The following is a 56,372-nucleotide window of genomic DNA, read 5'->3' as shown; positions in this document are numbered from 1 at the left end:
CGCGCACCGCTGCCGTGAGTTCGTCGCTGGAGCCGACGCGCAGCGCGATCCGTACCCGCGGATGCTCGTCGCGGAACCGGTGCAGCGCGGCCGGGACATCGACCGCGGCGACGGTCGGGATCACGCCGACGGCCAGCCGGCCACGTACCTCTCCCACCGCTGCCGCGGCGTCCACCCTCGCCCGCTCGGCCGCTTCCAGGCACTGCCGGGCGGCGGGCAGAAAGGCCTCCCCTGCCGCGGTGAGCTGCACCCGGCGGCTGGTGCGGGCGAACAACCTGAGGCCCAGCTCGCGCTCCAGGCCCGCGATCCGGTGGCTGAGCGCCGACTGGACGACGAAGCATCGTTCGGCGGCACGCGTGAAGCTGCCGGTCTCGGCCACGGCGAGGACGTACCGCATCTGCTGCAGATCCACGCATCGATCTTCTCCACAGATGGATGCCATGACAAGCATGTGTTGGATTCATCGATGAGCGGAGGGCGACAGTGATGGGGTGACTACGACAACGACAGCGACAACGACAACGACAAGCGTGGGTGGGGCCGCACCTCCCGTCCGAGGTGGCCGTGCGGCCTCGACGCTCGCCACGGCAATCGCGCCCGCGGTGTGGGGCACGACGTACATCGTCACGGCGAAGCTGCTGCCCGAGGGGCATCCGCTGTTCGCCGGGCTCATGCGGGCACTGCCCGCCGGGCTGCTCGTCCTGGTCCTGACCCGCACCCTGCCACGCGGCGCGTGGTGGGTGCGAGTAGGGGTGCTCGGTGCGCTCAACATCGGCGTGTTCTTCCCGCTGTTGTTCTTCGCCGCCGAGCGGCTCCCGGGTGGCGTCGCGGCCACCCTCGGCGCGGCCCAGCCGATCGTCGTCGCACTCCTCGCCGTGCTCGTCCTGCGGGAGCGGCCCTCCGTCTGGCGTCTGGCCTGGGGTGTCACGGGCGTGGTCGGGGTCGGACTCGTCGTCATCGGGCCGAAGGCCGCGCTCGACCCGCTGGGCATCGCCGCCGGACTGGCCGGCGCGGCGGCCATGGCGCTCGGTGTCACCCTCACCAAACGGTGGGGACGCCCCGCGGGCGTGGGGGCCATGACGTTCGCGGGCTGGCAGCTCACGGCGGGCGGGATCGTCCTGCTCCCCGCGGCGCTGCTCACCGAGGGCGTGCCGGACCGGATCGACGGTCCGGCGATGGGGGGATACCTGTGGCTGGGGCTGGTCGGCGGTCTGCTCGCCTACACCCTGTGGTTCCGCGGCATAGGCGCCCTGCCCGTCACCGCGACCGCCCTGCTCGGGCTGCTGTCCCCGCTCGTCGCCGCCGCCCTCGGCGTATTCCTGCTCCGTGAGAGCTTCAGCGGCGTTCAGCTGATCGGGTTCGTCCTCGCCCTGGCCGCGCTGCTCGCCGGGCAGATCACCCCCTCCCGGACGCGACCCGTCCGCTGACGGTGTCCGCGTCCGACGGTGTCCGCGACCGACCTCCGACGGTGTCCGCGGCGCGACCGGTCCCGCGTCCGACCGGTCCCGCGTCCGACCGGTCCCGCGTCCGACGGTGTCCGCGACCGACCTCCGACGGTGTCCGCGACGCGACCGTGTCCGCGACGCGACCGTGTCCGCGACGCGACCGTGTCCGCGACGCGACCGTGTCCGCGTCCGACCGGTCCCGCGTCCGACCGTGTCCCGCGACACCGTTCGAGAGCCGCCGGGACCTCAAGCTTGCATAATCATGCGAGAGTGTGCATACACTTATCCTCGTGTCCAAGGTGCTGACTTCCCTGCCTGTCGGTGAACGAGTCGGGATCGCCTTCTCAGGCGGTCTCGACACCTCTGTCGCGGTCGCGTGGATGCGCGAGAAGGGCGCCGTGCCCTGCGCCTACACCGCCGACCTCGGCCAGTACGACGAGCCCGACATCGCCTCCGTGCCCGGGCGTGCCACGGCCTACGGTGCCGAGGTCGCCCGGATCGTGGACTGCCGGGCCGCGCTCGTGGAGGAGGGGCTCGCGGCACTGGCGTGCGGCGCCTTCCACATCCGCTCCGGTGGCCGCGTCTACTTCAACACCACGCCGCTCGGCCGGGCCGTCACGGGCACCCTGCTGGTGCGCGCGATGCTCGAGGACGACGTGCAGATCTGGGGCGACGGCTCCACCTTCAAGGGCAACGACATCGAGCGGTTCTACCGCTACGGCCTGCTCGCCAACCCCTCCCTGCGCATCTACAAGCCGTGGCTCGACGCCGACTTCGTCAGCGAGCTCGGCGGCCGCAAGGAGATGTCCGAGTGGCTCCTGGAGCGCGGCCTGCCCTATCGGCACAGCTCCGAGAAGGCGTACTCGACCGACGCCAACATCTGGGGTGCGACGCACGAGGCCAAGTCCCTGGAGCACCTCGACACGGGCATCGAGATCGTGCAGCCGATCATGGGCGTGCGGTTCTGGGACCCCGAGGTCGAGGTGACGCCCGAGGACGTCACCATCGGCTTCGAGCGGGGCCGGCCGGTCACCATCAACGGCAAGGAGTTCGCCTCCCCGGTGGACCTGGTCCTGGAGGCCAACGCGATCGGCGGCCGGCACGGCCTCGGCATGTGCGACCAGATCGAGAACCGTGTCATCGAGGCCAAGAGCCGGGGCATCTACGAGGCCCCGGGCATGGCGCTGCTGCACGCGGCGTACGAGCGTCTGGTCAACGCGATCCACAACGAGGACACGCTCGCCAGCTACCACACCGAGGGCCGCCGCCTCGGCAGGCTGCTGTACGAGGGCCGCTGGCTGGACCCGCAGGCGCTGATGCTGCGCGAGGCGCTGCAGCGCTGGGTGGGGACGGCGGTCACCGGAGAGGTGACGCTGCGGCTGCGGCGCGGCGAGGACTACTCCATCCTCGACACGACCGGACCGGCGTTCAGCTACCACCCGGACAAGCTCTCCATGGAGCGCACCGAGGACTCCGCCTTCGGCCCGGTCGACCGCATCGGCCAGCTCACGATGCGCAACCTGGACATCGCCGACTCCCGCGCCAAGCTGGAGCAGTACGCCCGGCTCGGCATGGTCGGCGGCAGCCCGGACCCGGCGCTGATCGGCGCCGCGCAGGCGGCCTCGACCGGGCTGATCGGCGCGATGCCCGAGGGTGGCGCGGAGACGATCGCCTCCCGCGGCGAGGGCACCGCCGACGAGGCCGAGCTGCTCGACCACGCCGCGATCGAGTCGGGCACCGACTGAGATCCGGCCGAGCCCCGGGACACCGACGGCCCGCCACCGCCACCGGAGGGGCGGGCCGTCCAGCGCGGTCAGCCCCCGCCTACGGCAGCGCGTGCACGTGCGGGCCCACCGAGTTCGACCACGCGTTCCCGGACGCCGCGTCCCAGTTCGTCGACCACGTCATCGCGCCCCGCAGGTCCGGGTACGTCCTCGACGGCTTGAACGTGCCGCAGTTCGCCCCCTCCGCCAGGCAGTCCAGGGCGTTGTTCACCACGGACGGCGACACATAGCCGCTGCCCGCCGCGCTCGTCGAGGCGGGGACCCCCAGGCCCACCTGGGACGGGGACAGGCCACCTTCCAGCTGGATGCAGGCCAGAGCCGTCAGGAAGTCCACCGAGCCCTGTGAGTAGACCTTGCCGTCGCAGCCCAGCATGGAACCGCTGTTGTAGTACTGGGTGTTGACGACCGTGAGGATGTCCTTCACGTTCAGCGCCGTCTGGAAGTACGCGTTCGACGTCGACTGCATGTCGATCGTCTGCGGGGCCATCGTGATGACCAGGGACGAACCCGCCTTCGACGACAGCTGTCGCAGCGCCTGCGACATGTAGGTCGCGTTCAGGCCGTTCTCCAGGTCGATGTCCACGCCGTCGAAGCCGTACGTCTGCATCAGCGCGTCCACGGAGTTCGCGAAGTTCGCCGCCGACGTCGCGTCGTTCACCGACACCGTGCCGTTCTGGCCCCCCACCGAGACGACCACCTTCTTTCCTGCGGCCTTCTTCGCGGCGATGTCCGCCTTGAACTGGTCCACGGTGTAGCCGCCCAGACCGGCCGAGTCGAGGGTGAAGCTCACCGCGCCCGGCGTGCTCGTCGCGTCCGCGAACGCCACCGCGATGATGTCGTACTGCGACGGCACGTCCGAGATGCGCTGCACCGTCGCACCGTTGTTGAAGTTCTGCCAGTAGCCCGTCACCGCGTGCTTCGGGAGCCCGGTACCGCCTCCGCCACCGCTGCCGGACGACGCCGTCGTGGCCGTCACCGCCGCCGACTTGGCCGACTCACCCGCCGCGTTCGTCGCCGTCACCTGGAAGGAGTACGACGTCGCGGGGGCCAGTCCCGTCACCGTGGCGGACGTACCGGTCGCCGACGTCACCTTCGTGCCGCTGCGGTACACGTTGTAGCCAGTCGCGCCCGTCACCGCGTTCCAGGAGAGGGACACGGAAGAGGCCGTCGTGCCGGAGACCGCCAGGCCCGTGGGTGCCGACGGGACCGTGGGGGCGGGGTCGCCGCCCCCGCCGCCGTCCGGGCCGTACACCGACACGTCGTCCGCGTAGTACGCCGCCTGTCCGTACCAGCCGTGCAGGTACACCGTCACCGACGTCGTCGAGGCCCCCGTCGTGAACGTCGTGGACAGTTGCTTCCAGCTCGTCGAGTCCGGCGTCCACGTCGACACGTCCGTCGTGCCCGTACCCGTCGCGCCCAGGTAGGTGTATCCGCCCTGCACCCAGGCGCTCAGCGTGTACGTCGAGTTCGGCGTCACCGCGACCGTCTGGGCGCACTGCGCGTAGTCCTGGCCCGCGGGCGTCGCCTTCAGCGCGGACGTCCCGCCGTGCACCGGGGACGACACCGTGGTGCCGCTGCCCGCCGAGCAGGTCCAGTTGGCGAGGCCCGACTCGAAACCGGCGTTCTTCGCGTTGTTGACGTCCGCCGCGGCCGCGTGGCCGGCGCCCAGGAGGGAGAGGGCGAGCGCGGCGACGGCGGCCCCGGCGAGGGTCCGTCTGCGGCGGGGCAGGGCTGGGACGCGGTCCACTTCGGCCTCCGGTGTGGGGAGAGGAGAGGGGGGAGGGGGAGGGAAAGGGGGAAGGGGGAAAGCCCAAAAGGGCAGGAGGGGGTTGCGGAACGGTGGCCACCGCCTGATGCCCCATGAATTTGGTCCAGACCAATCCCGGTGTCAAGGGTTCGCGCGTCCGTACTCCTTCAACGACCCTGCGGGCGCGCTTCAACGGCCCTGCGGGCGCCTTCAGCGACCCTGCGGGCGCCCGGAGTTGCGGCATATGCCCCTACTCTGTGTGGATCACGTCCCCACCTTCGGTGAGATGATCTTCCCGATTCTGTGTTGAGCCGGGCATGCCGTGGATATGGTGCTGTTGCAGGACGATGCAGCAGGACGTCACAGGGGCGATCTGAGGCGGTGGTTGACCACCCCGCCACAGTGAACGGGGTGGTGAGCAGCCGTGCCGACCGCGATAGCCGTCACCAGTCCCGACCTGGTGCTCCCACCGCTCGACCGGCAGACGCCGCCCGCCGCCGTCCAGCCCCAGCCCACGCTGGAGGCGTCCCTGACCGCTATGCACGCGCTGATCGAGCAGCACGGGTACGTCATCGCCGTGCACCCCGCCTCCGGCGACGACCCGGCCGTGCAGCGGCTGCGGACCGTCCGCTCCGTGTTGGAGAGCGACCGTGTCGCGCTGCTCGGCATCGACCTGCCCCCGCTCGGACTCGCCCTGCTCGCCCAGCAGTTACGCCAGTTGTCGGTCTGCGACTTCAGCCCCGGCGTCCTGGCCTCGTCCGCGCGCCTGCTGGCCCACTACATCCACGCCGGCGCCCTCCTCGGCTCGGTCGCCAAGCTCGACCGCGTCCCCGTCTCCCTCGCCTCCCACGCCAAGTCCTGGGTGCCGGGGGCCCAGTTCGCCGTACTCGCGAGCCCCCGCCCCCAGCTCGTACGGGTCGGCCAGGAGGAGTTACCCGGCCCCGAGTTCGGCACCCGGATGCTCGTCGCCGCCGGACAGCCCCCCTCCGACTGGGTCACCGCCTCCCTCGCCCCCGCCTGGCGAGTCCAGAGCGTCGGGACCGTGCCCCTGCCCCAGGGCTCCGCCCGCTGGTGGGGGACGAACCGGCTCGTCGAGTTCGCGGCCGGCCTGTACGACGTGTCCGTGCTCTACCAACTCGTGTCGTCCGTACGGCGCGAGATCTGCCACTGGTGCGGACTGGAGCTCATCGGCGACCGCTGTGGGTTCTGTGCCGCACCTCTCCCACCGCCCCCCGAACAGCAACCGGCCGGCGCCGGCCGCGCCGCCCTGCCACGCGGCGGTACATAGACCCGCACGCACTGCTTCGCAGCACGTTCCGCACAACGTTCGACCGCTCGACCGTTCGACCCGCCGTCCTTCCCGCTCCGATCGAGGTTGTCCGCGTCATGAACTCACGCCAGCGCCGCGGCGTCATCCTGCTGGTCCTCTCGGCCCTCGCCGCCGTCGGCGCCTTCGCCGGGGTCCTGTCGGTGATCCGCGACGTGAACTCCAAGGTCGGCCCCGAGATCACGGCGTACCGCCTCAAGCACGACATCGAGCCCTACAAGGAACTCACGCCCGACCAGTTCCAGAAGATCTCCATGCCGAAGCGGTGGCTGCCCGTCACCGCCGTCACCGATCTGGCCCGGATCCGCGGCAAGATCGCCGTGACCCGGCTGGAGCAGGGCTCCCTGCTCCAGAGCGACATGATCGTGGACCGGCCCGAACTCCAGCCGGGGCAGCAGGAGATCGCCATCATGATCGACGCCTCCACCGGGGTCGCGGGCCAGATCGACCCCGGCTCCCGCGTCAACATCTACGCCACCTTCAAGGGCCGGAGCGACAAGACCAAGGACGAGTCCAAGGTCATCGTGACCAACGCCCGCGTCCTCAACGTCGGCAAGCTCACCGCCCTCGACCCCGGCCAGTCCAGCGACGAGCGGCGGCAGACGGCCACCGAGGCCGTCCCCATCACCTTCGCGCTCGACACGGCCGACGCCCAGCGGGTCGCGTACGCCGAGTCGTTCGCCACACACGTCCGGCTCGCCCTGGTCGCGGGCGGCTCCCAGACCGCGGTGGCGCCGGGCGACCGCACGTACACCCTCGACGAGGACAAGTAGGAGGCCGCGCATGAGGTCCGTACCGGTCCCCAGCGGGCCTGTCGTCACGCCGTCCGACGGTGCGGGGTGTCGTCGATGACCGTCCGCGTCCTGCCCGCCGTCGGCGACCTCGACGCCGCCCGCTCGCTCACCACCCTGCTCGGTCAGCTCCCCGATACCGAGCCGGCCCCGCCCGTGCACGACTCCACGGCGCTGCTCGACACCCTGGCGCGCCTGGCCGGAGAATCCCTCGACGAGCTGCCCGAGGTCGTCGTCGTGCACGAGCGGATCGGTCCGGTGCCCGCGCTCGACCTGGTCCGCGACGTGGTGATGCGGTTCCCGGCGGTCGGGGTCGTCCTCCTCACCGCCGACACCAGCACCGGCGTGCTCACCGCCGCGATGGACTCCGGCGCCCGCGGCATCGTCACCCTGCCCCTCGGCTACGACGCCCTCGCCGAACGCGTCCAGGCCGCCGCCACCTGGTCCGCCGGCATGCGGCGCCACCTGAGCAGCGGCGCCCCCGAGCCGTACGCCGGCCCCGGCGGGACCGTGGTCACGGTGACCGGTGCGAAGGGCGGCGTCGGCGCCACGGTCGCCGCCGTGCACCTCGCGCTCGCGGCCCGGGCGTCGGGCCGCACGGTCGCGCTGGTCGACCTCGACCTCCAGTCCGGGGACGTCGCCTCCTACCTCGACGTGCAGTTCCGGCGCTCGGTCGCCGACCTCGCCGGGATCGCGGACATCAACCCGCGCGTCCTCCAGGACGCCCTCTACACCCACGAAACCGGCATCGGACTGCTCCTCGCGCCCGCCGAGGGCGAACGCGGGGAGGAGGTCACCGACCGGGTGGCCCGCCAGGTCCTCGGCGCGCTGCGCTCCCGCCACGACGTGGTGGTCGTCGACTGCGGCTCGCAGATGACCGCCGCCACCGCCGCCGCGGTCGAGATCGCCGACCAGGCGCTGCTGCTGGTCACCCCGGACGTGGTGGCGGTGCGCGCCGCCAAGCGGATGGTCCGCCTGTGGGACCGGCTCCAGATCCGCAAGGCCGAGGAGACGCTGACCGTCGTCAACCGTCACTCGCGCGGTACGGAGATCCAGCCCGCCCTCGTCGAACGCGTCACCGGCACCAAGGTGGCCCGAGCCACCGTCCCGGCCGCCTTCAAGGAACTCCAGTCGGTCGTGGACGCCGGACGCCTCCACGACCTCGACGCCCGCTCCGGCGTGAAGCAGGCGCTGTGGGCGCTGGCGGGGGAGTTGGAGCTGGTGAGGGCGCAGGAGGGCGGCGGGCGGCGGCGGAAGGCGACGTCCGACCGGGGCGCGCTGAGCCTGTGGCGCAAGGGCGGCGACCGGGGCTCGGTGACCCTGGAGTTCGCCGGGATGTTCCCGCTGGTGCTGGTCGTGATGGCGCTGCTGTGGGAGTGCGTGCTGTACGGCTACACGTACTCGCTGGCGGGCAACGCGGCGGACGAGGCGGCCCGGGCCGGTACGGCGGCGTTCGCGGCGTCCGGGGGGACCGACTACACGGGGCCCTGCGCGGCGGCGGGCGCCGAGCACCTCCCGGACGCGTGGAGTGGCGCGGAGATCAGCTGCAGCGCGGAGGGACCGGTGATGAAGGCGACCGTCAAGGCCGACGTGCCGCTGTTCTTCCCGGGCCTCAACCCGGGCTGGCATGTGGAGGGCAGCGCGGGAGCGGCGCTGGAGGGGGACGCCCGGTGAAAGGCCTCTTCCGCCGCAACCGCCATCGCACGCGGACGAAGCGAAACCGCCGCTGGGACGACCGCGGGGTCTCCGCACTGGAGTTCGCCGGCTTCCTGCCCATCCTGCTCGTCATCGGCATGGCGGCCATCCAACTCGGCCTCATCGGCTACGGCATCAACCAGGCCGGCTCGGGCGCGCGTGCCGCCGCCCGGGCGGCCTCGCAGAACGGAGACGGTGCGGCCGCGGGCATGGCGTCCGTCAGCGGGTGGCTCAGCCCCGAGGTCGACGCGCCCAAGGGCGGCGGCGACACCACCACCGCGACCGTCACCGTCCAGGTCCCGGCGGTGATCCCCCTCTTCGGCAACATCCCCGTCACCCGCCACGCCACCATGCCCAACGACCCGGACCCCTTCACCCCGGGAAGGAGCTGACGACCGGCATGAGCCTCCGCTCCCGTATCACCGCCCCCGACGACGGGGGACCCGCCCGCGAGGACGGACACCTCGTCGCGGTCTACCGCGCCAAGCTCCTGGAGGAGATCGACCTCGCCGAGATGTCGGGCCTCGCCACCGCCGAACGCCGGGTCCGGCTCGAACGCGTCCTCGGGCACATCATCAGCCGCGAGGGCCCGGTCCTGTCCTCCGCCGAGCGCTCCCAGCTGATCCGCCGGGTCGTCGACGAGGCCCTGGGCCTCGGCGTCCTCGAACCGCTCCTCGCCGACGCGTCCATCACCGAGATCATGGTCAACGGCCCCGACTCGATCTTCGTGGAGCGGGCGGGTCGCGTCGAACAGCTTCCGCTCCGCTTCGCCTCCGCCGAGCAGCTGATGCAGACGATCGAACGCATCGTCTCCACCGTCAACCGCCGCGTCGACGAGTCGAACCCGATGGTCGACGCCCGCCTGCCCACCGGTGAGCGCGTCAACGTCATCATCCCGCCGCTGGCCCTGACCGGCCCGACCCTCACCATCCGCCGCTTCCCGCGCGTCTACACGCTCCCGGAACTCATCGGACTCGGATCACTCGACGAGCAGATGCTGATGCTGCTCGCCGCGTTCGTCCGTGCCCGCTTCAATCTGATCGTCAGCGGCGGCACGGGCTCGGGAAAGACGACCCTGCTCAACGCGCTCTCCGGGCTCATCCCCGCCCAGGAGCGCATCATCACCATCGAGGACTCCGCCGAACTCCAGCTCCAGCAGGAGCATGTGATCCGCCTGGAGTCCCGGCCGCCGAACGTCGAGGGCAAGGGCCGGATCACCATCCGCGACCTGGTCCGCAACAGCCTCCGCATGCGCCCCGACCGAATCATCGTCGGTGAGGTCCGCGGCGGTGAGACCCTGGACATGCTCCAGGCGATGTCGACGGGCCACGACGGCTCCCTCGCCACCGTCCACGCCAACTCGGCGGAGGACGCGTTGATGCGGCTGCAGACCCTCGGCTCGATGTCGGAGGTCCTCATCCCCTTCGAGGCGCTGAAGGACCAGATCAACTCCGCCGTCGACGTGGTCGTGCAGCTCGCCCGCTACGCCGACGGCTCCCGCAAGGTCGTGGAGATCGCGCTGGTCGTCTCGCACGGCCGGGAACAGTTCCGCGTCGCCACCGTGTCGCGTTTCGTGCCCGAGCCCCTCGGCCCCGACCGGATCGTGCGGGGTCGCTTCGAGCACCTCCCGCTGCCCCGGCCGGTCACCGAGAAGCTGTACGGCGCGGGCGAACCGCTTCCGCCGGCCTTCGGTGTCGCGGACGCCCTCGACGTACTGAACACGCGGCAGGCCATCGGATGACCCCGCCCACCTCAGGAGCCGGCCGTGAACGATCCCGCCCACCCCAGGAGCCGGTCATGAACGACCCCGCCCACCTCAGGAGCCGGCCGTGAACGACCTCGCCCACCCCAGGAGCCGGCCGTGAACGATCCCGCCCTCCTCGCCCTCGGTGCCACCGTCCTCACCGGCGCGCTCGCCGTCGCGGGCGTGCACGCGTACGCCTCCGGCCGCGCCCAGCGCCGGGCGCTCGTCGACCGGCTCTCCGGCGCTGCGGGCGGCCCCATCCGCACGGCGACGGGCCGCGTACGGCGCTTCGGGGCCGTGGACCGGCGGCTGCGCCGCACCCGCCTCGGCCGCGCCCTCCAGATGCGTCTCTCCGCGACGGGACTCGACCTGACGGCGGGGGAGTTCTTCACCTACGTCACCGCCGTCGTCGTGGCGTTGTGGCTGATCGCGGCGTCCACCCTCGCCCCGTTCTTCGGCCCGATCGCCGGGCTGGTCGGCGTCTGGAGCGCGGCCATCTTCCTCAACTGGCAGCGGCAGAAACGCATCGAGGCGTTCATCAACCAGCTCCCCGACGTGGCCCGCCTGCTGGCCAACGCCACGGCCGCCGGACTCGCCCTGCGCACCGCGCTCGCCATGGCGGCGGAGGAGCTGGAGGCCCCGGCGGGTGAGGAACTGGCCCGGGTCGCCGACCAGCTGTCGCTGGGCCGCTCGGTCGACGACGCCCTGGACGAACTCGCCGAACGCCTCCCGTCGCGCGAGCTGATCGTCCTCGTCACCACGCTCGTCCTGGCCAACAAGGCGGGCGGCTCGGTGGTCAGCTCGCTGCGCAACCTCACCCAGACCCTGGAGGACCGCAAGGAGACCCGGCGCGAGGTCCGCACGATGCTCTCCGAGGTCAACGCGACGGCCTTCACGGTCCCGATGCTCGGCCTGGGTTCGCTGATCCTGGTCAACTCCTCGAACGAGGGCGCCCTGGCCCGCGTCACCGGCTCCCCGCTCGGTCAGGTCCTGGTCCTGCTCTCCCTCGGCCTCTACACCATCGGCTTCTTCGTCATCCGCCGCCTCGGCAAGATCGAAGTGTGAGGGGGAGAACTCGATGCTTCCGCTGTTCCTCGCCCTGTTGATGGCGGTCTCTGTCGCAGGCGTCCTCCTCGGCATCCGGATGATCCGCGCGGACGCGAAACTGCCGAGCGACCTCGCGCTCGCCCTGGAGGTCGGCGCCACCCGGGTCTCCAAGGCGGGCTCGGCGGTCGACCGCCTCGGCATGCGCTTCGCCCCGCTCGTGCTGCGCCTGATGGGCCCGCGCCGCGTCGACGCCAAACGCCGCCGCATCGACATGGCGGGCAACCCCGGCGGCCTCACCCTGAACCGGTACGCCGCACGCCGCGCGGTCTACGGCATCTTCGGCCTGGTCCTGGGACTGATGTTCCTCACGAACGGCCAACTGCTCTTCGCCGCCCTGACGTTCGCCTTCGGCCTGTTCGCCGCCGACGCCCTGATCTGGCAGGCCGTCCGGGAGCGCAAGGACGTCATCGACCGCACCCTGCCGGACTTCCTGGACGTCCTCGCGGTCGTCGTCTCGGCGGGCCTCGGCTTCCGGCAGGCCCTCGATCGGGTCGCCGAGAAGTACGAGGGCCCCTGGGCGGACGAACTGCGCATCACCCTACGCCAGATGGACATGGGCGTCAGCCGCCGCCAAGCCTTCGACGAGCTCCGCCGGCGCAACTCCTCCGAACAGGTCGCCCAGTTCGTGTCGGCGCTGCAACAGGGCGAGGAGCTGGGCTCCCCGATCGCCGAGACCCTGATCCAGCTGGCCACGGACATGCGCCGCACGGACGCCCAGAACGCCCGCCGCCGCGCCGCCAAGACGATCCCCAAGGCCACGCTGGTCACCCTGGTCTTCATGCTCCCCGCGACGATGATCCTCATCGCCACGGGGATGTTCCTGGGCTCGGGCACGGACTTCGGATCGATTCTGGGACGATGACGATGAGCCGCACGGGCCACCCCGCCCCCGGGTACCTGGAGGACGACGCCCCCGCTCCCGCCGGCGTCCGCCTCCAGCTCGGCGCGCTCCAGGCGCTGTGCCGCCAGACCATGGCCGTACGCCTCGCCCTCATCGTGATCGGCACACCGTTCGCCCTGGCCAACACGCCGGGAGACGGTCCCCGTCTCGCCGCCGTCGCGGCAGCCGTCCTCGGCGTCACGGCCTCGTACGCGGTGCTCCGTGACTGGGACCGAGTGGGCCCATGCCTCCTCGCCCACCCCACTCTGATGGCGCTGGACCTGCTCTTCGTCGCCACGCTGCTGCTGACCGCATCCCCCGCCTCCCCCCTCGCGTACGCCACGGTCTGCACGCCTTTGCTGTCCGGGCTGCTCTACGGCTGGCGCGGCGCGGGCGTCCTCACGGGCCTGCAACTGGCGGTGGTCCTGTCGGTGTTCCGCGCCTGGGAACACCATCCCGGCGCCGGTACCAGCACTCTCCTCGTCGCCGGTTTCTGCGTCGCCGCCGGCATCATCGGGGTGACCCTGCGCAACCTGATGTTCCGTTTCGGCGCGGCGAGCGAGGCGCTGTCCCAGGCAAACGCCCGCCTGGCGGCGGCGGAGGCGGTCGATTCCGAACGCGCCCGCCTGGCCAGGGAGATGCACGACTCGGTGGCGAAGACTCTGCACGGCCTGGCCCTGGCGGCGGAGGCTCTGGCCGCCTCGGCGGACCGCGGCGACCCGGACACGCTCAAGCGCCAGGCCACGCTCGTCGCCGGGGCCGCACGCAGGGCGGCGGCGGAGTCCCGCCACCTGCTGTCGGACCTGCGCCGTCGTACGGACGTCACGACGCCTCGCCCGGACCTGGCGACCGAACTCACGGTGCTGATGGAAGACTTCGCACACCGCACCGGCACGACGGTGGCCCTGAGCAAGCCGGACGCTCCCCTGCCCCTGCCGTGCACGACCGCGCACCACGTCCTGGCGATCGTCTCGGAGGCGCTGGAGAACACGCACCGCCACGCCCACGCGACCCGGGTACGGATCGAACTCGCGGCGCCGTCGCCCGGGAACGCGACGCTGGACCTACGGGTGGGAGACGACGGCGTCGGCCTGCCCCCGTCCGCCACGCCCGAGAACCTGGCGAAAACCGGCCACTTCGGCCTGCTCGGCATGACGGAACGCGCCGCCTCCCTCGGCGGACGCCTCCACCTGTCCCGCTCACCGCTGGGCGGCGCGGAGATCCACCTGCACGTCCCCCTCCCGACGACCGCTTCCCGCACCCCCCAAGAGGAGGCCGCACATGCCTGACCTGCCTGACCAGGCACATCCCGGCCCGCCCCTGCGCGTCCTCGTGGCCGACGACAACCCGGTCGTCCGGGCGGGCCTGACCGCCCTGCTGTCCACACACCACGACATCGAGGTGGTGGCGGAGGCGGCGGACGGCACCCAGGCCGTCGCCCTCGCGGCTCGACACGGCCCGGACATCGTCCTCTTGGACCATCGCATGCCGGGCACGGACGGCCTGACGGCACTGCCGCGACTGGCCGCCCGCGCCCCGGTGATGATGCTGACGTACAGCACAGAACCCGAGGTGGTGGCGGAGGCACTGCGCCGCGGGGCGTCGGGCTACCTGGTCCACGGGGAGTTCACGGTCGCGGAGCTGATCGCGGCCGTGCGGGGCCTGAGGGAGGGCCGGCGGACGGTGTCCCCGTGCGCTGTCCGGTCCTCGCTCGGCGTTTCCTACGAAGAGAAGGAAGTCTCTTCGCGCCTGCAACCGGTTATGACACAGTCGTCGGGGGTTCCGCCCGCCCGGGTGGGGGGTCTCCGGCGCCGTGCCGCGGGATGGCCGGCCTTCGGGCTGAGTTCAAGGGAGGTGGAGGTCATGGACCTCATAGCGGCCGGTATGAACAACCGGCAGATCGCCGCCGCCTGCTTCATCAGCGAGAAGACGGTCAAGAACCACATCAACCGCATCTTCACGAAGCTGCACAGTTCGTCGCGGAGCGAAGCGATTGCTCGTTGGCTGGGGACGGCTCGGGAGGGGTGGAGCGGATGAGCGCGCCACCGGGCGGAAGTTGGGTCCCTGGGCCCACGAAGAGTGAGGGCTGTTTCACCTACGGTGTTTCGGTTGACGGTTGCCGCATCGCGTGGGAGGGCAGGGGCCGTGATGAGCAGGGTGAGGCGCGGGGTCGGTGCGTGGGGGCGGGCCGTGGGGGCTCGGATGCGGGGGGCTGGGCGGGATGCGGGGGCGGGGTTTGTGGAGTATGCGGGTCTGATGATCATCGTTGCCGCCATCTTCACCATGGTCCACGGTTTGGGTCTGGACAACCTCATCTCGCAGGCGATTTTGCGCGCCGTGAACAACGTCACCGGCGGCTGACCCTCACTCAGCGGCTGAACGACCGTGGCCAGACCCTCCCCATCTACATCTGGTTGACCGGAACCCTGCTGTTCGTGGCGTTCGCCTTCTTCGCCTTCGCTCAGGCAGCGTCCACCCGCAATGGGGCTCAGTCCGCTGCGGACGCCGCCGCTCTGGCAGCGGCCCAGGATGCCCGGGACCAGCTGATGGACCGTCTCGGGGTCGCTGTGGGCCAGGACGACGACTGGCTGACCTGGCTGAGCGGTCGACTGACAGTTGACGATGGACCCACCGCCGCCGCGCAGCGATTGGCTGCTGAGAACGACTCGGTCGTCGAGGGCGGAGCCCAGCAGGTGACCAGGGACGGCCACCCGGGATTCCAGGTGGCTGTGCAGACGAACTACACGGTGGGCAATTCGGTCATTCCCGGCACGGAGGGCATGCATGCGAGGGCCCATGCCATCGCTGTCATTCAACCGCGCTGCGACTTCGATCCGAACGCGGATCCCAAGAAACCCGTGCAACTGAACTGCGACGGCCAGATGGTCAACATCGACCCCGGACACTTCCATACGGGCGACCTCCCTGACGCGTCCGTGCTGTTCTCTGTGCATCTGGTCGAGTGAGAGGAAGCCGTACTGATGGAATTTCGGCACACCAGGAAGCGGCGTTGGGCCCTCGGCGCGGTCGCCATCACGACCGGGCTGCTCCTTACGGTGGCCGGTTGTGGTGGGGGAGGCGACAAGAAGTCGGACAAGGATGCCACGACTTCGACCGCTCCCACTCGGGCCGGCAGCGGTCGCAAGGAGTCGCAGGCGCCCCCAACGGACCAGGTGCTCGCCGAGGTCAAAGGGGAGAACGGGCTGACGCTCACGGTTACCTCCGCCAAGCGCGAAAACGGCGGCTTCATAACGGTCGAGGGGACGGTCACGAATAACACTGGCAGCCCCTGGGTCGGAGGTGACTGGCGTGGCGACGAGCAGGAACTGGCCAGGAATGGCGGGTCCATCGCGGGTGCCAGCCTGATCGATCAGAAGGGCAAGAAGAAGTACCTCATCTTGCGTGACACCTCGGGACGTTGTCTCTGCACGCAATTCAGCGGCGGAGTCAAGGACGGCGCGTCCTCCCAGTGGTTCGCCCAGTTCCCCGCCCCGCCGGAAGGCACGAACCAGGTCGACTTCCAGGTCGGTTCCATGCCTCCTGCCTCCATCGAACTCTCCGAGGGGTGACCGACCCATGCGCCGCCCCCTCCGACCGGCCACTGCGCTCACGCTCCTCACGGCCCTCACGCTGGCCGGTGGCCCCCCCGCCTCCGCCGACGACACCCCCAGCGCACCCCCCGGCACCGTAACCACCCCCCTACCCCCCTCCATCGACCCCACCAGCCCGGGCCTGAAGCTCGCCGACGGAGCCACTCTCGCGCCCGCCAAGGTGCTGGACATCAAGTCCGTCGTGGAGGACCTCGGTGGTGAGGAGCGGCGGGAGGACACCAACGCGAGCGTCACGTTCGCGCTTCAGGCGGAGGTGCTGTTCCCCAAGGACAGCTCCAAACTGAACCCGGAGGCGCGCTCCCGTATCGACGCGATCGCGGACGAGGCCAAGAAGCAGAACGCGACCACCGTCCGCGTCTTCGGCTTCACGGACAACCTCGGCACCTACGCCCACGGCCTGGTCCTGTCCAAACAGCGCGCGGAGGCGGTCCACGACCTACTGGCCGCCCGCCTCGGCGGCAACGTCACCTTCGAGGTGCGCGGCTACAGCGAGGACTACCCGATCGCGGACAACTCCACGGAGGAGGGCCGCCGCAAGAACCGCCGGGTGGAGGTGTCGTTCCCGAGGGGAGGCGCGGCGGGCGCCGGCACGTCGGGCGACGGCGGCGCGGCGATTTCCGGCGGCTGACACGTCCGGCAGGCCGCCCTCGTGGCAACAAAGGGAATCCCGTGATTCCGTAGGAATCAAGTAAGAGGGCAAGTTGTCGGTAAGTGTGGTTTTTCTTTGAACGGTCTCGGGCCCTTGCTCGTATTCATGGTCATCAAGAACACCCTGAGTACCCACTGAGAAAGGGCGACAGACCATGGCATTCGACAAGCTGATGCTGGGCAAGAAGGCCAAGAAGAAGGAAGTCGGCTGCGCGGCCAAGGAGGGGCACAAGAAGCACCACCACAAGAAGCACCGCAAGCACAAGAAGGCCGCCAAGTAATAGGGCCGGGTAACCGGGCCACATAAAAGGACCCGCGCAGCCTGGCCCCGCCGGGATCCGTCCGTCTCGTCCACGGCGGGCGGATCCCGGCGTGCCGGCGGGTCGGACCGGGCAGCGCCCAGGGAGCAACGGCCACGCCATGAGTACCGCGAGTACCGCCGCACAGATCACCGTTCCGGTCACCGAACCGGGCGCCTCCGCGCGGATTCGTCACGCGCGGATCTCCCCCTCCGCCGCGTTCCGCAAGTTCTGGCCGCTGGTGCGGATCAACCGTGCCGCCGTCCTCGCGTCCGCGCTGCTGCTGGTGGTGTCCGCCGGGTGCGACACGGCCGCCATCGGCATCGTCGGACGGCTCACCGACGACGCCCTCGCTCCCGGCGACCTCGGTGCCTTCTGGGGGCCCGCCGCCCTGTGGCTGGGGCTCGCCACGGTGGGCGCGGTGGCGTCCTCCGTGGGAAGCTACCTGGCGGGCTGGACCGGCGAACACTTCCTGCTCGGTCTGCGCGACCGCGTCTTCCGGCACTTGCAGCAGCTGCCCCCGGACTCCCTGGACCGGTATGGGACCGGTGACCTGGTCTCCCGTCTCACCGGTGACATCGAAGCCGTGGAGCAGCTGGTGGCTTCCGCTCCGGTCGAACTGATCACCTCCGCCGTCGGTGCCCTCGTCTTCGCCGTCGCCGCGTTCTGGACCAGCTGGCAACTGGCCCTGATCACCCTGGTCGTCGCGCCGCTGATCTGGGTGGGCGCCCGGGTGTTCGGCGCCCTCATGCGCACCGCGAGCCGCGCCGAACGGGACAGCAACGGGCGGCTCGCCTCCCTCCTGGAGGAAAGCCTCGCCAACATGCCCCTGGTGCAGGCGTACGGCCGGCAACCGGCCGAACGCGCCAAGGTGCACCGCGAGGGCCGGGTCTGGATGCGCGCGGGCCTGCGGCAGATCCGTCTGACCGCCGTGTACGGGCCGCTCGGCGAACTCCTCGAGACGGTCAGCGTGTTGGCCGTGATCGGCGCCGGTGCCTGGCAGATCTCGGAGCACCACCTCACCGTCGGCGGCCTGCTCTCCTTCGCCGCGTATCTCGGCTACCTCCACCCGCGGCTGCAGGAACTCGGCGAACTGCTGGTCAGTGCCTCCTCCGCCACCGCCGCCTCGGAACGCCTCCTGGAGGTGCTGCGTACCCCGGCGGTCCGCGAACCCGACCGAGGCCCTGAAGTCCCGCCACTTCCCGAACCCGTCCGTGGCGCCGTCACCTTCCAGGGCGTCGGCTTCTCCTACCCCGGCCCCGGCCGCCCCGTACTGCACGACGTCGACCTGGACATCGCCCCCGGCGCGCTGGTGGCGGTCACCGGACCCAGCGGAGCCGGCAAGTCCACCCTGGGCAAGCTGCTGCTCCGTTTCCACGAGCCCACCCGCGGCCGCATCCTGCTCGACGGCCGGGACATCGCCGGCCTCGCGGTGGACGAACTGCGCCGACACATCACCCTGTTGCCTCAGGACAGCATGCTGTTCGACGGCACCGTCCGGGAGAACATCGCCTACGGCCGGCCCGACGCCTCGGAGGCGGAAGTCCTTGCCGCCGCCTCGGCCGCCGACACCCACGCGTTCATCAGCGCCCTGCCCGAGGGCTACGACACCCCCGTCGGCAAGCGCGGCAACAACCTCTCCGGCGGCCAGCGCCGCAGGATCGCCCTGGCCCGGGCCATGCTCCGCACCGCGCCCGTGCTGATCCTCGACGAGCCGACGGCAGGCCTCGACGACGCCTCCACCGCGCGCGTCATGGAACCGCTGCGGCGCCTCACGGCAGGCCGCACCACCTTCCTCATCACCCACGACCTGCGCCTGGCCGCGCAGGCCGACCTGGTCCTCCACGTGTCCGACGGCACCGCCACCCTCAGCACCCCGGACCGCCCCCGACGGCCGGAGCCGCCCGAATCCGGTGACGGTCTTCCGTGATGGAGGCGTCTGTGCTGGGTACCGTGGGCGCCGGTGCCGGTCGGACGTCGGTGAGGTGGGCATGAGGAAAGTCGTCCTGATGATGTCGGTGTCCCTCGACGGCTGTATGGAGGGCCCGAACCGCGAGATCGACTGGCATCTCGTCGACGACGAACTCCACCAGCACTTCAATGACGTCCTCAAAGAAATGGGCGCCTTTCTCGACGGGCGCGTCACCTATCAGCTCATGGCCGACTACTGGCCCACCGCCGACCGGGCCCCCGACGCGCCAGCCCCCGTCGTGGAGTTCGCACGGATCTGGCGGAACATGCCGAAGGTGGTGTTCTCCCGCACCCTCCGGCACGCCGGCTGGCACACCACCATCGTCCGGGACGTGGTCGTCGACGACATCCTCGCGCTCAAGGCCCAGGACGGCGGCGACCTCGCGCTCGGCGGCGCCGAACTGGCCGCCGAGTTCCTGCGGCACGACCTCGTCGACGAGTTCCGCTTGTACGTCCACCCGGTCCTCCTCGGCCGCGGCAGACGACTGTTCCCGGAGGGCGACGCGCTCACCCCCCTCCGGCTGATCGACTCCCGCCGGTTCGGCAACGGTGTCGTACTCCTGCACTACGCGCGCCCGGAAGCGGCGGCCGGTAAAGGTGTTGCCCCGCAGGCAGGCACTGGGTAGGAAGACCGCATGACTGGACTCGGCGCTGTGTTCCGGCCCCAACTGCCCCCGGAGCGACTGCGGGCGATCGCCCGGCTCGCGGAGGAGGCAGGGCTCGAAGAGCTGTGGCTGTGGGAGGACTGCTTCCTGGAAGGGGGAATCTCCACCGCGTCCGCCGCACTCGCCTGGACGGATCGGCTGCGCGTGGGCGTAGGACTGCTGCCCGTCCCGCTCAGGAACGTCGCCCTCACCGCGATGGAGGCGGCCACGCTCGATCGTATGTTCCCCGGGCGCGCGGCTCTCTGCGTCGGCCACGGCGTCCAGAGTTGGATGGGACAGGTCGGCGCCCGCGTCGAGTCGCCCGTGACCCTGCTGCGGGAGTACCTGGACGCACTGCGTGCCCTGCTGCGCGGCGAGCGGGTCACCACGGGCGGGCGGTACGTGAAGCTGGACGGCGTCGCCCTGGACTGGCCACCGGCCCAGGCCGTCCACGTCCTCGCCGGGGTCACCGGTCCACGCTCGCTGCGGCTGTCCGGTGAGGCGGCGGACGGCACGCTCCTCACCGCCGCCACGTCACCGGACGGCGTACGAGCGGCCCGTGGGCTCATCGAGGAGGGGCGCGAGGCGGCCGGTCGCACCGAGCCCCACCCCGTTGTCGTCTACCTCCGCGCCACCACCGGCCCGGACGCCGCCGCCCGGCTGCGCGCCGAGATCGAGCGGGAGGGAGGGGCGGACCATGGTGTGGCGGGAGACGCGGGCACGGTCGCCAAGGCCGTTCAGCAGCTCGCGGACGCGGGCGCCGACACTGTGATCCTGCAGCCGACCGGCGACGAGCCGGATCCGGAGGGGTTCGTGCGGTTCGTGGCCGAGGAGGTACGGCCGCTGGTGCCGTAGGCCGGCCGGGTACGGGGCCGGTCCGTAATTCGGTCGCGTCCGCTTTCGTGGCGCTGGGAAGATCGCGGTATGCCCACCCACCGTTCGTTCGGAGAGCTCGTCCGCGAGGCCGTCGAGGCTCCCGTCGAGGGCTGGGACTTCTCCTGGTTCGAGGGACGGGCCACCGAGGAGCGGCCCCCGTGGGGATACGCCCGGTCGATGGCGCGGCGGCTCGTTCGCGCGGCCGCCGCGCTCGACGTGCAGACCGGGGGAGGAGAGGTCCTGGCCTCCGCGCCGACGCTCCCGCCGGTCACCGTCGCCACCGAGGGGTGGCCGCCGAACGTCGCCAAGGCCACCGCCGTGCTGCATCCGCGCGGCGCCGTGGTCGTCGCCTCCCCCGAGGAGGCGCCACTGCCGTTCGCGGACGCCGCGTTCGACCTGGTCACCAGTCGGCACCCGGTGCGGACGTACTGGGGGGAGATCGCGCGTGTGCTGCGCCCCGGCGGCATGTACTTCTCGCAGCAGGTCGGCCCGGCGAGCGCTTTCGAGGTCGTCGAGTACTTCCTCGGACCGCAGCCGGAAGGGGTACGCGCCGGACGCGATCCGCGGCGGGCGCGCGCCGAGGCCGAAGCGGCCGGACTCGACGTCGTCGGTCTGCGGGAGGCCCGGCTGCGCATGGAGTTCCATGACATCGGGGCCGTCGTGCACTTCCTGCGCAAGGTGATCTGGATGGTGCCGGACTTCACGGTCGAGCGGTACGAGGACCGGTTGCGGTCCCTGCACGAGCGGATCGCTGCGGAGGGGCCGTTCGTCGCGCACAGCACGCGGTTCCTGATCGAGGCGCGTAAGCCGGCGGGGTAGGGGCGTAGGGGGCCGGGCGCGAAGAATCGGCGGGGATTTCCGTATCGTCATGGGTCCCGAACGGCGATTCGTACGCCGCGTCTGATCCCCCAACGCCCCATAGCCCCGGCCTCCGCCTCCAGGACGTGTCGGGCGCGTGGGCGGGGGAGGCCGATGCGGCCCGGGGGCATCGTCCGTACCGCCATCACCCGGAACGTCCGGTCGAGGTAGGCCACGTCGATCGGAAACCGCATTCCCAGGGTGTGCACCGCGCTCGCCGGGCTCAGCAGCAGCGCGCCGTCGATGCGGTCGCGCCCGAGCAGGCCGCGCCGCCGGGCGCGTGCGGACCGTGCGACCTCCAGGGGCACCGGATGGGGCATCTCCGGTGTGGTGAGCATGGGCATGACTGCGAACGTAGCGTCGGCGTCAAGCGGGGGCTTCTGCCGCGGGTCACTCGGGCGGAGTATGGCGGGACATGTCGTCATGCGGCCCACAAGAAGCCCTGGACCCCTTGGATCCCTCTGGTTTCGGCCGGATTCCCCGGGGATTCGCCGGGTTTCGGCCATGGCCGGGCCCTGAATGAGCGGTTCCGGGGTCATCGGGGTGTTGCTGGGCGGTTTCGGAGAGTAGTTGTTGCATGCCGATGCACGCCGCATCCCTTACGAAGGGTTATGGTGGAAGCCCCCCCTCGGGCCGGTCCGTCTCCCCCCCACGGACCGGCCCGTTTCCTTTCCGGCGGTGGGCAGGCCCTGAGCCGGTCACCACATGAAGGATCTTCGCCTCGCCGCTGCCACCCGTCCCTTGCCCGGGGGCTCCGCTCCCGGACTGAACGCGGCCAGGCCGACATCCCCCGGGACAGTGGTCACACCGCCCGAAATCCCCCCACCTCCGCCTCCTTTCCCACCCACGAACCCATACCATCCCGCTGACACCCGTTGGCCGCCCCCGCCCTCTCCGGCGGTAGGCTTCGGCTTCGGGGACCGCCATTTGACGGGGATCGCGCACGACCGCGCCTGTCTGAACCGCACGGAGGGGCTGACAATCACGTGAACCTGCGCGACAAGCTGCGCGGCCTGCTCGTCAGGCTGTACGCACGCCGGGTGGAAGGCCACCTGGACCACGCTCAGGTGCCCAAGCACATCGGCGTCATCATGGACGGCAACCGACGCTGGGCGAAGGCCGCGGGATCGACCACCGCGCAGGGGCACCAGGCCGGAGCCGACAAGATCGAGGAGTTCCTCGGCTGGTGCGCCGAGACGGACGTCGAGGTCGTCACCCTCTGGCTGCTGTCCACGGACAACTTCGACCGGCCCAAGGAGGAGCTGGTCCCGCTCCTGAAGATCATCGAGGACGTCGTCCGCTCCCTCGCCGCCGACGGCCGCTGGCGTGTGCACCACGTCGGCGCGCTCGACCTGCTGCCCGCGCAGATGCAGACCGCCCTGAAAGAGGCCGAGGAGGCCACCGCGCACGTCGACGGCATACTCGTCAACGTCGCCATCGGCTACGGCGGCCGTCAGGAGATCGCCGACGCCGTGCGCTCCATGCTCCTCGACGCCCACGAGAAGGGCACCTCGATGGAGGACCTCGCCGAGTCCGTCGACATCGACATGATCGGCCGGCACCTCTACACGAGTGACCAGCCCGACCCCGATCTGGTGATTCGTACGAGCGGTGAACAGCGTCTGTCCGGATTCATGCTGTGGCAGACGGCCCATTCCGAGTACTACTTCTGCGAGGTCTTCTGGCCGGCCTTCCGGAAGGTCGACTTCCTGCGCGCCCTGCGCGACTACGCGGCGCGGCACCGCCGCTACGGCGGCTGAACACCACCGCCCGACACATCCGGCCGCCGCTCACGCCACGCCGGGTGTCGCCGGGTGTCGCTCGGTCGGGGGATGGGATGTAACGAGGAGTTCACCGGGGCGCCGTCATATGCCGTGGCATGGTGGCGCGTGTTCGAGGGCATAAGCCAGACAGGTCGACACCCGAACCACGGGTGTCGTATCTCAGCGGACGGCACGGGGCCGTCCGCCCGGGAGGCCCTTTGCACCAGCCCGACCGTGCGGTCACAGCACGGACGCAGACGCGGAGGGCCGGTCCTCGGCCCGTGCATCGCGGCCGACGACCGGTCCAGCTCCGCCTCGTCGCTCCCCGACCTCATCCGAGGGGGTACGTCCTTCCGTGGTGACCAGCACAAAGCGCCCCAAGCCAGACCGGCGCACCTACGTTCTCGACACCAGCGTCCTGCTGGCCGACCCCAACGCCATGACCCGCTTCGAGGAACACGAGGTCGTGCTCCCGATCGTCGTGGTCACCGAGCTGGAAGCCAAGCGGCACCATCCCGAACTCGGCTATTTCGCCCGGCAGGCCCTGCGCCTGCTCGACGACTACCGTGTCCGGTACGGCCGGCTCGACGCCCCCATCCCGACCGGGGAACTCGGCGGAACGCTCCGGGTCGAGCTCAACCACTCCGACCCCAGCGTCCTGCCCACCGGCTACCGCCTCGGGGACAACGACTCGCGCATCCTCGCGGTCGCCCGCAACCTGCAGGCGGAGGGGTTCGACGTCACCGTCGTGTCGAAGGACCTGCCGCTTCGGATCAAGGCGTCCTCCGTCGGCCTCCTCGCCGAGGAGTACCGCGCGGAACTGGCCATCACGGACTCCTCCGGCTGGACCGGCATGGCGGAACTGAGCCTGTCCGCCGAACAGGTGGACATCCTCTTCGAAGAGGGGCACCTGTACGTGCCGGAGGCCGCCGACCTGCCCGTGCACACCGGCCTGACGATCCAGTCGGAGCGGGGCAAGGCGCTCGGCCGGGTCACCGCGGAGGGCAACGTCCGAGTGGTGCGCGGGGACCGGGAGGCGTTCGGCATCAAGGGGCGCAGCGCAGAGCAGCGGATCGCGCTCGACCTGCTGCTCGACCCGGACGTCGGGATCGTCTCGATGGGCGGGCGGGCCGGCACCGGCAAGTCGGCGCTCGCGCTGTGCGCGGGGCTGGAGGCCGTGCTGGAGCGGCGGCAGCACCAGAAGGTGATGGTCTTCCGCCCGCTGTACGCGGTGGGCGGGCAGGAGCTCGGCTATCTGCCGGGCACCGAGGCCGAGAAGATGAGCCCCTGGGCGCAGGCGGTCTTCGACACCCTCTCGGCGGTCACCACCCGCGAGGTCATCGAGGAGGTCACCGCGCGCGGCATGCTGGAGGTCCTCCCGCTCACCCACATCCGCGGCCGCTCGCTGCACGACGCGTTCGTGATCGTCGACGAGGCCCAGTCACTCGAACGGAATGTGTTGCTGACCGTTCTGTCCCGGATCGGTGCCAATTCGCGGGTCGTTCTGACCCATGATGTGGCGCAAAGGGACAATCTACGGGTCGGGCGCTATGACGGAGTTGTCGCCGTCGTGGAGAAACTGAAGGGGCATCCGCTCTTCGCGCATGTCACGCTCACCCGGTCCGAGAGGTCCCAGATCGCAGCCCTTGTGACCGAAATGCTTGAGGACGGGCAGATCTGACCCAAATGCCCAACAGGGGGCAGCTCCCTGTGAGTTGGCGCCGTCCGGCAAAGGCGTAGAGCCTAGCCGGGCGGCGTGGTCATGTGGGGGATATTCCGAGAACTCCGTGGTGCAAACGGGGTGTGAGCTTTCACACTCATCTCGGAATTGCAACGCGGTGCCGGGTTACGGCAGAGTCTCGTTCCTGTCAGGCCCCGCATACGACACAGCTGTACCCCCAGCGGTACTGCGCCACGTAGACCTCAACTGCATAGAGCCGTCGTATGCCGCCCGAGCACCAAGCGGCGCTCCCCGGCCGGGAGTTGCCCACCGGGCCCGTGCCTCCCGTGACCCCGCAGGTGGGAGGCCAGTGTCAGGGGCACGATTGCGTCCGCCAGGGTCACCGAAGCGGGCGATGCTGGAAGGAAACCGTGTGAGCCCGATCTCGGTCCGGGGATTCGCAGTGGCCTCGGCCACGGCGGTCACCGCTGTCGGAAGCGTCGTCGGAGTCGCCTCGGGCAGTACCGCCCAGACGAACGACGCCGAGGCGACCGCAGCCGACTCGACGCTCCTCGCCGACATACCCGCCGGTCAGCAGGCGCAGGTCCAAACCGCGTCGCTGACGCAGCAGGCCGACGCCCAGGCCGTCGCCGCCGACACGCTCGCCAAGAAGGACGCCGAGGAAGCGGCTCGCAAGCAGGCGGCCGCGGACGCGATCGCCAAGCAGAAGGCGGCGCAGCAGGCCGAAGAGGAAGCCAAGGCGCGCAAGGACGCGGAGGCCAAGGCCAGCCGCGCGAGCCGTGACGCCTCCAGCTTCCCGGTCCAGAGCTCGTACACCGTCGAGCAGATCCAGGCGATGGCGCGTCAGATGGTGGCGGCCGACCAGTTCCAGTGCTTCAGCAACATCGTGAACCACGAGTCCAGCTGGAACTACCAGGCGGTCAACGCCTCCTCCGGCGCCTACGGCCTGTTCCAGGCGCTGCCGGCCGGCAAGTACGCCTCCGCCGGCGCCGACTGGCAGACCAACCCGGCCACGCAGATCAAGTGGGGCCTCAACTACATGAACAGCCGCTACGGCAGCCCCTGCCAGGCCTGGTCCTTCTGGCAGGCCAACAGCTGGTACTGAGCCGCCGGTCCCGTCCGCGCGCGACGCTCAACCCTGCACAGCCTCTCACCGTCTATGGGTGAGGGGCTGCGGCCGTTCCAGGGACCGTCGCCCTCACCATGTACGGTCGGAACCGACGACTCCAGGGGGGAGTGGTGGGGAGCACCCGGGGAAGCGGGGGAAGAGGACGGATCATGTCGCAAGTGCCAGGGTGGCTCTCCCGGCTCGGCGCCGGACTGACCCAGATGGGGGAGCGGCTGGACGAACGCCGCGCGGAGGTCGAGAAGGAGCACGCCGAGCCCGGGCCGGCCCCTGCGGTGGACAACGTCCCGCCGCCCCCGGCGTACGCTCCCGCCGTGCAGCCGCAGCCGCAGCCGCGTCCGCATCCCGCGGAGGCGGTGCCGTGGGGCGTACGGGTCGCGGCGGAGGCGGGCTGGCGACTGCTCGTCCTCGCGGGCACCGTCTGGATCCTGATGCAGATCATCAGCACCGTGCAGCTGGTGGTGTTCGCGTTCGTGTGCGCGCTGCTCATCACGGCGCTGCTGCAGCCCACCGTGGCTCGACTGAGACGTCACGGCGTGCCGCGCGGCCCGGCGACCGCGCTGACCGCGATCCTCGGCTTCGTCATCATGGGCCTGATCGGCTGGTTCGTGACCTGGCAGGTCATGGAGAACATCGACTCGCTGTCCAACCAGATCCAGGACGGCATCGACGAGCTGCGCAAGTGGCTGCTGAACAGCCCCTTCCACGTCACGGACAAGCAGATCAACCAGATCGCCAAGAACCTGCGCGAGGCGATCGGCGCGAACGCCGACCAGATCACGTCGACGGGGCTGGAGGGCGTACAGGTCATCGTGGAGGCCCTGACCGGCATCCTCCTGACCATGTTCTCGACGCTGTTCCTGCTCTACGACGGCCGGCGCATCTGGGAGTGGACGCTGAAGCTGGTGCCGGCGGCGGCGCGGCCGGGGGTGGCCGGGGCGGGTCCGCGCGCCTGGCGCACCCTGACGGCGTACGTCCGGGGGACGGTGCTCGTGGCCCTCATCGACGCCATCTTCATCGGCCTAGGGATCTACTTCCTGAACGTCCCGATGGCCGTGCCGCTCGCGGTGTTCATCTTCCTGTTCTCCTTCATCCCCCTGGTGGGCGCGGTGGCCTCGGGCGCGCTGGCGGTCCTGGTGGCGCTGGTCACGCAGGGCGTCTTCACCGCGATCATGACGCTGATCGTGGTGCTGGCGGTCCAGCAGATCGAGGGCCACATCCTGCAGCCGTTCATCCTCGGCCGCGCGGTCCGGGTGCACCCCCTGGCGGTGGTGCTGTCGGTGACGGCCGGGGGGATGATCGCGGGGATCGGTGGTGCGGTGGTGGCGGTACCGCTGGTGGCGGTGACGAACACGGTGGTGGGCTACCTGCGGTCGTACGCGACCGCTCCAGCCGCACACCAACAGCCGACAGTGCCGCCCCCGTCGCAGGAGAGCACGGCCGTGGCATCCCCGACCCCGACGGAAGGACAGCCCGAGCCCGCGGGACCCGCAGAGAACAGGGACGACTGAGCCGAGCCCGCGGGGCCCGCCGAGGACAGGGACCGACTGAGCCGAGCCCGCGGGGCCCGCCGAGGACAGGGACCGACTGAGCCGAGCCCGCGGGCCCCACCGAGAACAGGGATGGCTGAGCCGTGCCCACCGCGGTCCGTGCGGCAGGGGGCTGGGGGCGGCAGCCCCCAGGGAGGGGTCCAGGGGGCGTAGTCCCCGGTGAGGGGAGCCCGGGGGCGGAGCCCCGGGGGATGGGACGGGTAGGGGCGGCGGGGGCGACGAACAGCCGGGCCCCGCCCACCACAAGGGTGAACGGGGCCCGAGCGGAGCGCTGCCGCGGACTACTCCGCGAGCACCGCCTCCGCGTCCAGCGTCACGCCGACCGCCTGGATCACAGACGCGATCTTGAAGGCCTCCTGGATGACCTCACGCTCCACCCCGGCCTTCCGCAGCACCTGCTCGTGCGAGTCCAGGCACATCCCGCAGCCATTGATCGCCGACACCGCGAACGACCACAGCTCGAAGTCGACCTTGTCGACCCCGGGGTTGCCGATGACGTTCATCCGCAGCCCCGCGCGCAGACTGCCGTACTCGTGGTCCGACAGCAGATGCCGCGTGCGGTAGAAGACGTTGTTCATCGCCATGACGGCCGCCGCGGACTTCGCCGCGGTGTACGCCTCCGGCGAGAGGTTCGCCTTCGCCTCCGGCTCCAGCTCGCGCAGCACGATCGCCGAGCGCGACGCGATCGCCGTCGCCAGCACCGTGCCCCACAGCTGCTGCGCCGGCAGCTCGGAGTTGCCGATGACCGAGCCCAGGTTGAGCTTCAGGTCCTTGGCGTAGTCCGGCAGGGCGGACTTCAGGGAGTCGAGGGACATACGTCACTCACCAGCCAGCAGCTTGACCGGGTCGAGGGTGTCCTCGCCCTTGTTCCAGTTGCACGGGCACAGCTCGTCGGTCTGCAGGGCGTCCAGGACCCGCAGGACCTCCTTGGGGTTACGGCCCACGGAGCCCGCCGTCACCATGGTGAACTGGATCTCGTTGTTCGGGTCGACGATGAAGACAGCACGCTGCGCGAAGCCGTCCTCGCCCTCGATGCCCAGCGCGCGCATCAGCTCGTGCTTGGAGTCGGCCATCATCGGGAACGGCAGCTCGCGCAGGTCCGGGTGGTCCTTGCGCCAGGCGTGGTGCACGAACTCGGAGTCGCCGGAGAACCCGAGGATCTGGGCGTCACGGTCGGCGAACTCGTCGTTCAGCTTGCCGAAGGCCGCGATCTCGGTAGGGCACACGAAGGTGAAGTCCTTGGGCCATGCAAAGACGATCTTCCACTTGCCCTCGTAGGTCTTGTGGTTGATCTGCTCGAACTCCTTGCCCTTCTCCAGCGAGACGCAGGCGGTCAGTTCGAACTCGGGGAACTTGTCACCGACAGTGAGCACGTGCTCTCCTTGCAGCACAGAAGCACCTCGAGCACAAGGTGCTTCTCATGGGTTGGACTGTTCCGATGCTGGCACAGGGTGCATTGATTAGGGAAATAGCTACACTCGGTCGTGTTGATCGGTGTCAGCTATCAGTAACCTGGAGTAAGAGCATGGCCGTGGGTGGGACCAGGACCAACGGGCGCCGCCAGCCCACGCTCGCCCAGCTGCGGGCCTTCGCCGCCGTCGCCGAGCACCTCCACTTCCGGGACGCCGCCGCCGCGATCGGTATGAGCCAGCCCGCCCTGTCGGGCGCCGTCTCCGCCCTGGAGGAGGTCCTCGGCGTCACCCTGCTGGAGCGCACCACCCGCAAGGTGCTCCTGTCACCCGCCGGCGAGCGCCTCGCCGTACGGGCCAAGGCGGTGCTGGAGGAGGTCGGCGCGCTGATGGAGGAGGCCGAGGCCGTCCGCGCCCCCTTCACCGGGGCGCTGCGGCTCGGCGTGATCCCGACGGTCGCACCGTACCTGCTGCCCACCGTCCTCAACCTCGTCCACGACCGCTATCCGCACCTCGACCTGCAGGTCCACGAGGAGCAGACCGCGAACCTGCTCGACGGGCTGACCACCGGCCGCCTCGACCTGCTGCTGCTCGCCGTCCCCCTGGGCGTGCCCGGCGTCACCGAACTCCCCCTCTTCGACGAGGACTTCGTCCTCGTCACCCCGCTCGACCACTGGCTCGGCGGCCGGGACGGGATACCCCGCGAGGCGCTGCGCGAGCTGAACCTGCTGCTCCTGGACGAAGGGCACTGCCTGCGCGACCAGGCCCTCGACATCTGCCGGGAGGCGGGACGCGGAATCAGCGGGGCGGGGCGAAGCCCCTCGGTTGAGGGTGGTGGTGGGAGGCGGGAGGGCGTCCCGGTGACGACGACCGCGGCCGGGCTGTCCACCCTCGTCCAGCTCGTCGCGGGCGGCCTCGGTGTCACCCTCCTGCCGCGGACCGCGGTCGAGGTGGAGACCACCCGCAACGGCCGGCTCCGCACCGGCTACTTCGCGGACCCGGCCCCCGCCCGGCGCGTCGCCTTCGCCATGCGCGCGGGCGCCGCGCGGGGTGCCGAGTACGAGGAGCTGGCCGCGGCCCTGCGTGAGGCGCTGCGGCCGCTCCCCGTACGGGTGTTGGGGCCGGAGGACTGACAAGGGGCCCGCCTACTCCGTGCGCAGTCCGTCCGGCCGCATCAGCCGCAGCAGCGGAGGCAGGCTGAGCGCGGTCACCAGCAGCACCACCCCCGCGCCGATACCGGTCATCGTCAGCACGCTCGCCCAGTCGACGCTCACCGTGGCGCCGGACATCTTCAGCAGCACGGCGCCCAGTGTCAGACCGACCACCGAGGCCAGCAGCAGGCCGAGCGCGATGGGGATCGCCGTCTGCCACAGCACCGACAGGCTCAGCGTGCGGCGCCGGGTGCCGAAGGCGACCAGCGACGACAGCAGCTTCCTGCGTTCGCGCAACTGCTCCAGCTGGGACACCAGCAGGCTCGCGCCGATCAGCATCAGTACGCACGTGGCGCCCACGAACAACCCCCTGCGGATGGAGGTGAACCGCACCGACTGCTCGGTGGCCGCCCACGTCAGGGGGTTCGAGAACGGGGCGACCCGGGCCGCGGTGTTCCGTACGAAGTCGGGGGCGTCCCGAACCGAGCGGTCGAGCGCGAGGTAGATCTCCCCGCGGAAACCGCGCTCCGCCTGCGGGGGCAGCGCCCCGCGGGTGAAGAGGAAGCCGCCTCGCTTCACCCCGGTCGGGTCCTTGCGGGACTGCGCCTGCTTGAGGCCCCACGGCACCGTCCAGGCGAACTCCGTGCCCTTCTCGGCGCCGTACGAAGGGCCGAGGTAGAGGGTGCGGCCGGGCTTGGCCAGGGCCGGCGTGTCGGTGTCGCCCTCGGAGCCCCGCAGCACGAAGACGTCGCCGTCGCGGCACGAGGGGAGGTGCGCCAGCTCGCGCAGGGAGGAGCAGTCGCCGACCGTCACCTGACTGCTGGTCTGCGGGTCCTTGCGCCGGTCGCCCATCTCGGAACCGGAGAACGCCATGACCTGGCGCACGCCCTTGGTCCGGCCGAACTCCTCGGCGGCTGCGGCGACCGGGACGTCGCTCGCCAGGCTCACCTGCATCTGCGCCCGTGACACGTCCTGGCGCGCCATCTTCGTGTAGTCGCCCTCGACGCCGGAGAACAGCATCTGCAGGGCGATCGCGCCGGCCACCGCCACGGCGATGCCGTTGACCATGCGGGCGGCGGTGCCGCTGCTCAACTGGAGCCTGCGCACGGCCAGTTGCCAGGCCACGCCGCCCGAGTTCAGTCGGGCGACGGCCGTCTCGACGACCCAGGGCAGCAGCGCGGTGACGCCGACCAGCAGCAGCAGGACACCCCCGACGACCAGGTACTCGTTGAAGCTCCCGTTGTCGTGGCCCTTGCCGACCATCGGGTAGAGCATCGCGAGTCCGGCCAGCGGCAGCAGCAGCCGCCACCACAGCCGACGCCGCGCGGGCTTCGCGGTGCGCACCACCCCGAGCGGTTCGATGACCACACCGCGCAGCGCGAACAGGGTGACCAGCACCGCGGCCGCCGGGACCGCGACCGCCACGAGCAGGGCCAGCGTGGGAGAGGGGTTCAGGTAGCTGGGGAAGACACTGACTCCGAACACCTCGACCGAGGCGGCGAGCTGACGTCCGAGCAGGAAGAAGGCGGTGCCGAAGAGCAGTCCGAGCAGTGCCCCCGCGAGCGCCTCACCGGCGGCGATCCGCCGGGTCATCCCGCTGTCCGAACCCACGAGCCGCAGCGCCGCCAGCCTGCGGTCACGCCGTTCCCCGCCGAACCGCACCGCCGCGGCGATGAAGACGCCGACGGGCATGAGCAGGACGACGAAGACGACCAGGGTCAGCAGGAGCAGGACGGGGTCCGCCTTCTCGGACGCGGTCCCGTCGGGCCCGAACATGTCGATACGTGCCACGTCCGGGGCGTTGATCTTCGCCGCGAGCCCCTTGGCGCCCGCGTAGTAGGCCAGTTCGTGCGAGCCGATGAGCCCGCTCTCCCCGATGGTGCCGGTGATCCGGTACGGCAGCCGCTGCCGCAGCAGGGCGCCGTCGTCGGACTGGAGCAGTTTCTTCAGGGCGGGGGAGACGACCATCGTGCCCGGCTCCGGGAACCTGTCGAGACCGGGCGGCAGCGGCGCCCGGGCGCCCTCGGGCTCCATCACCCGGCCGCGGATGTCCTTCTGCCGGAAGGTGGTGTCGACGTCGGCGATCACCAGGGTGTTGTCGGCCTTCGGCTTCGGCTCCTGGCTGAAGGTGTGGTCCGCGCGTGCGTTGTCCCGCTCGTGCCGTACCGCGAGCGCGTTGGGGAGGGCGGTGGTGAGCAGGAGCAGGGCGACGCCGAGTCCGACGCCGAAGCCGGTCAGCAGGAGCCGGACCCATCCCTCACGTCCACTGCTGAACGCGAACCTGACACCCATGGCCAGGTCCTTCGACCACTGCCTGGCGCTCATACGAGGCGCTCCATGTCCCGGGACCTGCCGTCACGCACGACGATCTCGCGGTCCGAGTAGGCCGCCACCCGCGCTTCGTGCGTGACCAGGACGACGGCGGCGTTGGTGGAGCGGGCCGCCTCGGTGAGCAGTTCCATCACGCGCTCGCCGTTGAGCGAGTCGAGGGCGCCGGTGGGCTCGTCGGCGAAGAGCACGCGCGGGCCGGTGACCAGGGCGCGGGCCACGGCGACGCGCTGGCCCTGGCCACCGGATATCTCACCGGGCCGCTTGCCCGCGAGGTCGTCGACCTCCAGCCGACCCATCCAGGACAGGGCGGCCTGCTCGGCCTGTTTGCGGGAGGTGCCGTTCAGCCGCAGCGGCAGCGCCACGTTCTCCACGCAGGTCAGCTCGGGGACGAGTTGCCCGAACTGGAAGACGAACCCGAACTCGCTGCGCCGCAGCAGGCTGCGTTCGGCATCGCTCATACCGGCCATCTCGCGGCCGTTGTAGATGATGGAGCCGGCATCCGGTGGCACGATCCCGGCCAGACAGTGCAGCAGGGTCGACTTGCCCGACCCGGAGGGGCCCATGACGGCGACGATCTCGCCGGGGTGGATGGAGAACTCGGCTCCGTCCAGGGCGACGGTGGGCCCGTACGCCTTGCGCAGGCCCTCGGCGGCGAGCAGGGAACCGGCGGGAGCAGTCACTCGGCCACCGCCTCGGCGAGCTTGGCCAGACGCGCGGCGGTCAGCTCCAGCCAGCGCAGGTCGGCCTCCAGGTGGAACAGGGCGTGGTCGCAGATCAGCTGGTCGGCCAGGTCGCCCTTGCGTTTGCGGTCGGTCAGGATCCGCATCATCCGCAGGTGCTCGGCGCGCTGGGTGTCCAGGATGCCGGCCGCGTCGCGGTGGGTGAGGAGGGCGATGACCACCTTGGTGTACAGGGTCGACTGCAGATACGGCTCCGGCTTCTCCGGTGTCGCCAGCCACCGCTGGACGTCGGTGACGCCGGCCTCGGTGATCGCGTACCGCTTGCGCTCGGGGCCGCCGCCCGGCTCGATCCCGTCGACCTCGACGAGCCCGTTCTTCAGCAGCCGGGACATCGTCGAGTAGACCTGGCCGTAGTGCAGCGGCCGGTCCTGACCGAACTTCTCGTCGAAGGCCCGCTTCAGGTCGTAGCCGTGGCGGGGCCCGGACTCCAGGAGTCCTAGGAGGGTGTGACCGATGGACATGCCAAGAACTGTACACACTGTGTATACGCCTTGCGTATACATGCCGCGTATAGGCCGTGGCGGCGGGTGAGCGCCCGCAGGTGGGGGCCGATTGTCACAGTTCTGCTACGCGGCCTGCCGCCGACCCGGGCTGTTCCGACATCTCCGGCCGGTCCGGCGCGTGAGGAGGAGGCCGAAGGCCGATACGCGTCTGGAGGCGAGCCCCGGGCAGCGCCTACGCTTCCGGGTCGCCCGAAGCCGGCGGCCGCCCCCGGCGGGGAATCGGCTTCGCCCCGCGCGGCAGGCGCCCCGCCTCCGCCAGGGCCCGCCGCAGCAGGAACTCGATCTGCGCGTTCGCCGAGCGCAGTTCGTCCGAGGCCCACCGCGCCAGCGCCTCGTACACCGACGGGTCGAGCCGCAGCAGCACCTGCTTGCGCTGCTGCGGCCGACGCTGGGGGTTCGCGCCCCCGGAGGGAGTCGTCACTGGTAGAGGGACCCCGTGTTCAGGACCGGCTGCGGGGCCCGGTCCCCGCACAGCACCACCATCAGGTTTGACACCATCGCCGCCTTCCGCTCCTCGTCCAGCTCCACGATGTCTCTCTCCGCGATCCGGGCGAGCGCCGCCTCGACCATGCCGACCGCACCGTCCACGATCTGCCGCCGCGCCGCGACCACCGCCCCGGCCTGCTGCCGCTGGAGCATCGCCGAGGCGATCTCCGGAGCGTACGCGAGGTGCGTGAACCGCGACTCGACGATCCGCACCCCGGCGGCCTCCACGCGCGCGTGCAGCTCGGCGGCGAGCTTCTCGGTGATCTCCTCGGCGTTCCCGCGCAGCGAGAGCCCGCCCTCCTCATGGGCGTCGTACGGGTACTCGATCGCGATGTGCCGCACGGCCGCCTCGGTCTGGGTGCCGACGAACTCCAGGAAGTCGTCCACCTCGAACGTGGCCTGGGCCGTGTCCTCCACCTTCCAGACCACCACCGCGGCCAGCTCGATCGGGTTGCCGTAGGCGTCGTTGACCTTCAGGACGGCGGTCTCGTGGTTGCGCACGCGGGTGGAGATCTTCGTGCGCGAGGTGAAGGGGTTCACCCAGCGCAGCCCGTCCTGCCGGATGGTGCCGCGGTAGCGCCCGAAGAGCTGCACCACCCGCGCCTCGCCCGGCGCCACCGTGTTCAGACCGCACATCGCGAGGAACGCCGCGAGGCCGATCAGCACGCCGACCACGATGAGTGCGGCCCTGGCGCCGGACCCGGCGACCGTCGACCCGGCGGCGACCAGGCCGACGCCCAGCACCAGCCCCATCAATCCGAGCAGCAGCGCCGCTCCGCCGCCGATGCTGTGCGCCGGGAACTCCCGCACGCCCGGACTGGGCATCTCCGGTATGCCCGTGGCGGCGGAGGTGGTGGCTTGTGTCGACATGGGTGGTCTCCCCCGTTTTCGTCTCTAGCTTCTGAGTATCTAAGTGATAGCACATTACCCTCGCGGACAACCTTCCACTCCTCCTGCACGTCGGTTCGGATGGGACGGGTGCTGGATCTCACGTCCGTAAAAGACGTGATCGACAACCCTTTGTCATACCGCGCGGTGTTAGCTTTCTGAGCTGACCTGAACCACGCACCTGTGTGACCCACGAGAGTGAAGCGGAGCGGATCGAGCCATGGGACGAGCGGAAGAGAGACGAGCGCGGCAGCGCGGTGGCCGCCGCGCGGCGCCCAAGCGCTCGCCCAGGACGACCGGGTCCCCGTCGGCCGGCGCGGTCGGTCCGGGCGCCGCACCGGGCGCCGCACCGGTCGGCGGCCGGGCCGCCGCGCGGGCCGCCGCGAGGAGCCACGGAAAGGGCAAGAGCGGTAAGAGCGGTAAGAGCGGCATACGCCGCTTCTTCACCTGGAAGACCGTCCTCGGCTCCCTCTTCGGCTTCGTGCTGCTGGTCATGGGCGCGTTCGTGGCGCTGTACCTGCTGACGCCGATACCGGCGGCGGCGAACGCCGACGCGACGGTGCAGAGCAACGTCTACAAGTACAGCGACGGCTCGATCCTCGCCCGCAGCGGCAAGCTCAACCGCGAGGCGGTCGACCTCGCCCAGGTCCCCCTGCCCGTCCAGCACACCTTCGTCGCGGCCGAGAACAAGACCTTCTACCAGGACGCCGGCGTCGACCTGAGGGGCACCGCCCGCGGCATCCTCAACACGCTCTCCGGCAAGGGCGCGCAGGGCGGTTCGACGATCACCCAGCAGTACGTCAAGAACTACTACCTGAACCAGAACCAGACCGTCACGCGCAAGCTGAAGGAACTGGTCATCTCGCTGAAGCTGGACCGCAAGAAGTCCAAGAACTACATCCTCGCGGGCTACATCAACACCAGCTACTACGGCCGGGGCGCCTACGGCATCCAGGCCGCGGCGCAGGCGTACTACCGCAAGGACGCCAAGAACCTCACGGTGGAGGAGGGCGCCTACCTGGCCGCCCTGCTCCAGGCGCCGAACCAGTACGACTGGGCGATCGCCACCGACACCGGCAAGCAGCTGGCGCAGGCCCGCTGGAACTACGTCCTGAACAACATGGTCCAGATGCACTGGCTGGACGCGAGCAAGCGCCAGGCCATGAAGTTCCCGGTGCCCAAGGCGCCCAGGGGCGCGCCCGGCATGGAGGGGCAGACCGGCTACCTGGTGGACGAGGCGAACGCCGAGCTGGAGAGGCAGCTCGTCGCCCAGGGCACCGCGTCCTCCCTCGGTGACGCCGAGGCGCTGGTCAGGGCGGGCGGCTGGACCATCACGCTCAACATCGACAAGAAGCGGGAGAAAGAGCTGGAGCAGTCCGTCAAGGACCAGCTGACCAGCAAACTCGACCCGAAGAAGCGTTCCGTCGACGGCGCCGTGCAGGCCGGAGCCGCCTCGGTCGACCCGAAGACGGGCAAGGTCCTCGCCCTGTACGGCGGCGTCGACTACTTCAAGCACTTCACCGACAACGCGACCCGCCGCGACTACCAGGTCGCCTCCACCTTCAAGCCGATCATCTTCGCCGCCGCCCTGGACGAGGGCGCCAAGACGCAGGACGGCCGGGGGATCGACGCCAACACCGTCTACGACGGCACCAGCGGCCGCCAGGTCGTGGACAACGGCACCCAGGTCGGCTTCGGCCCGCCGAACGAGGACAAGCAGAACTACGGCCCCATCACCGTCCAGACGGCGATGAACAAGTCCGTCAACTCCGTCTTCGCGCAGATGGGCGTCGACGTGGGCATGGACAAGGTGATGAGCGTCGCCGGCAAGCTCGGCATGGACACCAAGGGCATGCAGGCGGTTCCCGCCCAGACGCTGGGCTCGATGGGCGCGAGCCCGCTGGAGATGGCCGGCATCTACGCCACCCTCGACAACCACGGCAAGAAAGTCACCCCGACGATCCTGAAGTCGGCCGAGCACAAGGACCGTACGGTCACCCTGCCGAACCCGATCGGCGACCAGGTCATCAGCCGCCAGGCCGCCGACACCGTCACCTCCGTGCTCACCGGCGTGGTCGACGACGGTACGGCCAAGGAGTCGGTGGCGGACAACCCGGCGCGCGGCGGTCAGCAGGTCGCCGGCAAGACGGGTACCTCCGACAACAACAAGTCGGCCTGGTTCACCGGCTACACGCCGGACCTGGTCACCTCCGTCGGCCTGTTCGGCGAGGACCCCAAGTCCCACGCCCAGGTCCCGATGACGGGTGCCACGGGCGACGTCCCGGGCAGCCCGAGCGGCCGTATCAACGGCGGTAGTTACCCGGCGCAGATCTGGGCCTCCTACACCTTCGAGGCGATGGGCCAGGTCAGCAAGTTCGACCTGGACACCACCCAGGGCGCGGCGGTCCAGCCGAGCGTGACGCCGACCCTCTCACAGTCGCCGACCACCTCACCGTCGTCGACGCCGACCTCGCAGAAGCCGACGACCCATCCCCCGACGACCTCGGCCCCGCCGTCGACGTCGCCCACCACGAGCAAGCCTCCGACGAGCTCGGCCCCGCCGTCGCCGACCAACTCTCCGACGAGGCCGACGCCGCCGGCGAATCCCCTCAATCCCAACGGCGGGCAGTAGGCCCTGTCGACGCGAAGGGCGCCCGGTGGACCGGCCACCGGGCGCCCTTCGCGTTGTCGTACCAGAGGCCCTCAGCCTCGGTTCAGCTCGAACCACACCACCTTGCCGGTGCTCAGCCGGGTCGCGCCCCAGCGCCTCGCCAGCCGGTTCACCAGGTACAGCCCCCGGCCGCCCTCGTCCGTGGCCCGTGCCTGCCGCAGACGCGGCAGCTGCGGCACGTCGTCGCCGACTTCACAGCGCAGCACATCGGTGCGCAGCAGCCGCAGCGTGACCGGACGCGACGCATATCGCACGGCGTTCGTGACGACCTCGCTGACCAGCAGCTCCACCGAGTCCGTCAGCTCCTGCAGCCCCCAGCGGTCGAGCGCCCGGCGCGCCAGCCGCCGCGCCCGGCTCGGCGCCGCGTCCTCGGGCTCCAGCACCCAGTACGCGACATCGCTCGGCGCGATCCCGTCGAAGCGGGCGGCGAGCAGCGCGATGTCGTCGTCACGGTCGCCGGGCCCGAGCATGTCGAGCACCTCGTCGCACAACGCCTCCAGCGGCGGCGGGTGGTCGGCACCGGTGAGCCGGGCGGTCGCGGCGAGCTTCTCCCGCAGCTGCTCTATACCGGTCCACACATCCCGCAGACGCGACTCGACCAGCCCGTCGGTGTACAGCAGCAGGGTGGCCCCGGCGGGCGCGTCCAGCTCCACCGCCTCGAAGTCCACGCCGCCGACGCCGATGGGCGCGCCCGCCGGCACCCGCAGCACCTCGGCCCGGCCGCCCAGGTGCAGCAGGACCGGCGGCGGATGGCCCGCGTTGGCGATGGTGATCCGGTGCGAGACCGGGTCGTACACCGCGTACAGGCAGGTGGCCATGCGGTCGGTGCCGAGCCGCTGCGCCTGCTCGTCGAGGTGGTGCAGCACCTCCTGCGGCGGCAGGTCGAGCCCGGCCAGCGTCTGGGCCGTGGTCCGCAGCTGACCCATGATCGCCGCGGATGTCATGGAGTGGCCCATCACGTCACCCACGACGAGCGCGACCCGGCTGCCCGGCAGCGGAATCGCGTCGTACCAGTCGCCGCCCACCCGCGCGGTCTCGGCGGCCGGCAGGTAGCGGGACGCCAGCCGTACGCCCGTCGGGTTCGGCAGCGTCTCCGGCAGCATCGTGCGCTGCAGCTCGTCCGCGATGTACGCCTCACGGCCGTACAGCACCGCCTTGTCGATGCCGAGCGCGCTGTGCGTGGCGAGCTGCGCGGCGACCAGCAGGTCCTCCGCCTCGAACGCCAGGCGCTCCGCGCGGCGCAGGAACAGCACGGCACCGATCACCCGGCGCCGCCCGCGCAGCGGCGCGAGAATGGCGCGCTGACCCGGGGGGATCGTCAGGTCGTCACCGAGCAGTTCGGGCAGCGCGGCCCTGGCGGCGGGCGCGTCCGCGAACACCGGCCGCACCCCGCGCAGCACCTCGGCGAGCGCGCCCCCGGGCCGCACCTCGCACAGCTCGTTGCTCAGCTCCACGACCCCGGAGTCCTCCGGCACCGGCACCGGCAGGATGCCGTCCTCCAGGTCCCGCTCCTGCGGTATCCGGTCGGTGCGCCGCAGCCGCAGCACCAGGGGCCCGGTGGGACGCTCGTCGCCCACCGGCAGCGGGTCGCGCAGATACACCAGGATCGCGTCCGAGAACGTCGGCACCGTGGCCCGGCACAGGCCCATCACGATCTCGTCCAGGTCGATCCCGCGCGCGATCCGCCGGGTCGCGGCGCCCACGAAACGCAGCCGGTCGCCGTCGCGCCGCATCGGCATGGGCCCGCTCGGCCGGCCCTGACCGGTGCGCCGCTCCTGGCCGCCGGGCGGGGCGGCGGGACGGTTCTGCTCCCCGCTCGGCTGGACCGGGATCACCTCCGGGGCCGGACGCGGCCGGTGCGCGTCGGGTTCGTCGGCGGCCGGCTGGGAGTGCTCGGCGCCGCCCGCCGCGGGCAACGGGGTCGAGGCGCCGCCCGAAGAGCCCGACGATCCGTGCTGGGCGCAGGGCAGCGGCGCGGCGGGGGAGGCGGGCGGGTCGCCCGCCCGGGTCTGTGCGGGTAAGGCCGTGGCCGGCGGTGGGGTCAGCGGCTCCGGGGCACGCAGGAGCGCCCCGCGGGGCTCCGCGGGGCCGACGCCCGGCTGTGGGCGCTCGTGGGAGGTCGGGTGCTCCGTCACGCGTGTCGAATCCATCCGTCCGGGGCTGCGCGCCGTGCGTGCAGTTCGTCCCGCAGTGAAGCCGATACCCGGAATACATGTCCCAGGAACGGATTTCCCGCCAGGTCACACGCCGTTCCTGGGACACCGGTCTCACGAGCTGTCCCGGTGTGGCCCTCGTACCCCTCGCTCACGTCCTGCCGCCCCTCGGTGACGTTCGGTCAAGCCCAGCGCTTACTGCGGGAGTTGCTGTGGTGCACCCTTGCGGAGGACGATCCTACGGTTGTACCGCGGGGGCGCAACAAGGGTCTCACGAGGTCATGTACGCGGGAGTGCGGTCCCAGTCGTCCGGCAGTCGTGGCACCGACCAGGACGGATCGGGACGCCAGTGCTGCCAGCCGTCCGAGAACGGCGTGCCCCAGGCGCGGATCACCTCCACCGCGGACCGTCCGGCCTCCCGTACCCGCTCGGCGAGCTGAGGGCTGATCAGCCCGTCCTGCTGGGCCTGGGCGAACTCGTCCTCGTCGCGCCAGCCCCAACTGCGGTCCGGGTAGACGCAGATGTCCAGGAAGTGATCCTCGGAGTCGACCCCGCCCGCCCAGCGCACCAGCGGCTCCTCCAGGTTGACGTACCAGTTCTTGAAGCGCCAGCCCGGCTCCCAGAACAGCCACACCGACCAGGGCTGACCGGGCTGGGCCAACTTCAGCACGCCGGTACCGAACCAGCGGTCGAGCTGCACGGCGCGCGGCTTGGTGTAGCGGGTCCGGAGCGGTTCGGCGTGCAGTGGCGTGCCGTCGGCGAGGACGGGCTTCACACACGTCGTTCCCGGCGCCATCCACACGGCGAGCAGGTCGGGGTCGTCGCGTACGACGGTCACGGGGCGGGCGATGTGGAAGCGCTCACCGGCGTTCTGCCGGTACCGCCACAGAATCTGGTCGCCGGGTGCCCAGCGCCCCGTCACCCCATCGGCTTCGCGCGTTTCGCCCGCTTCCACTCGTCTCACCGCTCCACCCTCCGCCATGCACAGATATTAGGTGCCCCGGGCATACGACGCTGTGGTGCCCGTCATCGGTTCATGTCACGGGCGGGTGATGTGCACCGATATGACGGGAGCCGTTACGGGTGCGTCATCCGCAGGACATCCAGCGCATCGTCGAGCTGCTCGAGGGTGAGGTCGCCGCGGTCCACATAGCCGGACTCCAGGACGACCTGACGGATCGTCTTGCGCTCGGCGAGCGCCTTCTTGGCGACCTTCGCGGCCTCTTCGTAGCCGATGTACCGGTTGAGCGGCGTGACGACGGAGGGTGACGACTCGGCGTACTCGCGGGCGCGTTCGCGGTGCGCGACGATGCCGTCGATCGTACGGTCGGCGAGAAGCCGCGAGACATTGGCGAGGAGCCGGATCGACTCGAGGACGTTCTTGGCGATGACCGGCATCATCACGTTGAGCTCGAAGTTGCCGGAGGCGCCGGCGGTGGCCACGGTGGCGTCGTTCCCGACGACCTGGGCGGCGACCATGAGAACGGCCTCGGGGATCACGGGGTTGACCTTGCCGGGCATGATCGAGGACCCGGGCTGCAGGTCGGGCAGGCTGATCTCGGCCAGACCGGTGCGCGGCCCGGAGGCCATCCACCGCAGATCATTGGCGATCTTCGTGAACCCCACGGCGATGGTGCGCAGCTGCCCGCTGATCTCGACGATCCCGTCCCGGGCGCCCTGGGCCTCGAAGTGGTTGCGGGCCTCGGTGAGCGGCAGCCCGGTGGTGCGGGCGATCTCCGCGATGACGGCGGCGGAGAAGCCGGGTGGGGTGTTGATGCCGGTGCCGACCGCGGTGCCGCCGAGGGGGAGTTCGGCGAGGCGGGGGAGGGAGGCGGTGAGCCGCTCGATGCCGTACCGCACCTGTGCGGCGTACCCGCCGAACTCCTGACCGAGCGTCACGGGCGTGGCGTCCATGAGGTGCGTCCGCCCGGACTTCACGACATCGGCGAACTCCTCGGCCTTGCGTTCGAGGGAGCCGGCGAGGTGATCGAGGGCGGGGATCAGGTCCCGGCTGACGGCGGCGGTGGCGGCGATGTGGAGGGAGGAGGGGAAGACGTCGTTGGACGACTGGGACGCGTTGACGTGATCGTTCGGGTGCACGTCCCGGCCGAGGCGCTCGGTCGCGAGGGTGGCGATGACCTCGTTGGTGTTCATGTTGGAGGAGGTGCCGGAGCCCGTCTGGAAGACGTCGACGGGGAAGTGCTCGTCCCACCGGCCCTCCGCCACCTCGGCGGCGGCCTCCTGGATGGCGTCGGCGACGTCCTTGTCGAGCACGCCGAGCTCCGCGTTGACCTTCGCGGCGGCGGCCTTGATCCGGGCGAGCGCCTCGATGTGCGCGCGCTCGATCCGCTGCCCGGAGACGGGGAAGTTCTCCACGGCGCGTTGGGTCTGCGCGCGCCACTTGGCGTGGCGGGGGACCTGGACTTCGCCCATGGAGTCGTGCTCGATGCGGTATTCGCTCATACCGGGTACAGCGTGGGGGAGGGCGGGGTTGTTCCGGGGCGGGCCGGATGGGTGGCGGGGCGGCGGGGTGGCTGCGGCGACGGGGTTTCGGCCCCGCCGCACCTACCCTTCCCCTCCCTGGGGGCGGCCCCGGGAAAGGGGGCCGGGCGCAAGGAGGGGGTGCAGGGACGGAGCCCCGCGCGGGGTACAGGGGACGCGGTCCCCGCCAGGGTTCCAGGGGCGGAGCCCCTGGAGGGGTTGAAGGGGCGGAGCCCCAGGAGGTGGGACGGGTAGGGGCGGGGGAGCGAGAAACCACCCCTTCCGTGCCCGGAGGGCTACAGCCCCGGCCCCCGCACCGGAATCGACGTGAACGTCGGCGGCTCCGCGGGCGCCTGGAAGAAGTCGTTCCCCTTGTCGTCCACGACGATGAACGCCGGGAAGTCCTCGACTTCGATCTTCCAGACGGCCTCCATGCCCAGCTCCTCGTACTCGAGGACCTCGACCTTCTTGATGCAGTCCTGGGCGAGGCGGGCCGCCGGGCCGCCGATGGAACCCAGGTAGAAGCCGCCGTGCGTGGCACACGCGTCCGTGACCTGCTTGCTCCGGTTGCCCTTCGCCAGCATCACCTTCGAGCCGCCCGCGGCCTGGAACTGCTCGACGTAGGAGTCCATGCGGCCGGCCGTCGTCGGGCCGAAGGAACCCGAGGCGTAACCCTCCGGGGTCTTCGCCGGCCCGGCGTAGTACACCGGGTGGTCCTTCAGGTACTGCGGCATCTCCTCGCCCGCGTCCAGGCGTTCCTTGATCTTCGCGTGGGCGATGTCACGGGCCACGACCAGCGGGCCCGTCAGCGACAGGCGGGTCTTGACCGGGTACTTCGTCAGCTCGGCGAGGACCGCCTCCATCGGCTGGTTGAGGTCGATCTTCACCACGTCGGACGACTCGTCCAGGTGCTCGTCCGTCGTCTCCGGCAGGAAGCGCGCCGGGTCCGTCTCCAGCTGCTCCAGGAAGACGCCCTCGGCCGTGATCTTCGCGACCGCCTGGCGGTCGGCGGAGCAGGAGACGGCGATCGCGACCGGGCAGGACGCGCCGTGCCGCGGGAGGCGGACCACGCGCACGTCGTGGCAGAAGTACTTGCCGCCGAACTGCGCCCCGATGCCGATCTTCTGCGTCAGCTCGAAGACCTTCTCCTCCAGCTCCTTGTCCCGGAAGCCGTGCCCCAGCTCGGAACCCTCGGTCGGCAGCTCGTCCAGGTAGTGCGCGGAGGCGTACTTCGCGGTCTTCAGGGCGTACTCCGCGCTCGTGCCGCCGACGACGATCGCCAGGTGGTACGGCGGGCAGGCGGCCGTGCCGAGCGAACGGATCTTCTCCTCCAGGAACTTCATCATGGAGGCCTCGTTCAGGACGGCCTTCGTCTCCTGGTAGAGGAAGGACTTGTTGGCGCTGCCGCCGCCCTTCGCCATGAACAGGAACTTGTAGGCGCCGCCGTCCGTCGCGTACAGCTCGATCTGCGCCGGGAGGTTGGAGCCGGTGTTCTTCTCCTCCCACATGGTGAGCGGAGCCATCTGCGAGTAGCGCAGGTTCAGCTTGGTGTAGGCGTCGTAGATGCCGCGGGAGAGGGCCTTCTCGTCCTCGCCCTCCGTCAGCACGTTCTGGCCGCGCTTGCCCATCACGATCGCGGTGCCCGTGTCCTGGCACATCGGCAGCACGCCCGCCGCCGCGATGTTCGCGTTCTTCAGCAGGTCCAGGGCCACGAACTTGTCGTTGGCGCTCGCCTCGGGGTCGTCGACGATGCGGCGCAGCTGCGCCAGGTGGGCGGGGCGCAGGTAGTGCTGGATGTCGTGGATGGCCTCCTCGGCCAGCTTGCGCAGCGCCTCCGGCTCCACCTTGAGGAACGTACGCCCGTCGGGTCCCTCCACGGTGGAGACGCCTTCGGACGTCACCAGCCGGTACGGGGTGGTGTCCTCTCCCGTGGGGAGCAGATCGGTGTACGCGAACTCAGGCATCTCGCCCATTCCTCACTCAAGCGACAGCGGCTGGCCTCCGTTGGCAGCGTCCACCAGCGTAGAACCTGGGTCTGACCGTGGATCTGTGAGGTAGGGCTCAGTGCGGGTCCTGTTCGAATGCTCGGTCGGCGGTCGGGTTCGGCCGTTCCGTTCGGCGATTCGGTTCGGCGGTTCGGTTCGCCGCTTCGCGGGGCGGGTTTTCCACAGGTTCGTTCGAGGGGTAGTCGCGATCTATCGCGTTTCGCTACGCTGTTGCCGTGGACCTTCACAAGAGCCCCGCCCCGACCGACGACCGGCCCCTGCCGCCGACCGAGCTGCGCTGCTCCGACGCCGACCGCGACCGCATCACCGACATCCTGCGCGACGCCCTGGCCGAGGGGCGTCTCACGGCGGACGAACACGCCGAGCGCGTCGAGGGCGTGCTGCACGCCAAGACGGTCGGTGAGCTCGACCGGTTCGTCCGCGACCTGCCCGCGGCCCTGCCCCAGGCTCTCGACCTCGCCGGAGCAGGGAGGTACCCCCATCGCCGCCCCGCCCCGGGGTACGCCGCGCCGCCCGGCCGCCCCACCCCGGTGCCGATACCGAGCGACCCCGATGAGAACGTGGTGGCGGTCTTCAGCAGCGCCATACGCCGGGGCCGCTGGCGCCCCGGCCGCCGCACGCACGCGTACGCGATCTTCGGCAGCGTCGAGATCGACCTGAGCGAGGCGCTGTTCGAGTACCAGCAGGTCGTGATCAAGGCCATCTCGGTCTTCGGCGATGTGCAGATACGCGTCCCGGAGAACGTGTCGCTGCGGGGCACCGGCGGCGGCGTGCTCGGCAATTTCGAGGTGAGCCCGCTGGATTCGGGCGATGTCGACGCGCCCGTCATCCATGTCGACGGACTCGCCGTGTTCGGGAACGTGGAGGCGAAGGCCAAGCGCGGCAGGGTGGTCGCCGACATCCTCGACCGCGTGTCGGACAAGGTGGACAAGGCTTTGCGCAAACACCTGGACCGTTGACGCTTGTGAATTCGGCCGGGTTCGGTATGCGGCGGTCACATTCCGGCGGCATGAACAACCCCTGGAGTTCCTGCGGTTGGGAACTCAGTGCATAGGCGCGCGCACAGCGGGTAGGCCTTGCTGCATCGCCTCTCCCTCGCGAAGCCGTCGTCAGGAGTAGACCGTGCTGCAACCGCCGCATTCGTCCCTGCAGGTCGCTGACGTTCCGCACCAGCGGGTGCCAGTGCGCGACAGGGATCAGGACGCCCCGTGGCACACGGAGGCGGTGTGCCGGCGCGACGAGGCCGGCCTGTTCTTCGCCCCCTCCAAGGAACCCACCGCGGCCCGGCTGTCCCGCGAGGAGGCGGCCAAGCGGGTCTGTGCGCGCTGTCCGGTGATGGTCGAATGCCGGGAACACGCGCTGCTGCAGCCCGAGCCGTACGGAGTCTGGGGCGGGCTCACGGCCGCCGAACGCCGTGTGGTGCTGGCCCGGCGCCGCCGCCGCGAACTGGAGCTGAAGAAGACCGCGCGGGGGACGATAGCGGCGGCGGGCTGAACGGCGGAATTCACGCGCATACGAAGAGGGGCGCCCTCTCCGCACCGAGGGCGCCCCTTTCCGCACGGGCCTACTTCGCCCGGTGCACGGCTCTACTTCGCCCGGTCGAAGTCGATCGCGCTGTACGCGCGCAGCTTGCTCAGCCGGTGCACGGAGTCGATCCGCCGGACCGTGCCGGACTTCGAGCGCATGACGATCGAGTCGGTGGTGGCGGTCTCCGACCGGTAGCGCACGCCGCGCAGCAGCTCGCCGTCCGTGATGCCGGTGGCGACGAAGAAGACGTTCTCGCCGGAGACCAGGTCGTCCGTGGTCAGCACCCGGTCCAGGTCGTGGCCCGCGTCGAGGGCCCGTTGCCGCTCCTCGTCGTCCTTCGGCCACAGCTTGCCCTGGATGGTGCCGCCGAGGCACTTCACCGCGCAGGCGGAGATGATGCCCTCGGGCGTACCGCCGATGCCGAGCAGCAGGTCGATGCCGGTGCCCTCGCGCAGCGCCAGGATCGAACCGGCCACATCGCCGTCGGAGATGAGCTTGATGCGCGCGCCGGTGTCCCGGACCTCCTTGATCAGACCGTCGTGGCGCGGCCGGTCGAGGATGACGACGGTGACGTCCTCGGGCGTGGAGTGCTTGGCCTTCGCCACCCGGCGGATGTTCACCGAGACGGGGGCGTTGATGTCGACGAAGTCGGCCGCCTCCGGGCCGGTGACCAGCTTGTCCATGTAGAAGACGGCGGACGGGTCGAACATCGTGCCACGGTCGGCGGCGGCCAGCACCGCGATCGCGTTCGGCATGCCCTTCGCGGTGAGCGTGGTGCCGTCGATCGGGTCGACGGCGATGTCGCACTCCGGGCCGGTGCCGTCGCCGACCCGCTCCCCGTTGAAGAGCATCGGCGCCTCGTCCTTCTCGCCTTCGCCGATGACGACGACGCCGTTCATCGAGACGGTCGAGACGAGGGTGCGCATGGCGCGCACCGCGGCGCCGTCCGCGCCGTTCTTGTCCCCGCGGCCGACCCAACGGCCCGCGGCCATCGCGGCGGCCTCGGTGACCCGGACGAGTTCGAGGGCGAGGTTGCGGTCCGGTGCTTCGGAGGGGACTTCAAGCTCGGACGGCAGATGATGATTCTCGGTCATCGGAGCGCACCTTTCTGATACGACGACGGCCGGATGAGGGTGATGGACCCGACTCTATCGCCGGACAGACAAAATGAGCAGGGCACCCCACGGATGAGCAGACCCCGGCACCTGCGACGATAGGGGCGTGGCAGGCATGAAAGGCAAGCAGACGGTCCGGGACATGATCTACTCCCTGGCCCTCATCGGGCTGATGGCGGGCGTCATCTATCTCTTTGTTCCGCACGACGACCACGCTCCCGACCTCAAGCGGGTGGACTACCGCGTCGAGCTGCTCACCGCGCGCCGCGCCGCGAGCTATCCGGTCGCGGCGCCCGAAGGCCTGCCCGACAGCTGGAAGGCCACCTCGGTGCGTTTCCAGGACGAACCCTTCGACGCCTGGCACCTCGGCTTCCAGGACCCCGAGGGGCAGTACGTGGCGGTCGAGCAGTCGACTCAGAAGGCGTCGACGTTCATCGAAGACGCCAGCCAGGGCGCACGGGAGACGAAGGACACCCAGCGCATCGGCGGGCAGACCTGGCAGCGCTACACCGGCGGCCGCTACGACGCGCTCGTGCTCAGGAGCAAGGGCGCCACGACCGTGGTGACGGGCACGGCGTCGTTCGCGCAGCTGACGAAGATGGCCGAGGCGCTGAAGACCGGCTGACGACGCGGTGGCGCCAGGTGGCGCCGCTGGTCAGCCGGCCCCTTCCGCGCTCTGCTCGCCGTGTGCCTGCCCGTCGTGCGCCTCCTCGGCCAGCGCCGCGTCGAGCCGCCTGCGGGCGCCTTCGAGCCACGTCCGGCACACCTTGGCCAGTTCCTCTCCCCGCTCCCACAGCGCCAGGGACTCCTCGAGCGTGGTGCCCCCGGCCTCCAGGCGCCGCACCACCTCGATCAGCTCGTCCCGTGCCTGCTCGTAGCCGAGTGCCTCGCCCGTCCTGCTGGTCATGCGCCCACCCTAAGATTCCTGGTTGCCGACAGAACCGACGGATCCCTCGCCGTCGGCCCGTACCGTGAACTCGCCCGCGGCGACCCGCGCCCGCAGCACCTCGCCCGCCGTCACCTCGTCCGGTGCGCGGACCACGTGCCCGTCGGCCTTCTGCAGCACCGCGTACCCCCGCCGCAGCGTCGCGGCCGGCGACAGGGCCACCACGCGCGCGTGCGTGTGCCCGAGCTCCGACTCGGCGCGGTCGAGCAGATGCCCGAGGGTGCGCCGGGTCCGGTCGACCAACGCGGTGACCTGGTCGGCCCGCTCGTCGACCATACGGTGCGGGTCCTCCATGCAGGGTCGTGCCAGTGCGTGCGCCAGCCCGCGCTCCTCGCGTTCGACGAACGCCTGTGCGCAGCGCCGTGCCCGGTCCCGCAGCTGCCGTACCCGCTCCAGCTCCTCCCCGACATCCGGTACGACCTTCTTGGCCGCGTCGGTCGGGGTGGAGGCGCGCAGGTCGGCGACGTGGTCGAGCAGCGGGTTGTCCGGCTCGTGCCCGATGGCGGACACCACGGGCGTACGACAGCCGGCCACCGCCCGGACGAGCTGCTCGTCCGAGAACGGCAGCAGATCCTCCACGCTGCCGCCGCCGCGCGCCACGATGATCACATCCACCTCGTCCAGCGCGTCCAGCTCCTTCACGGCCTGCACCACCTGCGGTACGGCGTGCACGCCCTGCACGGCGACGTTGCGCACCTCGAAGCGGACGGCGGGCCAGCGGTGCCGCGCGTTCTCCAGCACGTCGCGCTCGGCCGCCGAGGCCCGGCCGCACACCAGCCCGATGAGCTGCGGCAGGAACGGCAGCGGCTTCTTGCGCTCCGGCGCGAACAGGCCCTCGGCGGCGAGCGCCTTCTTCAGCTGTTCCAGCCGCGCCAGCAGCTCCCCGACGCCCACCGGCCGTATCTCGGCCGCCCGCAGCGACAGCTGTCCCCTCGGGGCGTACCACTCGGGCTTGGCGAGGACGACGACACGGGCGCCCTCGCTCACCACGTCCGCCACGGAGTCGAACACCTGGCGGTAGCAGGTGACGCCGACGGAGATGTCGTACGACGGGTCGCGCAGCGTCAGGAAGACGACCCCGGCGCCGGGACGCCGCGACAACTGCGTGATCTGCCCCTCGACCCACACGGCCCCGAGCCGGTCGATCCACCCCCCGATGAGCCGCGACACCTCGCCGACGGGCAGGGGGTTCTCCGCGGACGTGTTGACAGCCATGCGCCCGAGCGTAGTGGCCGGGACCGACAACGCCGGTCGGCACAACCTCTCCCCAAGGAGGCGATCTACGACCCCGGGGCCCGGCCTTACGATGGATCGCATGACTGCTTCGCCTGGCCGCCGTGTCCTGCTCGCCGCCCCCCGGGGCTACTGCGCGGGCGTCGACCGTGCCGTGATCGCCGTCGAGAAGGCCCTCGAGCAGTACGGGGCCCCGATCTACGTCCGCCACGAGATCGTCCACAACAAGTACGTCGTGCAGACCCTGGAGAAGAAGGGCGCGATCTTCGTGGAGCGGACGGAGGAGGTGCCGCCGGGGAACATCGTCATGTTCTCCGCGCACGGCGTTGCACCCACCGTCCACGAGGAGGCGAAGCAGGGCCGGCTCGCCACCATCGACGCGACCTGCCCGCTGGTCACCAAGGTCCACAAGGAAGCGATCCGGTACGCCAACGAGGACTTCGACATCCTCCTGATCGGCCACGAGGGCCACGAAGAGGTCATCGGCACGTCCGGCGAGGCCCCCGAGCACATCCAGCTCGTCGACGGCCCCGAGGACGTCGCGAAGGTCGAGGTGCGCGACCCGTCGAAGGTCGTCTGGCTCTCCCAGACCACTCTCTCGGTCGACGAGACCATGGAGACGGTCGACGCGCTCAAGGAGAAGTTCCCCCAGCTGGTCTCCCCGCCCAGCGACGACATCTGCTACGCCACCCAGAACCGCCAGCTCGCGGTGAAGCAGATGGGCGCCGAGGCGGACCTGGTGATCGTGGTCGGCTCCCGCAACTCCTCCAACTCCAAGCGGCTGGTCGAGGTCGCCAAGCTCGCGGGCGCGCGCGAGGCGTACCTGGTGGACTTCGCCGACGAGATCGACGAGTCCTGGCTCGACGGCGTGTCGACGATCGGCGTGACCTCGGGCGCCTCGGTGCCGGAGGTCCTGGTCGAGCAGGTGCTCGAGTGGCTCGCGCAGCGCGGCTTCGAGGACGTCGAGATCGTCAAGGCGGCCGAGGAGTCCATCACCTTCTCGCTGCCCAAGGAACTCCGCCGCGACCTGCGCGACGAGGCCGCGGCGCTGGTGGCCGAGCGCACCGGCGAGAAGTAGCGCACCCCGGCGGGAGCATCGGCGCGGGAAGCCCCGCGCCGGCTGCCGTGGCGTGAGTGTCGGTGTGACGCCGTACCGTGGTGTCCATGCAGATCTTCGGCGTGGACATCGGCGGATCCGGGATCAAGGGCGCTCCCGTGGACCTGGACCGGGGCGACCTGGCCGGGGAGCGCTTCAAGGTGCTCACCCCGCACCCCGCGACGCCCGACGGCGTGGCGGACGGGGTGAAGGAGGTCGTCGAACACTTCGGGTGGACCGGCCCGGTCGGCCTCACGTTCCCCGGTGTCGTCACGGGCGGCGCCACCGTCCGTTCGGCGGCGAACGTCGACAAGAGCTGGATCGACACGGACGCGCGCGCCCTGTTCGGCGAGCGCCTGGGCGGGCTCCCGGTGACCGTGGTGAACGACGCGGACGCGGCGGGCGTGGCCGAGATGCAGTTCGGCGCGGGCCGCGGCCGCTCGGGCACGGTCATCGTCCTGACGTTCGGCACGGGCATCGGCAGCGCCCTGTTCGCCGACGGCGTCCTGGTGCCGAACACGGAGCTGGGCCACCTGGAGCTGAACGGCCACGACGCCGAGAAGCGCGCGTCCTCCAAGGTCAAGGACGACAACGAGATGACGTGGGAGCACTGGGCCCGCCGCGTGCAGAAGTACCTCGCGCACGTGGAGATGCTGTTCTCGCCGGAGCTGTTCATCATCGGCGGCGGCGTCAGCCGCAAGTCCGACAAGTTCCTGCCGTTCATCGAGGGCATCAAGGCGGAGATCGTCCCGGCCCAGCTGCAGAACAACGCGGGGATCGTGGGCGCGGCGATGAGAGCGGCGAAGCAGGGGTAGCAGTCGGCACCGGTGGGGGCGCTCGGAGGTGAGGGCGCCCCGTGCCGTCAACCGCTGCGACGGCGCGCCGCCACCCTGCGCCGCAGCATCCGCACCTTGCGCACGGTCGTGATGACGCCCGCGACCAGCGTGCCGCCGTACAGCCAGCCGGCCTGCGTGGCGAGCGCGGTGACCAGCCCGACCAGGCGCCCCGCGACACCGCTGTCGCCGTCGGCCACGACCAGCAGTCCGACGGCGTACGCGATGGGCACGACCACCGGTGCGGTCACCAGGTCGCCGCGCCGCACCCACAGCGCGGTCAGCGCGGCCACCGGCAGGAACAGCACGCCGTAGACCGTGAGGGACGCCTCGAACAGCAGCTGGTCGAGACACGCCAGCACCAGCATCGCCGCGCCGCAGAACAGCCCGCCGCCGAGCCCGGTGAGCCGGGGGCCGGGCAGCCGCCGGGCCGCCTGGTCGAGCGGGGGAGCGTTGCGCATCCGGGCCGCCGGGCGCCGCTGCGCGCCGCTGTTGCCCTGGCCCGCCGACCGTGCCCAGGCGCCTCCGTCGCGCGCCTCGGGACCGCCGGGCCGGGACGGCCGTGCGGCCGCGCCGGACCGCACGGGCGCGGCGGCGCTGCGCCGGCCCTGCGGGGGAAGGGGGGCACCGCGTCGCGGTCCGTGTTGCGGGGGTCGCGTCCTGTGTTGCTCCACTGGACCAACTTAGGTCGGTTTATGTGCGCAATGGCGTATGACACACGCCGTTGGCGAGAGCTTGTCCAAGCGTTCGATACGTCGCCGGGGCGTGGCCCGGTACGCCGTAGACTGGTGGATCGGCCCGCACACTCTCCTGACGGACCCGGGCCCGCAGCCCAGTCCAGCTCTCCAACCTCACGTACGGGAAGTCGCAACGTGTCGCTCACGATCGGAATCGTCGGTCTGCCCAACGTCGGCAAGTCGACCCTGTTCAACGCCCTGACCAAGAACGACGTGCTCGCGGCCAACTACCCGTTCGCCACGATCGAGCCGAACGTCGGCGTCGTGGGCGTCCCGGACACGCGCCTCGCCAAGCTGGCGGAGATCTTCAAGTCGGAGCGGATCCTCCCGGCGACGGTGGACTTCGTCGACATCGCGGGCATCGTGCGCGGCGCGAGCGAGGGCGAGGGCCTGGGCAACAAGTTCCTTGCGAACATCCGTGAGTCCGACGCGATCTGCCAGGTCATCCGGGCCTTCAAGGACGAGAACGTCGTGCACGTGGACGGCAAGGTCTCGCCGAAGGACGACATCGAGACGATCAACACCGAGCTGATCCTCGCGGACCTGCAGACGATCGAGAAGGTTCTGCCGAGGCTCCAGAAGGAGTCTCGGATCAAGAAGGACGTCGCGCCGAAGGTGAAGGCCGTCGAGGAGGCCAAGGACATCCTCGAGAAGGGCGACACGCTCTTCGCGCACGGCATCGTCCAGGGCAGCGAGCGCGCCGAGCTCCTCCACGACCTGCACCTGCTCACCACCAAGCCCTTCCTCTACGTCTTCAACGTCGACGAGGACGAGCTGATGGACGACGCCTTCAAGGATGAGCAGCGCGCGCTGGTCGCCCCCGCGGAGGCGATCTTCCTCAACGCCAAGCTGGAGGCGGACCTCGCCGAGCTGGACGAGGACGAGGCCCTCGAACTCCTCGAGTCGGTCGGTCAGCACGAGCCGGGCCTCGCGACCCTGGCCCGCGTCGGCTTCGACACCCTGGGCCTGCAGACCTACCTCACGGCGGGCCCGAAGGAGTCCCGCGCCTGGACGATCAAGAAGGGCGCCACGGCCCCCGAGGCGGCCGGCGTCATCCACACCGACTTCCAGAAGGGCTTCATCAAGGCGGAGGTCATCTCCTTCGAGGACCTGGTGGAGGCCGGCTCGGTGGCGGAGGCCCGCGCCAAGGGGAAGGCGCGCATGGAGGGCAAGGACTATGTGATGCAGGACGGGGACGTGGTGGAGTTCCGCTTCAACGTTTAGTTGGCGCCGTAGCATCGACGTAGCGAACTGGCAAACGCGCAGGTCAGGCGGGGTCGGCCTATCCGGGGTCGGCCCCGTCGCTGTAGCCGTCGCTGGATCCGTGCTGGATTTCCTGACGTCTCGTCACCTGTCGTCGCCCCTGATTATCCGTACCCCAGCTGGATCGGCGCTGGATCCAGCTGACGGGCTGTCAGCTCGATGTGGCCGCATCGGCTACGAATTTTGTCGCTGACTGGGTGTCGTTGGCCCATCGGGGGACTGGGTGGGGGCACGTTGTGACACTCCCGTGGATGGGATGCGGGCGCCGCGGCGGGTCCGCTGGGCCGCGCGGCCCAGCGGCAGGGGAGCTGCATGAGGCCTGCTCGCAGGTCCGAGTCTGCGTGGGGGCCGCAGAACATGGGAACGGGGGAAGCTTCACCCGAACCCGCCACCCAAGCTCTGGTCAGATCCAGGAACCAGGCTCAGAAGATGCGGTAGCTCCCGCCGGGCCAAGCCGGAGGAGTGCATGCGGCGCCTGGCCGAGGCGTACCACGAGCACCACGTCGACTGCGTCGTGGTCGAGACGAACAACGGCGGGGACTGCATCCCGGCCCTGCTGCGGACGGTGGACCCCAACATCCCCGTCCGCAAGGTGACCGCCTCACGTGGCAAGCACGGGCGCGCACAGCTGGCCTCGAGCCCCTACGAGCAGCACCGCGTCCACCACGTCGGCTCCTTCCCCGAGCTGGAGGAGCAGCTGATCACCTGGGTGCCCGGCTCCGGCGAGTCGCCCGACCGTCTCGACGCCCTGGTGTGGGGCCTGACCGACCTCAAGGGCCTGACCGGCGGCTCCTGGGCGGACGCCTACGGCCAGACCGCCTGCGGCATGTGCGGGCGCAGCCTCGTCGCCAGCCTCCACCCGCGCAACTGCCCCCACTGCGGGGCGCCCCGCCAGTGAACGGAGCGCGATGACCGGACCCGAGGACGCCCCGTCCGACGAGGCGGGCGAACTCACCGCCGAGGAGATCCGCGAGTGGTGGGCGGCCTACCGCGGCCAGCGCTGCCCCTGGTGCGGCGGCCTGCACGTACGCGCCTGCCCGCGCGTGAAGTCGATGAGGTTGGACAACGCCAGCAAGAAGGTCCTTGAGATCTCCTTCTGGCCCGACGGCAAGTGGCCCGACTCCTCCATCGACTGGCCCGAGGACAAGCCAGAGGAGAGATCGTGATCTTCCGTAACCCCATACCGGTCCCGGACGCCGAACAGACCACCACCTGGCGGGTGATCGGTCCCGACGGCGGCACCCTGGACTTCGTCATCGACTGCCACGGCGACGTCAACTGCGACGCCGACTGGTACCGGAACTCCACCACCCGCCATGAGTAAAGGCCACACCCGCACGGTCGGGCACTTCGACGACGAGCACTTCTGCCGCTGCGGCAAGGAATGCTGCGTCGACGAGTTCACCGGCCAGTGCCTGTGCCGACGTTGCGCCTGCCATCGCAACCGGAAGGTCACGTCCGCCGTGCCCAACAGCACCACGTACAAGGGGCCTCACAGCCGCTCCTACGAGGCCGGCGTGGACAAGCTACGCACGAGCCCGCCGTCAATCCTCTGACGTCAGCTCATCCGATGCACCTCTGGCAGGCACACGCTCAACTATGGTGTGATCAGGCCTATGAGCCGTATGGGGGCACTCTGGCAACGGTGGATCAAGTACCTCGGCACGATCACAGAGACAGTAGATGGCAATGGGCGTCCGGTGGGTGACCAGCTCGCCATGATGCTCCTCTTCGGGCCGGCGGCGGCGGGGCTTGCCATCATTGTGCTCGCTGCCAAGATCGGCTCCCGATTCGCTGAGTTCAGTACAGCGCTGGCGTGGTTCGGCTTTCTGACGATGATCCTCGGCGAGGCTTTTATGCTCCTGTCCGCCGTAGTAGCTCGGAAGGCCGTCAATGTCGAGCGGGCCCGCCATCGTCTCGTCGCTGCCGATGAACTGACCGCGGCAATCAAACGGCTCGGGGAGGCGCTGGAGGAGTCCCAGCGACTGTATAGCCTGGCCAGAGAAGAGGCAGAGACCCGGCACGCCGCGCTGAAGGAGCTGCGCGCGAGAGTGGAGCGCATGGAGGTCCTGGACACTCTGACTCCCGATCAAGCGGCTGCTTACACAGCCACAGTTGAAATGATCATGGGTACAAAGGTCGAACGAGCCGAGCGACACCTGGACCGCATGGGATGGCTCTTCGCAGCATCCGGCTGGATCGTCGCGGTGGGCGTGGTCGTGTTCGGCGAGTTCATCCCGATCGTGAAGCGCTGATAGTTCCAGCGGGTCTCCAGCAGCGCGGCCCATCCATAAGATCTGACAATCGCTTCGCCCAGGCCGGCCGAGGACATGCCGGCGCGCGGCGAGTTCGTAGACTGAGCGGCTGACCGGCCGGGGCAGGAACGGCCCACCTGCTACGCGGCCGTCACAGCACCGGGATGGTGCTCCACTCCCCGCTGTCCGACTGGCGCTCGATCCGGGGCACGGCGATGCCCTTCTCCGCCTTGAACCGGCCGGCCGCGCGCCAGGCCGTCTCGTCGCTGTCCAGAGGGTCGTTGACGCCCTCGGGCTAGCGGTCGAAGGTGATCAGGCCGCGCTCGTCGTAGAACCGGTACTCCCAGGTACGTGCGAAGTTCGCTGCCTGCGTCATTAGTTCGCCTTTCGGTCGGTGCGCCAGTGATTCCGGCGTCCGTCCGATCACCCGCCGTACGCGGCGAGATGTGGTAATCCGCGCCCCGGAGGTGTGTGCTCCAAGGCATCGACGTCAGCTCCTCGTCTCTTGCTTTCCATCACGAAAACGGCCTTCATAACCGCCGCTGCTGCATCGCTGACCTTAACTGCCACCACAGCCTTCGGGGCACCGGCCGGCACGGCGCCAACGCAAAATGCCCGTACGAACACGCAGCCTGTCAAGCTGACTGCAACTCAGGTCGCCGAACTCCCGCCCGCCCCAGCAGAACAGACTGCTCAATCCGCTGCGCCGAACTGCTGCCGCACTGGACGCGGTGGGTACGCAGGACAATCCGGCCATCTACTCGAGCCTGAGAATCGACGCCCCGGCGGGGGTCGTCCATCTCTACGTCACCGACGCTGCACAGGCGGCCAGTTTGATTCGGTCCGCCAAGAAGCGTGATCTGCACATACGCACCGACATCATCGATGTAGGCCCGTTACAGCCTGACCCAACTGCACGCGGCCCGCCGTGCGCTGTATGACCAGCAGCAGCGCAAGACGTTGCGCTACGCCATCAACTATGTCGCTGTCGAACCGGACGG

The 56,372-nt window shown here is 70.5% G+C and carries 55 protein-coding genes (2 of these 55 cut by a window edge); 37 read left to right on the top strand and 18 right to left on the bottom strand.

Annotation, left to right across the window (positions count from 1 at the left end; translation table 11 throughout):
- A protein-coding gene (locus ACFYZJ_RS17065) for a LysR family transcriptional regulator (protein WP_388568392.1) crosses the window boundary here: on the bottom strand, positions 1-412 show its 5' portion. The gene continues 455 nt to the left of window position 1, outside the view; 412 of the gene's 867 nt are visible here — the first part of the coding sequence; its start codon is at positions 410-412; the stop codon falls past the left edge of the window.
- A gap of 118 nt (positions 413-530) precedes the next feature.
- On the opposite strand from ACFYZJ_RS17065, the gene ACFYZJ_RS17060 reads away from it, so the two are divergent.
- Together ACFYZJ_RS17060 and argG are read left to right on the top strand one after the other, a co-directional pair.
- Positions 531-1,427, top strand: a complete 897-nt coding sequence (locus tag ACFYZJ_RS17060) for an EamA family transporter (RefSeq protein ID WP_388568389.1) — start codon at positions 531-533, stop codon at positions 1,425-1,427.
- Positions 1,428-1,735: 308 nt separating this feature from the next.
- Positions 1,736-3,190 carry an argininosuccinate synthase gene (gene argG, locus ACFYZJ_RS17055; RefSeq protein ID WP_388568386.1) on the top strand — a complete coding sequence of 485 codons (1,455 nt, stop codon included), beginning with the start codon at positions 1,736-1,738 and terminating at the stop codon, positions 3,188-3,190.
- A 79-nt stretch (positions 3,191-3,269) separates the two neighbouring features.
- On the opposite strand, the gene ACFYZJ_RS17050 is transcribed toward argG, so the two are convergent.
- Complete coding sequence (locus tag ACFYZJ_RS17050) at positions 3,270-4,976, bottom strand: chitinase (RefSeq protein ID WP_388568383.1); 1,707 nt, start codon at positions 4,974-4,976, stop codon at positions 3,270-3,272.
- 424 nt (positions 4,977-5,400) lie between these two features.
- On the opposite strand from ACFYZJ_RS17050, the gene ACFYZJ_RS17045 reads away from it, so the two are divergent.
- The 17 genes from ACFYZJ_RS17045 to ACFYZJ_RS16965 all read left to right on the top strand — a co-directional run bounded on the left by ACFYZJ_RS17045 (position 5,401) and on the right by ACFYZJ_RS16965 (position 21,388).
- The gene (locus tag ACFYZJ_RS17045) at positions 5,401-6,264 is read left to right on the top strand and encodes a hypothetical protein (RefSeq protein WP_388568381.1); all 864 of its coding nucleotides are present in this window, start codon (positions 5,401-5,403) and stop codon (positions 6,262-6,264) included.
- Positions 6,265-6,362: 98 nt separating this feature from the next.
- Positions 6,363-7,076 carry a Flp pilus assembly protein CpaB gene (gene cpaB, locus ACFYZJ_RS17040; RefSeq protein ID WP_388568378.1) on the top strand — a complete coding sequence of 238 codons (714 nt, stop codon included), beginning with the start codon at positions 6,363-6,365 and terminating at the stop codon, positions 7,074-7,076.
- 75 nt (positions 7,077-7,151) lie between these two features.
- Positions 7,152-8,768 carry an AAA family ATPase gene (locus tag ACFYZJ_RS17035; RefSeq protein ID WP_388568375.1) on the top strand — a complete coding sequence of 539 codons (1,617 nt, stop codon included), beginning with the start codon at positions 7,152-7,154 and terminating at the stop codon, positions 8,766-8,768.
- Positions 8,765-9,181, top strand: a complete 417-nt coding sequence (locus ACFYZJ_RS17030; RefSeq protein WP_388568372.1) for a TadE/TadG family type IV pilus assembly protein — start codon at positions 8,765-8,767, stop codon at positions 9,179-9,181. The genes ACFYZJ_RS17035 and ACFYZJ_RS17030 overlap by 4 nt, the downstream gene beginning before the upstream one ends.
- An 8-nt stretch (positions 9,182-9,189) precedes the next feature.
- Complete coding sequence (locus ACFYZJ_RS17025) at positions 9,190-10,530, top strand: CpaF family protein (RefSeq protein ID WP_388568369.1); 1,341 nt, start codon at positions 9,190-9,192, stop codon at positions 10,528-10,530.
- Positions 10,531-10,650: 120 nt separating this feature from the next.
- On the top strand, positions 10,651-11,598 hold the full coding sequence (locus tag ACFYZJ_RS17020) for a type II secretion system F family protein (RefSeq protein ID WP_388568367.1): 948 nt from the start codon (positions 10,651-10,653) through the stop codon (positions 11,596-11,598).
- 13 nt (positions 11,599-11,611) lie between these two features.
- Entirely contained in the window at positions 11,612-12,502 is an 891-nt protein-coding gene (locus ACFYZJ_RS17015; protein ID WP_388568365.1) for a DUF5936 domain-containing protein, read from the top strand.
- Positions 12,499-13,809 carry a sensor histidine kinase gene (locus ACFYZJ_RS17010; protein ID WP_388568361.1) on the top strand — a complete coding sequence of 437 codons (1,311 nt, stop codon included), beginning with the start codon at positions 12,499-12,501 and terminating at the stop codon, positions 13,807-13,809. The genes ACFYZJ_RS17015 and ACFYZJ_RS17010 overlap by 4 nt, the downstream gene beginning before the upstream one ends.
- Complete coding sequence (locus ACFYZJ_RS17005) at positions 13,802-14,557, top strand: response regulator (protein ID WP_388568359.1); 756 nt, start codon at positions 13,802-13,804, stop codon at positions 14,555-14,557. Before ACFYZJ_RS17010 ends, ACFYZJ_RS17005 begins: the two co-directional genes overlap by 8 nt.
- A 320-nt stretch (positions 14,558-14,877) precedes the next feature.
- Complete coding sequence (locus tag ACFYZJ_RS17000; protein WP_388568608.1) at positions 14,878-15,486, top strand: pilus assembly protein TadG-related protein; 609 nt, start codon at positions 14,878-14,880, stop codon at positions 15,484-15,486.
- 15 nt (positions 15,487-15,501) lie between these two features.
- The gene (locus tag ACFYZJ_RS16995; protein ID WP_388568357.1) at positions 15,502-16,089 is read left to right on the top strand and encodes a hypothetical protein; all 588 of its coding nucleotides are present in this window, start codon (positions 15,502-15,504) and stop codon (positions 16,087-16,089) included.
- 7 nt (positions 16,090-16,096) lie between these two features.
- Positions 16,097-16,759, top strand: a complete 663-nt coding sequence (locus tag ACFYZJ_RS16990; protein WP_388568355.1) for an OmpA family protein — start codon at positions 16,097-16,099, stop codon at positions 16,757-16,759.
- A gap of 175 nt (positions 16,760-16,934) precedes the next feature.
- On the top strand, positions 16,935-17,060 hold the full coding sequence (locus ACFYZJ_RS16985; protein WP_388568353.1) for a hypothetical protein: 126 nt from the start codon (positions 16,935-16,937) through the stop codon (positions 17,058-17,060).
- A 139-nt stretch (positions 17,061-17,199) separates the two neighbouring features.
- Positions 17,200-19,008: an ABC transporter ATP-binding protein gene (locus ACFYZJ_RS16980; RefSeq protein ID WP_388568351.1), complete on the top strand. Its 1,809-nt coding sequence runs from the start codon at positions 17,200-17,202 to the stop codon at positions 19,006-19,008.
- Positions 19,009-19,069: 61 nt separating this feature from the next.
- The gene (locus ACFYZJ_RS16975; protein WP_388568349.1) at positions 19,070-19,675 is read left to right on the top strand and encodes a dihydrofolate reductase family protein; all 606 of its coding nucleotides are present in this window, start codon (positions 19,070-19,072) and stop codon (positions 19,673-19,675) included.
- Between the two features lie 9 nt (positions 19,676-19,684).
- The gene (locus tag ACFYZJ_RS16970; RefSeq protein WP_388568346.1) at positions 19,685-20,548 is read left to right on the top strand and encodes an LLM class flavin-dependent oxidoreductase; all 864 of its coding nucleotides are present in this window, start codon (positions 19,685-19,687) and stop codon (positions 20,546-20,548) included.
- 69 nt (positions 20,549-20,617) lie between these two features.
- On the top strand, positions 20,618-21,388 hold the full coding sequence (locus tag ACFYZJ_RS16965) for a class I SAM-dependent methyltransferase (protein ID WP_388568343.1): 771 nt from the start codon (positions 20,618-20,620) through the stop codon (positions 21,386-21,388).
- A 47-nt stretch (positions 21,389-21,435) separates the two neighbouring features.
- On the opposite strand, the gene ACFYZJ_RS16960 is transcribed toward ACFYZJ_RS16965, so the two are convergent.
- On the bottom strand, positions 21,436-21,771 hold the full coding sequence (locus tag ACFYZJ_RS16960) for a DUF192 domain-containing protein (RefSeq protein WP_388568341.1): 336 nt from the start codon (positions 21,769-21,771) through the stop codon (positions 21,436-21,438).
- 642 nt (positions 21,772-22,413) lie between these two features.
- Here ACFYZJ_RS16960 and ACFYZJ_RS16955 point away from each other — a divergent pair.
- The 4 genes from ACFYZJ_RS16955 (at position 22,414) to ACFYZJ_RS16940 (ending at position 27,508) form a co-directional block, all read left to right on the top strand.
- The gene (locus ACFYZJ_RS16955) at positions 22,414-23,187 is read left to right on the top strand and encodes an isoprenyl transferase (RefSeq protein WP_388568338.1); all 774 of its coding nucleotides are present in this window, start codon (positions 22,414-22,416) and stop codon (positions 23,185-23,187) included.
- Between the two features lie 358 nt (positions 23,188-23,545).
- Positions 23,546-24,871 carry a PhoH family protein gene (locus ACFYZJ_RS16950; RefSeq protein ID WP_388568335.1) on the top strand — a complete coding sequence of 442 codons (1,326 nt, stop codon included), beginning with the start codon at positions 23,546-23,548 and terminating at the stop codon, positions 24,869-24,871.
- A 394-nt stretch (positions 24,872-25,265) separates the two neighbouring features.
- The gene (locus ACFYZJ_RS16945; RefSeq protein ID WP_388568332.1) at positions 25,266-25,976 is read left to right on the top strand and encodes a transglycosylase SLT domain-containing protein; all 711 of its coding nucleotides are present in this window, start codon (positions 25,266-25,268) and stop codon (positions 25,974-25,976) included.
- A 173-nt stretch (positions 25,977-26,149) separates the two neighbouring features.
- On the top strand, positions 26,150-27,508 hold the full coding sequence (locus ACFYZJ_RS16940) for an AI-2E family transporter (protein ID WP_388568329.1): 1,359 nt from the start codon (positions 26,150-26,152) through the stop codon (positions 27,506-27,508).
- Positions 27,509-27,828: 320 nt separating this feature from the next.
- Here the strand turns inward: ACFYZJ_RS16940 and ACFYZJ_RS16935 are convergent, their stop codons facing one another.
- Together ACFYZJ_RS16935 and ACFYZJ_RS16930 are read right to left on the bottom strand one after the other, a co-directional pair.
- On the bottom strand, positions 27,829-28,362 hold the full coding sequence (locus tag ACFYZJ_RS16935; protein ID WP_388568327.1) for an alkyl hydroperoxide reductase: 534 nt from the start codon (positions 28,360-28,362) through the stop codon (positions 27,829-27,831).
- Positions 28,363-28,365: 3 nt separating this feature from the next.
- Positions 28,366-28,920 (bottom strand): peroxiredoxin, encoded by a 555-nt coding sequence (locus ACFYZJ_RS16930; protein WP_388568324.1) that lies wholly within the window; start codon positions 28,918-28,920, stop codon positions 28,366-28,368.
- A gap of 152 nt (positions 28,921-29,072) precedes the next feature.
- Here ACFYZJ_RS16930 and ACFYZJ_RS16925 point away from each other — a divergent pair, with 152 nt between their 5' ends.
- Positions 29,073-30,089: a LysR substrate-binding domain-containing protein gene (locus ACFYZJ_RS16925; protein ID WP_388568321.1), complete on the top strand. Its 1,017-nt coding sequence runs from the start codon at positions 29,073-29,075 to the stop codon at positions 30,087-30,089.
- A gap of 12 nt (positions 30,090-30,101) precedes the next feature.
- On the opposite strand, the gene ACFYZJ_RS16920 is transcribed toward ACFYZJ_RS16925, so the two are convergent.
- The 5 genes from ACFYZJ_RS16920 to ACFYZJ_RS16900 form a co-directional block, all read right to left on the bottom strand.
- On the bottom strand, positions 30,102-32,432 hold the full coding sequence (locus ACFYZJ_RS16920; RefSeq protein WP_388568318.1) for an ABC transporter permease: 2,331 nt from the start codon (positions 32,430-32,432) through the stop codon (positions 30,102-30,104).
- Complete coding sequence (locus ACFYZJ_RS16915) at positions 32,429-33,118, bottom strand: ABC transporter ATP-binding protein (RefSeq protein ID WP_388568316.1); 690 nt, start codon at positions 33,116-33,118, stop codon at positions 32,429-32,431. Before ACFYZJ_RS16915 ends, ACFYZJ_RS16920 begins: the two co-directional genes overlap by 4 nt.
- A complete protein-coding gene (locus ACFYZJ_RS16910; RefSeq protein ID WP_388568313.1) occupies positions 33,115-33,639 on the bottom strand; it encodes a PadR family transcriptional regulator in 525 nt (174 codons plus the stop codon). Before ACFYZJ_RS16910 ends, ACFYZJ_RS16915 begins: the two co-directional genes overlap by 4 nt.
- Before the next feature lie 214 nt (positions 33,640-33,853).
- Positions 33,854-34,153: a hypothetical protein gene (locus ACFYZJ_RS16905; protein WP_388568310.1), complete on the bottom strand. Its 300-nt coding sequence runs from the start codon at positions 34,151-34,153 to the stop codon at positions 33,854-33,856.
- The gene (locus tag ACFYZJ_RS16900; protein WP_388568308.1) at positions 34,099-35,037 is read right to left on the bottom strand and encodes an SPFH domain-containing protein; all 939 of its coding nucleotides are present in this window, start codon (positions 35,035-35,037) and stop codon (positions 34,099-34,101) included. The genes ACFYZJ_RS16905 and ACFYZJ_RS16900 overlap by 55 nt, the downstream gene beginning before the upstream one ends.
- Before the next feature lie 238 nt (positions 35,038-35,275).
- Between ACFYZJ_RS16900 and ACFYZJ_RS16895 the strand changes: the two genes are divergently transcribed.
- Positions 35,276-37,687, top strand: a complete 2,412-nt coding sequence (locus ACFYZJ_RS16895) for a transglycosylase domain-containing protein (RefSeq protein ID WP_388568306.1) — start codon at positions 35,276-35,278, stop codon at positions 37,685-37,687.
- 71 nt (positions 37,688-37,758) lie between these two features.
- Here ACFYZJ_RS16895 and ACFYZJ_RS16890 read toward each other — a convergent pair whose 3' ends face one another.
- The 4 genes from ACFYZJ_RS16890 to ACFYZJ_RS16875 all read right to left on the bottom strand — a co-directional run bounded on the left by ACFYZJ_RS16890 (position 37,759) and on the right by ACFYZJ_RS16875 (position 44,324).
- Positions 37,759-39,876 (bottom strand): SpoIIE family protein phosphatase, encoded by a 2,118-nt coding sequence (locus ACFYZJ_RS16890; RefSeq protein ID WP_388568304.1) that lies wholly within the window; start codon positions 39,874-39,876, stop codon positions 37,759-37,761.
- A 274-nt stretch (positions 39,877-40,150) separates the two neighbouring features.
- Positions 40,151-40,861, bottom strand: a complete 711-nt coding sequence (locus ACFYZJ_RS16885; RefSeq protein ID WP_388568302.1) for a DUF402 domain-containing protein — start codon at positions 40,859-40,861, stop codon at positions 40,151-40,153.
- A gap of 95 nt (positions 40,862-40,956) precedes the next feature.
- On the bottom strand, positions 40,957-42,342 hold the full coding sequence (locus tag ACFYZJ_RS16880) for a class II fumarate hydratase (protein ID WP_388568299.1): 1,386 nt from the start codon (positions 42,340-42,342) through the stop codon (positions 40,957-40,959).
- Positions 42,343-42,656: 314 nt separating this feature from the next.
- Positions 42,657-44,324: a fumarate hydratase gene (locus tag ACFYZJ_RS16875; protein WP_388568296.1), complete on the bottom strand. Its 1,668-nt coding sequence runs from the start codon at positions 44,322-44,324 to the stop codon at positions 42,657-42,659.
- A gap of 257 nt (positions 44,325-44,581) precedes the next feature.
- Here ACFYZJ_RS16875 and ACFYZJ_RS16870 point away from each other — a divergent pair, with 257 nt between their 5' ends.
- Positions 44,582-45,325, top strand: a complete 744-nt coding sequence (locus ACFYZJ_RS16870) for a DUF1707 domain-containing protein (protein ID WP_388568294.1) — start codon at positions 44,582-44,584, stop codon at positions 45,323-45,325.
- 163 nt (positions 45,326-45,488) lie between these two features.
- Positions 45,489-45,860 (top strand): WhiB family transcriptional regulator, encoded by a 372-nt coding sequence (locus ACFYZJ_RS16865; RefSeq protein ID WP_388568292.1) that lies wholly within the window; start codon positions 45,489-45,491, stop codon positions 45,858-45,860.
- A gap of 92 nt (positions 45,861-45,952) precedes the next feature.
- Here the strand turns inward: ACFYZJ_RS16865 and glpX are convergent, their stop codons facing one another.
- Entirely contained in the window at positions 45,953-46,987 is a 1,035-nt protein-coding gene (glpX, locus tag ACFYZJ_RS16860; protein WP_388568289.1) for a class II fructose-bisphosphatase, read from the bottom strand.
- A 127-nt stretch (positions 46,988-47,114) separates the two neighbouring features.
- Here glpX and ACFYZJ_RS16855 point away from each other — a divergent pair, with 127 nt between their 5' ends.
- Positions 47,115-47,633 (top strand): DUF4245 domain-containing protein, encoded by a 519-nt coding sequence (locus ACFYZJ_RS16855; RefSeq protein ID WP_388568286.1) that lies wholly within the window; start codon positions 47,115-47,117, stop codon positions 47,631-47,633.
- 30 nt (positions 47,634-47,663) lie between these two features.
- On the opposite strand, the gene ACFYZJ_RS16850 is transcribed toward ACFYZJ_RS16855, so the two are convergent.
- Both ACFYZJ_RS16850 and xseA read right to left on the bottom strand, forming a co-directional pair.
- The gene (locus ACFYZJ_RS16850) at positions 47,664-47,915 is read right to left on the bottom strand and encodes an exodeoxyribonuclease VII small subunit (RefSeq protein ID WP_388568283.1); all 252 of its coding nucleotides are present in this window, start codon (positions 47,913-47,915) and stop codon (positions 47,664-47,666) included.
- A 9-nt stretch (positions 47,916-47,924) separates the two neighbouring features.
- Positions 47,925-49,169: an exodeoxyribonuclease VII large subunit gene (xseA, locus tag ACFYZJ_RS16845; protein ID WP_388568280.1), complete on the bottom strand. Its 1,245-nt coding sequence runs from the start codon at positions 49,167-49,169 to the stop codon at positions 47,925-47,927.
- Positions 49,170-49,260: 91 nt separating this feature from the next.
- Between xseA and ACFYZJ_RS16840 the strand changes: the two genes are divergently transcribed.
- On the top strand, positions 49,261-50,265 hold the full coding sequence (locus ACFYZJ_RS16840) for a 4-hydroxy-3-methylbut-2-enyl diphosphate reductase (protein ID WP_388568277.1): 1,005 nt from the start codon (positions 49,261-49,263) through the stop codon (positions 50,263-50,265).
- Between the two features lie 86 nt (positions 50,266-50,351).
- Positions 50,352-51,098, top strand: coding sequence for a polyphosphate--glucose phosphotransferase (gene ppgK, locus ACFYZJ_RS16835; protein WP_388568274.1), 747 nt, complete (start codon positions 50,352-50,354; stop codon positions 51,096-51,098).
- Between the two features lie 47 nt (positions 51,099-51,145).
- Here ppgK and ACFYZJ_RS16830 read toward each other — a convergent pair whose 3' ends face one another.
- Positions 51,146-51,700, bottom strand: coding sequence for a DUF6542 domain-containing protein (locus tag ACFYZJ_RS16830; RefSeq protein WP_388568271.1), 555 nt, complete (start codon positions 51,698-51,700; stop codon positions 51,146-51,148).
- 288 nt (positions 51,701-51,988) lie between these two features.
- Here ACFYZJ_RS16830 and ychF point away from each other — a divergent pair, with 288 nt between their 5' ends.
- The 7 genes from ychF to ACFYZJ_RS16795 form a co-directional block, all read left to right on the top strand.
- Positions 51,989-53,077, top strand: coding sequence for a redox-regulated ATPase YchF (ychF, locus tag ACFYZJ_RS16825; protein ID WP_388568268.1), 1,089 nt, complete (start codon positions 51,989-51,991; stop codon positions 53,075-53,077).
- A gap of 358 nt (positions 53,078-53,435) precedes the next feature.
- Complete coding sequence (locus ACFYZJ_RS16820) at positions 53,436-54,014, top strand: hypothetical protein (protein WP_388568606.1); 579 nt, start codon at positions 53,436-53,438, stop codon at positions 54,012-54,014.
- A gap of 10 nt (positions 54,015-54,024) precedes the next feature.
- Positions 54,025-54,282: a hypothetical protein gene (locus tag ACFYZJ_RS16815; protein ID WP_388568265.1), complete on the top strand. Its 258-nt coding sequence runs from the start codon at positions 54,025-54,027 to the stop codon at positions 54,280-54,282.
- On the top strand, positions 54,279-54,440 hold the full coding sequence (locus tag ACFYZJ_RS16810) for a hypothetical protein (RefSeq protein WP_388568263.1): 162 nt from the start codon (positions 54,279-54,281) through the stop codon (positions 54,438-54,440). The genes ACFYZJ_RS16815 and ACFYZJ_RS16810 overlap by 4 nt, the downstream gene beginning before the upstream one ends.
- Positions 54,433-54,672: a hypothetical protein gene (locus ACFYZJ_RS16805; protein WP_388568260.1), complete on the top strand. Its 240-nt coding sequence runs from the start codon at positions 54,433-54,435 to the stop codon at positions 54,670-54,672. Before ACFYZJ_RS16810 ends, ACFYZJ_RS16805 begins: the two co-directional genes overlap by 8 nt.
- Before the next feature lie 60 nt (positions 54,673-54,732).
- Entirely contained in the window at positions 54,733-55,371 is a 639-nt protein-coding gene (locus tag ACFYZJ_RS16800; RefSeq protein WP_388568257.1) for a hypothetical protein, read from the top strand.
- A 960-nt stretch (positions 55,372-56,331) separates the two neighbouring features.
- Positions 56,332-56,372, top strand: partial view of a hypothetical protein gene (locus ACFYZJ_RS16795; protein WP_388568254.1) — the 5' end (the start) only. It continues 313 nt past the right edge of the window; 41 of the gene's 354 nt are visible here — the first part of the coding sequence; the start codon lies at positions 56,332-56,334; its stop codon lies beyond the right edge, outside the window.

The organism is Streptomyces sp. NPDC001848 (genome assembly GCF_042891915.1).
In the GTDB taxonomy this organism is placed as follows: domain Bacteria; phylum Actinomycetota; class Actinomycetes; order Streptomycetales; family Streptomycetaceae; genus Streptomyces.
The sequence above is the reverse complement of the archived record's forward strand: the minus strand, read 5'-3'. Positions and strand labels throughout refer to the sequence as shown.

Coding starts and splice junctions, on each gene's coding strand:
- ACFYZJ_RS16960 (WP_388568341.1), bottom strand. CDS start 21,771: ATGCCCATGCTCACCACACCGGAGATGCCCCATCCGGTGCCCCTGGAG.
- ACFYZJ_RS16975 (WP_388568349.1), top strand. CDS start 19,070: ATGAGGAAAGTCGTCCTGATGATGTCGGTGTCCCTCGACGGCTGTATG.
- ACFYZJ_RS16985 (WP_388568353.1), top strand. CDS start 16,935: ATGGCATTCGACAAGCTGATGCTGGGCAAGAAGGCCAAGAAGAAGGAA.
- ACFYZJ_RS17010 (WP_388568361.1), top strand. CDS start 12,499: ATGACGATGAGCCGCACGGGCCACCCCGCCCCCGGGTACCTGGAGGAC.
- glpX (WP_388568289.1), bottom strand. CDS start 46,987: ATGACCGAGAATCATCATCTGCCGTCCGAGCTTGAAGTCCCCTCCGAA.
- ACFYZJ_RS16935 (WP_388568327.1), bottom strand. CDS start 28,362: ATGTCCCTCGACTCCCTGAAGTCCGCCCTGCCGGACTACGCCAAGGAC.
- ACFYZJ_RS17005 (WP_388568359.1), top strand. CDS start 13,802: ATGCCTGACCTGCCTGACCAGGCACATCCCGGCCCGCCCCTGCGCGTC.
- ACFYZJ_RS16805 (WP_388568260.1), top strand. CDS start 54,433: ATGAGTAAAGGCCACACCCGCACGGTCGGGCACTTCGACGACGAGCAC.
- ACFYZJ_RS16965 (WP_388568343.1), top strand. CDS start 20,618: ATGCCCACCCACCGTTCGTTCGGAGAGCTCGTCCGCGAGGCCGTCGAG.
- ACFYZJ_RS16800 (WP_388568257.1), top strand. CDS start 54,733: ATGAGCCGTATGGGGGCACTCTGGCAACGGTGGATCAAGTACCTCGGC.
- ACFYZJ_RS16910 (WP_388568313.1), bottom strand. CDS start 33,639: ATGTCCATCGGTCACACCCTCCTAGGACTCCTGGAGTCCGGGCCCCGC.
- ACFYZJ_RS17015 (WP_388568365.1), top strand. CDS start 11,612: ATGCTTCCGCTGTTCCTCGCCCTGTTGATGGCGGTCTCTGTCGCAGGC.
- cpaB (WP_388568378.1), top strand. CDS start 6,363: ATGAACTCACGCCAGCGCCGCGGCGTCATCCTGCTGGTCCTCTCGGCC.
- ACFYZJ_RS16840 (WP_388568277.1), top strand. CDS start 49,261: ATGGATCGCATGACTGCTTCGCCTGGCCGCCGTGTCCTGCTCGCCGCC.
- ACFYZJ_RS17025 (WP_388568369.1), top strand. CDS start 9,190: ATGAGCCTCCGCTCCCGTATCACCGCCCCCGACGACGGGGGACCCGCC.
- ACFYZJ_RS16900 (WP_388568308.1), bottom strand. CDS start 35,037: ATGTCGACACAAGCCACCACCTCCGCCGCCACGGGCATACCGGAGATG.
- ACFYZJ_RS16925 (WP_388568321.1), top strand. CDS start 29,073: ATGGCCGTGGGTGGGACCAGGACCAACGGGCGCCGCCAGCCCACGCTC.
- ACFYZJ_RS16895 (WP_388568306.1), top strand. CDS start 35,276: ATGGGACGAGCGGAAGAGAGACGAGCGCGGCAGCGCGGTGGCCGCCGC.
- ACFYZJ_RS16995 (WP_388568357.1), top strand. CDS start 15,502: ATGGAATTTCGGCACACCAGGAAGCGGCGTTGGGCCCTCGGCGCGGTC.
- ACFYZJ_RS16885 (WP_388568302.1), bottom strand. CDS start 40,861: ATGGCGGAGGGTGGAGCGGTGAGACGAGTGGAAGCGGGCGAAACGCGC.
- ACFYZJ_RS16980 (WP_388568351.1), top strand. CDS start 17,200: ATGAGTACCGCGAGTACCGCCGCACAGATCACCGTTCCGGTCACCGAA.
- ACFYZJ_RS16875 (WP_388568296.1), bottom strand. CDS start 44,324: ATGCCTGAGTTCGCGTACACCGATCTGCTCCCCACGGGAGAGGACACC.
- ACFYZJ_RS16815 (WP_388568265.1), top strand. CDS start 54,025: ATGACCGGACCCGAGGACGCCCCGTCCGACGAGGCGGGCGAACTCACC.
- ACFYZJ_RS16890 (WP_388568304.1), bottom strand. CDS start 39,876: ATGGATTCGACACGCGTGACGGAGCACCCGACCTCCCACGAGCGCCCA.
- ACFYZJ_RS17035 (WP_388568375.1), top strand. CDS start 7,152: ATGACCGTCCGCGTCCTGCCCGCCGTCGGCGACCTCGACGCCGCCCGC.
- ppgK (WP_388568274.1), top strand. CDS start 50,352: ATGCAGATCTTCGGCGTGGACATCGGCGGATCCGGGATCAAGGGCGCT.
- ACFYZJ_RS16920 (WP_388568318.1), bottom strand. CDS start 32,432: ATGAGCGCCAGGCAGTGGTCGAAGGACCTGGCCATGGGTGTCAGGTTC.
- ACFYZJ_RS16945 (WP_388568332.1), top strand. CDS start 25,266: ATGCTGGAAGGAAACCGTGTGAGCCCGATCTCGGTCCGGGGATTCGCA.
- ACFYZJ_RS16970 (WP_388568346.1), top strand. CDS start 19,685: ATGACTGGACTCGGCGCTGTGTTCCGGCCCCAACTGCCCCCGGAGCGA.
- ACFYZJ_RS16940 (WP_388568329.1), top strand. CDS start 26,150: ATGTCGCAAGTGCCAGGGTGGCTCTCCCGGCTCGGCGCCGGACTGACC.
- ACFYZJ_RS16850 (WP_388568283.1), bottom strand. CDS start 47,915: ATGACCAGCAGGACGGGCGAGGCACTCGGCTACGAGCAGGCACGGGAC.
- ACFYZJ_RS16880 (WP_388568299.1), bottom strand. CDS start 42,342: ATGAGCGAATACCGCATCGAGCACGACTCCATGGGCGAAGTCCAGGTC.
- ACFYZJ_RS16990 (WP_388568355.1), top strand. CDS start 16,097: ATGCGCCGCCCCCTCCGACCGGCCACTGCGCTCACGCTCCTCACGGCC.
- xseA (WP_388568280.1), bottom strand. CDS start 49,169: ATGGCTGTCAACACGTCCGCGGAGAACCCCCTGCCCGTCGGCGAGGTG.